Annotated in this window: 61 protein-coding genes, 1 tRNA gene and 1 pseudogene (1 of these 63 running past the window's edge); 33 read left to right on the forward strand and 30 right to left on the reverse strand. The window is 68.1% G+C overall.

The genetic code is table 11. From position 1 onward, the window contains the following. Positions 1-150: pseudogene (locus KBY57_RS02230) on the reverse strand (photosystem II D2 protein (photosystem q(a) protein)); the annotation flags it as partial. Positions 151-318: 168 nt separating this feature from the next. Here KBY57_RS02230 and KBY57_RS02235 point away from each other — a divergent pair. The 4 genes from KBY57_RS02235 to KBY57_RS02250 all read left to right on the forward strand — a co-directional run bounded on the left by KBY57_RS02235 (position 319) and on the right by KBY57_RS02250 (position 2,468). Beyond that, a complete protein-coding gene (locus KBY57_RS02235) occupies positions 319-582 on the forward strand; it encodes a hypothetical protein (protein ID WP_254994270.1) in 264 nt (87 codons plus the stop codon). A 33-nt stretch (positions 583-615) separates the two neighbouring features. Continuing rightward, a complete protein-coding gene (locus tag KBY57_RS02240; protein ID WP_254994271.1) occupies positions 616-1,299 on the forward strand; it encodes an ABC transporter ATP-binding protein in 684 nt (227 codons plus the stop codon). A 29-nt stretch (positions 1,300-1,328) separates the two neighbouring features. After that, positions 1,329-1,400: transfer RNA gene (locus tag KBY57_RS02245), tRNA-Asn, on the forward strand. 339 nt (positions 1,401-1,739) lie between these two features. After that, positions 1,740-2,468: a response regulator transcription factor gene (locus KBY57_RS02250; RefSeq protein ID WP_254994272.1), complete on the forward strand. Its 729-nt coding sequence runs from the start codon at positions 1,740-1,742 to the stop codon at positions 2,466-2,468. Between the two features lie 18 nt (positions 2,469-2,486). On the opposite strand, the gene KBY57_RS02255 is transcribed toward KBY57_RS02250, so the two are convergent. From KBY57_RS02255 to KBY57_RS02265, 3 genes are read right to left on the reverse strand one after another with little or no spacing between them, the layout of a single operon-like run. Beyond that, positions 2,487-3,437: a DNA polymerase III subunit delta' gene (locus KBY57_RS02255; protein ID WP_254994273.1), complete on the reverse strand. Its 951-nt coding sequence runs from the start codon at positions 3,435-3,437 to the stop codon at positions 2,487-2,489. Further along, on the reverse strand, positions 3,434-4,126 hold the full coding sequence (gene tmk / locus KBY57_RS02260) for a dTMP kinase (protein ID WP_254994274.1): 693 nt from the start codon (positions 4,124-4,126) through the stop codon (positions 3,434-3,436). The genes KBY57_RS02255 and tmk overlap by 4 nt, the downstream gene beginning before the upstream one ends. Beyond that, a complete protein-coding gene (locus KBY57_RS02265) occupies positions 4,104-6,419 on the reverse strand; it encodes a heavy metal translocating P-type ATPase (protein WP_409996387.1) in 2,316 nt (771 codons plus the stop codon). The genes tmk and KBY57_RS02265 overlap by 23 nt, the downstream gene beginning before the upstream one ends. A 77-nt stretch (positions 6,420-6,496) precedes the next feature. Between KBY57_RS02265 and KBY57_RS02270 the strand changes: the two genes are divergently transcribed. Further along, positions 6,497-7,018, forward strand: a complete 522-nt coding sequence (locus KBY57_RS02270; protein ID WP_190390504.1) for a photosystem I assembly protein Ycf3 — start codon at positions 6,497-6,499, stop codon at positions 7,016-7,018. A 6-nt stretch (positions 7,019-7,024) separates the two neighbouring features. Here KBY57_RS02270 and radA read toward each other — a convergent pair whose 3' ends face one another. Next, positions 7,025-8,482: a DNA repair protein RadA gene (radA, locus tag KBY57_RS02275; RefSeq protein WP_254994275.1), complete on the reverse strand. Its 1,458-nt coding sequence runs from the start codon at positions 8,480-8,482 to the stop codon at positions 7,025-7,027. Between the two features lie 109 nt (positions 8,483-8,591). Here radA and rpaB point away from each other — a divergent pair, with 109 nt between their 5' ends. From rpaB to KBY57_RS02300, 5 genes are all read left to right on the forward strand, one after another. Then, positions 8,592-9,362: a response regulator transcription factor RpaB gene (gene rpaB, locus KBY57_RS02280; RefSeq protein ID WP_094560710.1), complete on the forward strand. Its 771-nt coding sequence runs from the start codon at positions 8,592-8,594 to the stop codon at positions 9,360-9,362. Then, entirely contained in the window at positions 9,343-10,686 is a 1,344-nt protein-coding gene (plsX, locus tag KBY57_RS02285) for a phosphate acyltransferase PlsX (RefSeq protein ID WP_254994276.1), read from the forward strand. Before rpaB ends, plsX begins: the two co-directional genes overlap by 20 nt. 63 nt (positions 10,687-10,749) lie before the next feature. Continuing rightward, positions 10,750-11,742 carry a beta-ketoacyl-ACP synthase III gene (locus tag KBY57_RS02290; protein WP_254994613.1) on the forward strand — a complete coding sequence of 331 codons (993 nt, stop codon included), beginning with the start codon at positions 10,750-10,752 and terminating at the stop codon, positions 11,740-11,742. A gap of 59 nt (positions 11,743-11,801) precedes the next feature. After that, entirely contained in the window at positions 11,802-12,716 is a 915-nt protein-coding gene (fabD, locus tag KBY57_RS02295; RefSeq protein ID WP_254994277.1) for an ACP S-malonyltransferase, read from the forward strand. Beyond that, positions 12,713-13,465 carry a lysophospholipid acyltransferase family protein gene (locus KBY57_RS02300; protein WP_254994278.1) on the forward strand — a complete coding sequence of 251 codons (753 nt, stop codon included), beginning with the start codon at positions 12,713-12,715 and terminating at the stop codon, positions 13,463-13,465. Before fabD ends, KBY57_RS02300 begins: the two co-directional genes overlap by 4 nt. On the opposite strand, the gene KBY57_RS02305 is transcribed toward KBY57_RS02300, so the two are convergent. The 3 genes from KBY57_RS02305 to KBY57_RS02315 all read right to left on the reverse strand — a co-directional run bounded on the left by KBY57_RS02305 (position 13,407) and on the right by KBY57_RS02315 (position 14,912). Continuing rightward, positions 13,407-13,892 (reverse strand): YdcF family protein, encoded by a 486-nt coding sequence (locus KBY57_RS02305; protein ID WP_409996388.1) that lies wholly within the window; start codon positions 13,890-13,892, stop codon positions 13,407-13,409. The two genes, KBY57_RS02300 and KBY57_RS02305, sit on opposite strands and share 59 nt — an antisense overlap. Positions 13,893-14,038: 146 nt before the next feature. After that, positions 14,039-14,710 (reverse strand): tRNA (adenosine(37)-N6)-threonylcarbamoyltransferase complex dimerization subunit type 1 TsaB, encoded by a 672-nt coding sequence (tsaB, locus tag KBY57_RS02310; RefSeq protein WP_254994280.1) that lies wholly within the window; start codon positions 14,708-14,710, stop codon positions 14,039-14,041. Beyond that, the gene (locus KBY57_RS02315; protein ID WP_254994614.1) at positions 14,661-14,912 is read right to left on the reverse strand and encodes a Ycf34 family protein; all 252 of its coding nucleotides are present in this window, start codon (positions 14,910-14,912) and stop codon (positions 14,661-14,663) included. Before KBY57_RS02315 ends, tsaB begins: the two co-directional genes overlap by 50 nt. A 55-nt stretch (positions 14,913-14,967) precedes the next feature. On the opposite strand from KBY57_RS02315, the gene KBY57_RS02320 reads away from it, so the two are divergent. The 3 genes from KBY57_RS02320 to KBY57_RS02330 all read left to right on the forward strand — a co-directional run bounded on the left by KBY57_RS02320 (position 14,968) and on the right by KBY57_RS02330 (position 17,643). After that, positions 14,968-16,209 (forward strand): CCA tRNA nucleotidyltransferase, encoded by a 1,242-nt coding sequence (locus KBY57_RS02320; protein ID WP_254994281.1) that lies wholly within the window; start codon positions 14,968-14,970, stop codon positions 16,207-16,209. A gap of 67 nt (positions 16,210-16,276) precedes the next feature. After that, complete coding sequence (locus KBY57_RS02325) at positions 16,277-16,702, forward strand: RNA recognition motif domain-containing protein (protein ID WP_254994282.1); 426 nt, start codon at positions 16,277-16,279, stop codon at positions 16,700-16,702. Positions 16,703-16,746: 44 nt separating this feature from the next. Next, positions 16,747-17,643 (forward strand): alpha/beta fold hydrolase, encoded by an 897-nt coding sequence (locus tag KBY57_RS02330; protein WP_254994283.1) that lies wholly within the window; start codon positions 16,747-16,749, stop codon positions 17,641-17,643. A 5-nt stretch (positions 17,644-17,648) separates the two neighbouring features. On the opposite strand, the gene KBY57_RS02335 is transcribed toward KBY57_RS02330, so the two are convergent. Both KBY57_RS02335 and pds read right to left on the reverse strand, forming a co-directional pair. After that, positions 17,649-18,560: a phytoene synthase gene (locus KBY57_RS02335; protein WP_409996389.1), complete on the reverse strand. Its 912-nt coding sequence runs from the start codon at positions 18,558-18,560 to the stop codon at positions 17,649-17,651. A gap of 2 nt (positions 18,561-18,562) precedes the next feature. Then, on the reverse strand, positions 18,563-19,972 hold the full coding sequence (gene pds, locus KBY57_RS02340; protein ID WP_254994284.1) for a 15-cis-phytoene desaturase: 1,410 nt from the start codon (positions 19,970-19,972) through the stop codon (positions 18,563-18,565). A 102-nt stretch (positions 19,973-20,074) separates the two neighbouring features. Here pds and KBY57_RS02345 point away from each other — a divergent pair, with 102 nt between their 5' ends. Together KBY57_RS02345 and KBY57_RS02350 are read left to right on the forward strand one after the other, a co-directional pair. Then, positions 20,075-20,467 (forward strand): NAD(P)H-quinone oxidoreductase subunit M, encoded by a 393-nt coding sequence (locus tag KBY57_RS02345; RefSeq protein ID WP_254994285.1) that lies wholly within the window; start codon positions 20,075-20,077, stop codon positions 20,465-20,467. After that, positions 20,464-21,168, forward strand: a complete 705-nt coding sequence (locus KBY57_RS02350) for a DUF3172 domain-containing protein (RefSeq protein ID WP_254994286.1) — start codon at positions 20,464-20,466, stop codon at positions 21,166-21,168. Before KBY57_RS02345 ends, KBY57_RS02350 begins: the two co-directional genes overlap by 4 nt. Before the next feature lie 9 nt (positions 21,169-21,177). Here the strand turns inward: KBY57_RS02350 and KBY57_RS02355 are convergent, their stop codons facing one another. Further along, positions 21,178-22,158: a LysR family transcriptional regulator gene (locus KBY57_RS02355; protein ID WP_254994287.1), complete on the reverse strand. Its 981-nt coding sequence runs from the start codon at positions 22,156-22,158 to the stop codon at positions 21,178-21,180. A 140-nt stretch (positions 22,159-22,298) separates the two neighbouring features. Between KBY57_RS02355 and KBY57_RS02360 the strand changes: the two genes are divergently transcribed. The 6 genes from KBY57_RS02360 to KBY57_RS02385 all read left to right on the forward strand — a co-directional run bounded on the left by KBY57_RS02360 (position 22,299) and on the right by KBY57_RS02385 (position 29,681). Then, positions 22,299-23,000 (forward strand): NnrU family protein, encoded by a 702-nt coding sequence (locus KBY57_RS02360; protein ID WP_254994288.1) that lies wholly within the window; start codon positions 22,299-22,301, stop codon positions 22,998-23,000. A gap of 72 nt (positions 23,001-23,072) precedes the next feature. Beyond that, positions 23,073-25,103: an NAD(P)H-quinone oxidoreductase subunit 5 gene (locus KBY57_RS02365; RefSeq protein WP_254994289.1), complete on the forward strand. Its 2,031-nt coding sequence runs from the start codon at positions 23,073-23,075 to the stop codon at positions 25,101-25,103. Between the two features lie 215 nt (positions 25,104-25,318). After that, complete coding sequence (locus tag KBY57_RS02370; RefSeq protein WP_254994290.1) at positions 25,319-26,899, forward strand: NAD(P)H-quinone oxidoreductase subunit 4; 1,581 nt, start codon at positions 25,319-25,321, stop codon at positions 26,897-26,899. 145 nt (positions 26,900-27,044) lie between these two features. Further along, a complete protein-coding gene (locus tag KBY57_RS02375) occupies positions 27,045-27,452 on the forward strand; it encodes a lipopolysaccharide assembly protein LapA domain-containing protein (protein ID WP_254994291.1) in 408 nt (135 codons plus the stop codon). A 110-nt stretch (positions 27,453-27,562) separates the two neighbouring features. Continuing rightward, positions 27,563-28,453, forward strand: a complete 891-nt coding sequence (locus KBY57_RS02380) for a segregation/condensation protein A (protein ID WP_254994292.1) — start codon at positions 27,563-27,565, stop codon at positions 28,451-28,453. A gap of 46 nt (positions 28,454-28,499) precedes the next feature. Then, positions 28,500-29,681: an NDP-sugar synthase gene (locus tag KBY57_RS02385; protein WP_254994293.1), complete on the forward strand. Its 1,182-nt coding sequence runs from the start codon at positions 28,500-28,502 to the stop codon at positions 29,679-29,681. Here the strand turns inward: KBY57_RS02385 and KBY57_RS02390 are convergent. Further along, positions 29,678-30,568 (reverse strand): methylenetetrahydrofolate reductase, encoded by an 891-nt coding sequence (locus tag KBY57_RS02390; RefSeq protein WP_254994294.1) that lies wholly within the window; start codon positions 30,566-30,568, stop codon positions 29,678-29,680. The genes KBY57_RS02385 and KBY57_RS02390 overlap by 4 nt on opposite strands. A 75-nt stretch (positions 30,569-30,643) precedes the next feature. Here KBY57_RS02390 and KBY57_RS02395 point away from each other — a divergent pair, with 75 nt between their 5' ends. Then, positions 30,644-30,934 carry a helix-turn-helix domain-containing protein gene (locus KBY57_RS02395; RefSeq protein ID WP_254994295.1) on the forward strand — a complete coding sequence of 97 codons (291 nt, stop codon included), beginning with the start codon at positions 30,644-30,646 and terminating at the stop codon, positions 30,932-30,934. Between the two features lie 3 nt (positions 30,935-30,937). Here KBY57_RS02395 and KBY57_RS02400 read toward each other — a convergent pair whose 3' ends face one another. From KBY57_RS02400 to KBY57_RS02445, 10 genes are all read right to left on the reverse strand, one after another. Then, positions 30,938-31,102 carry a hypothetical protein gene (locus tag KBY57_RS02400; protein WP_254994296.1) on the reverse strand — a complete coding sequence of 55 codons (165 nt, stop codon included), beginning with the start codon at positions 31,100-31,102 and terminating at the stop codon, positions 30,938-30,940. Positions 31,103-31,128: 26 nt separating this feature from the next. Continuing rightward, the gene (locus KBY57_RS02405) at positions 31,129-31,695 is read right to left on the reverse strand and encodes a CYTH domain-containing protein (RefSeq protein WP_254994297.1); all 567 of its coding nucleotides are present in this window, start codon (positions 31,693-31,695) and stop codon (positions 31,129-31,131) included. A 20-nt stretch (positions 31,696-31,715) separates the two neighbouring features. Continuing rightward, positions 31,716-32,651 (reverse strand): NAD(+) kinase, encoded by a 936-nt coding sequence (locus KBY57_RS02410; protein WP_094560753.1) that lies wholly within the window; start codon positions 32,649-32,651, stop codon positions 31,716-31,718. 15 nt (positions 32,652-32,666) lie between these two features. Further along, the gene (gene nuoK, locus KBY57_RS02415; protein WP_094560755.1) at positions 32,667-32,996 is read right to left on the reverse strand and encodes an NADH-quinone oxidoreductase subunit NuoK; all 330 of its coding nucleotides are present in this window, start codon (positions 32,994-32,996) and stop codon (positions 32,667-32,669) included. A gap of 67 nt (positions 32,997-33,063) precedes the next feature. Continuing rightward, entirely contained in the window at positions 33,064-33,666 is a 603-nt protein-coding gene (locus KBY57_RS02420) for an NADH-quinone oxidoreductase subunit J (protein ID WP_254994298.1), read from the reverse strand. Next, entirely contained in the window at positions 33,663-34,289 is a 627-nt protein-coding gene (gene ndhI / locus KBY57_RS02425; RefSeq protein ID WP_254994299.1) for an NAD(P)H-quinone oxidoreductase subunit I, read from the reverse strand. Before ndhI ends, KBY57_RS02420 begins: the two co-directional genes overlap by 4 nt. 95 nt (positions 34,290-34,384) lie before the next feature. Continuing rightward, complete coding sequence (gene nuoH / locus KBY57_RS02430; protein WP_254994300.1) at positions 34,385-35,515, reverse strand: NADH-quinone oxidoreductase subunit NuoH; 1,131 nt, start codon at positions 35,513-35,515, stop codon at positions 34,385-34,387. Positions 35,516-35,539: 24 nt separating this feature from the next. Further along, on the reverse strand, positions 35,540-36,694 hold the full coding sequence (locus KBY57_RS02435) for a citrate synthase (protein ID WP_254994301.1): 1,155 nt from the start codon (positions 36,692-36,694) through the stop codon (positions 35,540-35,542). 31 nt (positions 36,695-36,725) lie between these two features. Then, the gene (locus KBY57_RS02440) at positions 36,726-37,211 is read right to left on the reverse strand and encodes a SixA phosphatase family protein (RefSeq protein ID WP_254994302.1); all 486 of its coding nucleotides are present in this window, start codon (positions 37,209-37,211) and stop codon (positions 36,726-36,728) included. Continuing rightward, the gene (locus KBY57_RS02445; protein ID WP_254994303.1) at positions 37,204-38,826 is read right to left on the reverse strand and encodes a DUF3352 domain-containing protein; all 1,623 of its coding nucleotides are present in this window, start codon (positions 38,824-38,826) and stop codon (positions 37,204-37,206) included. Before KBY57_RS02445 ends, KBY57_RS02440 begins: the two co-directional genes overlap by 8 nt. Before the next feature lie 54 nt (positions 38,827-38,880). Between KBY57_RS02445 and KBY57_RS02450 the strand changes: the two genes are divergently transcribed. Both KBY57_RS02450 and KBY57_RS02455 read left to right on the forward strand, forming a co-directional pair. Beyond that, a complete protein-coding gene (locus KBY57_RS02450) occupies positions 38,881-39,249 on the forward strand; it encodes a rhodanese-like domain-containing protein (RefSeq protein WP_254994616.1) in 369 nt (122 codons plus the stop codon). A gap of 127 nt (positions 39,250-39,376) precedes the next feature. After that, a complete protein-coding gene (locus KBY57_RS02455; protein ID WP_254994617.1) occupies positions 39,377-40,285 on the forward strand; it encodes an HrcA family transcriptional regulator in 909 nt (302 codons plus the stop codon). Here the strand turns inward: KBY57_RS02455 and trpB are convergent. Next, positions 40,282-41,550, reverse strand: coding sequence for a tryptophan synthase subunit beta (trpB, locus tag KBY57_RS02460; RefSeq protein WP_254994304.1), 1,269 nt, complete (start codon positions 41,548-41,550; stop codon positions 40,282-40,284). The genes KBY57_RS02455 and trpB overlap by 4 nt on opposite strands. A 95-nt stretch (positions 41,551-41,645) precedes the next feature. Between trpB and KBY57_RS02465 the strand changes: the two genes are divergently transcribed. The 5 genes from KBY57_RS02465 to cysC are packed head-to-tail and all read left to right on the forward strand — an operon-like array spanning position 41,646 to position 44,449. After that, complete coding sequence (locus tag KBY57_RS02465) at positions 41,646-41,891, forward strand: FitA-like ribbon-helix-helix domain-containing protein (protein WP_254994305.1); 246 nt, start codon at positions 41,646-41,648, stop codon at positions 41,889-41,891. Next, the gene (locus tag KBY57_RS02470; RefSeq protein WP_254994306.1) at positions 41,888-42,277 is read left to right on the forward strand and encodes a type II toxin-antitoxin system VapC family toxin; all 390 of its coding nucleotides are present in this window, start codon (positions 41,888-41,890) and stop codon (positions 42,275-42,277) included. The genes KBY57_RS02465 and KBY57_RS02470 overlap by 4 nt, the downstream gene beginning before the upstream one ends. A 53-nt stretch (positions 42,278-42,330) precedes the next feature. After that, complete coding sequence (locus tag KBY57_RS02475; RefSeq protein ID WP_254994307.1) at positions 42,331-42,663, forward strand: translation initiation factor; 333 nt, start codon at positions 42,331-42,333, stop codon at positions 42,661-42,663. A 1-nt stretch (position 42,664) separates the two neighbouring features. Beyond that, positions 42,665-43,795, forward strand: a complete 1,131-nt coding sequence (locus tag KBY57_RS02480) for a ChaN family lipoprotein (protein ID WP_254994308.1) — start codon at positions 42,665-42,667, stop codon at positions 43,793-43,795. A gap of 6 nt (positions 43,796-43,801) precedes the next feature. Then, positions 43,802-44,449, forward strand: coding sequence for an adenylyl-sulfate kinase (cysC, locus tag KBY57_RS02485; protein ID WP_254994309.1), 648 nt, complete (start codon positions 43,802-43,804; stop codon positions 44,447-44,449). On the opposite strand, the gene KBY57_RS02490 is transcribed toward cysC, so the two are convergent. Next, a complete protein-coding gene (locus tag KBY57_RS02490) occupies positions 44,406-45,512 on the reverse strand; it encodes an AI-2E family transporter (protein WP_254994310.1) in 1,107 nt (368 codons plus the stop codon). The genes cysC and KBY57_RS02490 overlap by 44 nt on opposite strands. Further along, on the reverse strand, positions 45,512-46,018 hold the full coding sequence (gene purE, locus KBY57_RS02495; RefSeq protein ID WP_409996398.1) for a 5-(carboxyamino)imidazole ribonucleotide mutase: 507 nt from the start codon (positions 46,016-46,018) through the stop codon (positions 45,512-45,514). The genes KBY57_RS02490 and purE overlap by 1 nt, the downstream gene beginning before the upstream one ends. Before the next feature lie 120 nt (positions 46,019-46,138). On the opposite strand from purE, the gene KBY57_RS02500 reads away from it, so the two are divergent. Together KBY57_RS02500 and bchM are read left to right on the forward strand one after the other, a co-directional pair. After that, a complete protein-coding gene (locus tag KBY57_RS02500) occupies positions 46,139-47,308 on the forward strand; it encodes an N-acetylglucosamine-6-phosphate deacetylase (RefSeq protein WP_254994312.1) in 1,170 nt (389 codons plus the stop codon). A gap of 25 nt (positions 47,309-47,333) precedes the next feature. After that, positions 47,334-48,059, forward strand: coding sequence for a magnesium protoporphyrin IX methyltransferase (gene bchM, locus KBY57_RS02505; protein ID WP_254994313.1), 726 nt, complete (start codon positions 47,334-47,336; stop codon positions 48,057-48,059). Between the two features lie 15 nt (positions 48,060-48,074). On the opposite strand, the gene KBY57_RS02510 is transcribed toward bchM, so the two are convergent. The 4 genes from KBY57_RS02510 to KBY57_RS02525 are packed head-to-tail and all read right to left on the reverse strand — an operon-like array spanning position 48,075 to position 51,019. Beyond that, positions 48,075-48,710, reverse strand: coding sequence for an alpha-ketoglutarate-dependent dioxygenase AlkB family protein (locus KBY57_RS02510; RefSeq protein WP_254994314.1), 636 nt, complete (start codon positions 48,708-48,710; stop codon positions 48,075-48,077). Positions 48,711-48,768: 58 nt separating this feature from the next. Continuing rightward, positions 48,769-49,731 (reverse strand): pseudouridine synthase, encoded by a 963-nt coding sequence (locus KBY57_RS02515; protein ID WP_254994315.1) that lies wholly within the window; start codon positions 49,729-49,731, stop codon positions 48,769-48,771. Between the two features lie 23 nt (positions 49,732-49,754). Continuing rightward, positions 49,755-50,498 carry a response regulator transcription factor gene (locus KBY57_RS02520; RefSeq protein ID WP_254994316.1) on the reverse strand — a complete coding sequence of 248 codons (744 nt, stop codon included), beginning with the start codon at positions 50,496-50,498 and terminating at the stop codon, positions 49,755-49,757. A 20-nt stretch (positions 50,499-50,518) separates the two neighbouring features. Then, complete coding sequence (locus KBY57_RS02525) at positions 50,519-51,019, reverse strand: hypothetical protein (protein WP_409996390.1); 501 nt, start codon at positions 51,017-51,019, stop codon at positions 50,519-50,521. 20 nt (positions 51,020-51,039) lie between these two features. Between KBY57_RS02525 and KBY57_RS02530 the strand changes: the two genes are divergently transcribed. Then, positions 51,040-52,176 (forward strand): cysteine desulfurase family protein, encoded by a 1,137-nt coding sequence (locus tag KBY57_RS02530; protein WP_254994318.1) that lies wholly within the window; start codon positions 51,040-51,042, stop codon positions 52,174-52,176. Here the strand turns inward: KBY57_RS02530 and KBY57_RS02535 are convergent. Continuing rightward, on the reverse strand, positions 52,166-52,675 hold the full coding sequence (locus tag KBY57_RS02535; RefSeq protein WP_254994319.1) for a DUF456 family protein: 510 nt from the start codon (positions 52,673-52,675) through the stop codon (positions 52,166-52,168). The genes KBY57_RS02530 and KBY57_RS02535 overlap by 11 nt on opposite strands. A gap of 83 nt (positions 52,676-52,758) precedes the next feature. On the opposite strand from KBY57_RS02535, the gene KBY57_RS02540 reads away from it, so the two are divergent. Beyond that, a protein-coding gene (locus tag KBY57_RS02540; RefSeq protein WP_254994320.1) for a hypothetical protein crosses the window boundary here: on the forward strand, positions 52,759-53,396 show its 5' portion. The gene runs 130 nt beyond the window's last position; 638 of the gene's 768 nt are visible here — the first part of the coding sequence; the start codon lies at positions 52,759-52,761; the stop codon falls past the right edge of the window.

A 53,396-nucleotide genomic window follows, 5' to 3' on the forward strand; every position in this document is an offset into this window, starting at 1 on the left:
GCCGGTCAGCCAGCCACCCAGCGCCAGGTAGGCGGTGGGGAACAGGAGCAGACCCGACCAACCCACAAATACGAAGCGGTCGCGCTTGAGCCAGTCATCGAGGACGTCGAACCATCCCCGCTGCGGCGCGCGCCCTAAAGCGATCGTCATGAGAGCGGCTTCATGAAGCGTTACAACGGAACTTTACGGGTCTTGGCCCCCGAACCGCGCGTGCCCGCCCGAAGCTGAGCACATCTACTTAGCGCTCCAGTGCCTGGCGACGCGCTAACGCCAAGCGAGGCCCGATTCGCCACAGTGGGGCGAGTCCATTCCGGTTTCATGTACGTCGTCGAGCTCTCCCTCAAGCTCAGCCCAATGCCCGTTGCCGTGCAGCGCAAAGAGCTGGCCGACGCCCAGGCCCTCTATGGCCAAGTGCGCCAGGCGCTGGAGGGCACCGGACCGCGCCTACTCGAGTTGACCTGCGAGAAGGAGGAGGACAAGCGGATCAGCCTGCTCACCAGCGAAGTGGTGGCCGTGCAGCTGTATGAAAAGTCGGCGGTGGGCAGCGGCGGCAAGCGCCCCGGCTTCAGCTTCGAGGGCTGAAACCGGGCCGAGCGCTTTGGAGCCACTCCCGCCATGACTCCTCCCCTGACGGTGGAGCGACTCAGCTTCGCCTGGCCCAACGGTCGCCCGGCGCTGCGCCACTGCACGTTGCAGATCCCACGGCCGGGGCTGTGGATGCTGGTGGGCAGCAACGGCAGCGGCAAAAGCACCCTGCTGCGCCTGATCGCAGGGCTGCTTGAGCCCCGCAGCGGCCGCATCCACGCCCCCGGCAAGGCCGCCCTGGTGTTCCAGAACCCCGATCACCAATTGCTGCTGCCGAGCTGCGCCAGCGACCTGCAATTGGGCCTGCCGGCCGACCTCAGCGACGCGGAACGGCACCAAAGGGTGGAACAGGCCCTTGACCAGGTCAGCCTCCATGGGTTTGCAGAGCGGCCGATCCACACCCTCAGCGGCGGCCAGAAACAACGCCTGGCCATCGCCGGCGCCCTGGCCAGTGCCGCCGACCTGGTGCTGCTTGATGAGCCGACCGCCCTGCTCGATCCCGACAGCCAGCACGAGGTGTTGCAGCTGCTCTGGCAGCTCACCCACCACGCCGATGCCCCACTCACGGCCCTGTGGATCACCCATCGGCTCGAGGAGCTGCAGCGTTGTGACGGGGCCGCGTTGATGGAGCACGGGGCCGTCGGGCGCTGGCAGGACGGCCCCGTGCTGGCCCAGCAGCTGGACCCCTTGCAGGCCGGCAGGCCTGAGGGGTAAGTTCTTCAAACCGGTTTCGATCGGCGCATTCCTCGGTAGCTCAGCGGTAGAGCGATCGACTGTTAATCGATTGGTCGCAGGTTCGAATCCCGCCCGGGGAGCTTTTTCAATCAACCGCAGCCCACGGGTTGCGGTTTTTTTATGGTCGCCACAGCGCCAGGGGCTGGGAAACTGACCAAAGCGCCCGCCTGCTACAACAAAGAACTGCGAAGAAATCCTAAAGATCTACTGACTTGGCTCGCCCCCCGGGACGCGGCAAACCCTGGCCAGTCGCGCCCTGAAGGCCCTTCGCCATGGGCCCTCGCCCCCACCAGCGCCGAATCCACGGCGCCCCACACGCAACGGGCCCCTCGCCCAGGCAGCAAAACCGTAGAAAATGCCTGCAACTTCGCTGCAGCGGTAGCGATTGATTCACTCCCCGCCGCTCCCCGCCTAATCCCATGAAGCCCTGCATCCTGCTGATCGAAGACGACAGCGACATGCGCGAGCTGGTGGCAGGCCACCTCGAGCATGGCGGCTTCGACGTGCAGCGGGCCGATGACGGCATCAAGGGGCAGGCCCTGGCCCTGCAGTACAGCCCCGATCTGATCCTGCTGGATCTGATGCTGCCCAAAGTGGACGGGCTCACCCTCTGCCAGCGGTTGCGGCGGGATGAGCGCACCGCCAAGATTCCAATCCTGATGCTCACCGCCCTGGGCAGCATCAAAGACAAAGTGAGCGGCTTCAACTCCGGTGCCGACGACTACCTGGCCAAACCGTTTGACCTCGAAGAGCTGATGGTGCGGGTCAAGGCGCTGCTGCGCCGCAGCGACCATGCCCCCCTCTCCGCCAAGCACAACGAAATCCTCAGCTACGGCTGTCTCACCCTGGTGCCAGAGCGGTTTGAAGCCATCTGGTTTGATGTGGCAGTGCGGCTCACCCACCTGGAATTTGAGCTGCTGCACTGCCTGCTGCAGCGCCACGGCCAAACCGTTGCGCCCTCGCTGATCCTCAAGGAGGTGTGGGGCTACGAACCCGACGACGACATCGAGACGATCCGGGTGCATGTGCGCCACTTGCGCACCAAGCTGGAACCCGATCCGCGCAAGCCCCGCTTCATCAAGACGGTGTACGGCGCCGGCTACTGCCTGGAACTGCCCAGCGACGACCAACTCGCCCAGGCCAGTTGAACTGAGCCTGCCAAGAACTCAGAGGCCGGCCAGCTCCAGCAGGGCCACTTCCCAGGCAAGCCGAGGCTGCACGTAGGCCCGCAGCTGGCTACGCAGGCGCTCGAGGCGCTGCAGCTGGGCCACCGGGGCCTGGCGGCGCCAGAGGGCCAACTGCCACCAGTTGAGCAACCACAGCTGCTGCTCCCCATCCAGGGCCTCGGCCAGATCCCGGGCCAGCGCCAGGGCCTGCACAGGATCCGCGGCCTTGGCCAGATCCAGGAGCCGCTCGACCAGCCCCTCCGGCAGGGCGGCCCAGCTCTGGCGGCAGCGCAGCAACGCCCCCGGCGAGCCCGCCGCCAGCTCCAGAAGCTCCGGTGGGTCGTGGCTGGCGGCAGGCTGACCACACCGCTCCAGCACCACCTCCAGCTGCTCGGAGCTGAGCCGGGTGAAGGGAATCTGCTGGCAGCGGGAGCGGATCGTGCTGAGCAGCTGATCCGGAGCCGCCGCGATCAGCAGAACCAAGCCGTCACCGGGCTCCTCGAGGGTTTTGAGCAGGGCATTGGCCGCTCCTTCCGCCATCGCCTCAGCCCCCTCCAGCACCACCAGACACCCCTTGGCCTCCACGGCCCGGCGGGAAAGAAACCGCGAGACCTCGCGGATCTGGTCGAGCCGCAGCTGGGGTGCCGCCCGCCGCGCCAGCCCCAGCTCCTCGGCCTTGGAGGCGGGCACCAACTGGCCTTTGTCTTGGTAAGTGGGCTCGACCCAGAGCAGGTCGGGATGGTTGCCCTCCTGCAGCCGCCGCCGGATGCCGGCATCGCCCATCGGCCCCGCCAACACTCCCTCAAGAAAGCGCAGCGCCGCCAGCCGGCGGCCCACGCCATCCGGGCCGGCAAACAGGTAGGCCGGCGCCAAGCGACCTTGGGCCAGGGAGGCCTCCAGCAGGGCCACGGCCCGCGGCTGACCCAGCAGATCCTCAAACAGCGCCGTCACGAAACCGTGCCAGCCGCCAAGCCGGCCAACAGGCTGCGGCAGGACGCCGCCACCTGATCGGGCAACTGGGTGGCATCAACGCGCCGCCAACCACGCTCGCGGGCCAGGGCCGCAAAGCCATCCGCCACCCGCTGCAGAAAGGCTTCCCCACTGGCCTCGATGCGGTCGGCGGAGCGGGCTCCCCGGCGGCGCAGCGATTCGGCCAGGGGCAGCTCCAGCCACAGGGTGAGATCCGGCGCCAGACCACCGGTGGCCAACTGCTCCAACTGGGCGATGGTGGGCAGGTCGAGGCCGCGGCCATAGCCCTGGTAGGCGGCCGTGGAGCCGCTGAAGCGATCGCTCAGCACCCAGTGACCCACCGCCAGGGCCGGGCGGATCACCTGCTCCAGATGCTGGGCCCGGTCGGCGGCATAGAGCAGCAGCTCGGCCATCGGCTCCGGCGCCGCCTCCCCGGGCGGATGCAGCAGCAGCTGCCGCAGGGCGGAGCCCAGGGCTGTGCCGCCCGGCTCCCGGGTGACGATCAGCTGGGCACCCGGCGCCAGCAGGCCACTGCTGGGCAACCAGGTGCGCAGGGCTTCCAACTGGGTGGTTTTGCCGCAGCCGTCGATGCCCTCAAGCACCACGAACCGACCGCGGGGAGCCACTGCCGGTTCTGCCACCTGGAGATCAACGGGAATCAGGGAACCCATCCTGCAGCAGCAGGGCGTTGACCACCACCGTGATCGAGCTCAAGGCCATCAGCAGGGCCGCCAGCGGCGGGGTGAGCAGCACCCCGAATCCGGGCAGCAGCACGCCGGCTGCCAGGGGCAACACGATCAGGTTGTAGCCGAAGGCCCAGGCGAGGTTTTGGCGCACTTTGGCCATCGCGCGCCGGGCCAAGAGCAAGGCCCGCACAATGCCCTCCAGGCGATCGCCCATCACCACCAGATCCGCCGTGTCCTGAGCGATCTGGGTGCCGGTGCCCACGGCGATGCCCAGATCCGCCGCCGCCAGAGCAGGGGCGTCGTTGATGCCATCGCCCACCATCGCCAGGGCGCCGCGGGCCGGGTGCTGCAGGATCCGCTCCAGCTTCTGTTCGGGCCGCAGCTCCCAGGCCAGCTCCGCCGACGCCAACCCCAGCCGGGCTCCGAGCTGCTGCACCGGCTCCCGCCGATCGCCACTCAACAGACCCAGATGCAACCCAAGGCCCCGCAAGGCCTCCAGCACCGAAGCGGCATCGGGGCGGGGCTGGTCGTCCACCGCCACCAACCCCAGCAGGCCGTGCTGATCGGCCACCGCCAGCACGCTGGCGCCGTGGCACTCCAGCAGCGCCTGCCGGGCCAGCAACTCCGGCGTGGGGGAGGGGTCCACCCAGGCCAACCGCCCCACCCGCAAGCTGTGGTCGGCGATGCAGCCGCTGACGCCCTGGCCAGCCACGCTGTGGCCCCCCACCACCTCCAGCAGCTCCAGACCGCGCCGCTGGGCCTCCTGCAGCAGGGCAAATCCAAAAGGATGGCGGCTGCCGGCCTCCAGGCTGGCAGCCAGCTGCACCAAGCGATCAGGGGGCAGATCCCCCAGGGGTTCCACCGCCGCCACCAACGGCCGCCCCACGGTGAGGGTGCCGGTTTTGTCAAACAGCAGGGCTTCGATTCCAGCCGCAATTTCAATCGCATCGCCGCCTCGAAACAGCAGGCCGGCGCGGGCGGCGCGACCGGTGGCCACCGTGATCGCCACGGGAGTGGCCAGCCCGAGGGCACAGGGACAGGCCACCACCAGCACGGCAATCGCCAGCTGCAGGGCCAGGGCAAACGGGGTGTCAGCACCGGCCCCCAGCACCCCATGGCTGCCAGGGTGCCCGCCCATCACGCCGGACGCGTGGGCTGGGCTGAGCACCTGGGGCCACAGCTGGGTGCCCAGCAGCCACCAAAACAGCAAGGTGGCGACGGCCAAGGCCAGCACCACCAGGGTGAAGCGGCCCGCCACCCGGTCGGCCAACCCCTGGATCGGCGCCTTGCGGGCCTGGGCCCGCTCCACCAGGTGGATGATGCGGGCGATGGCGCTGTCGGCCCCGCGGCGGCGCACCTCCAGCACCAGCGGGGCCTCCAGATTGAGGCTGCCCGCGGCCAGCTCGCTGCCCGCTACAGCCTGCAGTGGCAGCGGTTCGCCGGTAAGGCCCGACACATCCACCGCCGAGGCACCCTCCAGCACCACACCGTCCACCGGCACGCGATCGCCGGGCAGCAGCTGAACGCGATCACCGGGACGCAGGCCACCCACCCGCACCGGCCGGGGCGGTCCCTCGCCCAACAGCAGCAAGGCGGTGTCGGGTTGCAGCTCGGCCAGCTCTTCGAGGGCGCGGCCCGTGCGGAAGCGGGCCCTCTCCTCCAGGAAGCGACCCAGCAGCACAAAGCCCAGCAGCATCACGGGCTCGTTGAAGAAGCAGGGCCAACCTCCCTGGGGCCAGAGAAAGGCCACCAGGCTGGCCAGATAGGCGCTCAGCACCCCGAGCCCCACCAAGGTGTCCATGCTGGGCAGCCCCGCCAAGGCCGCCTGGACGCCCCGCACCAGGATCGGGCGCCCAGGGCCGGCCAAGGCCAACGTGGCAACCAGGGCATGAATCCACAGGGCATCCAGCCCGGTGCCGTGCAGGTGGCCCAACCCTGAAACCAGCAGCAGCACCAGGGCTACCACCAGCTGGCGCCAGTGCTGCCACCAGGTTTGGGTCTGCAGCCGCTCCCGCCGCGACGACAACGCGCCATCGCTGGAGCGCAGCCGGGCCTCAAACCCCAGACCCGCCAGGGCAGCTAGCAAAGCCGCCTGATCGGCCTCGGCAGAGGCGAGGTCAACCCAGGCCGTACGGGTGAGCAGGTTGACGCTGGCCTGGCGCACGCCGGGTTGATCGAGCAGCCGCTGTTCGACGGCACGGACGCAGCCGCCGCACTTCATCCCCTCTATTTCCAGCAGGAGGGGCTCCAGCGGGCGTGGCTCCTGGAGCGGGGACAAGGCCTGAAGGGGGCAACGATCGGCTCACGTTAGGCAGATCCGCCAGGATGGGATCCACGCCGCTCACCGACGTCACCGTGCCCCGCAGCCAACGCAACGACAACTTCATCGACAAGAGCTTCACGGTGATGGCTGACCTGATCCTCAAGGTGCTGCCCACCAACCGGCGCGCCAAGGAGGCCTTCGCCTACTACCGCGACGGCATGAGCGCCCAGGCCGATGGCGAATACGCCGAAGCACTGGAGAACTACGAGGAAGCCCTCAAGCTCGAAGACGACCCCAACGACAAGGCCTTCATCCTCTACAACATGGCCCTGGTGTTCGCCAGCAACGGCGAGCACGCCAAGGCGCTCGACTTCTATGGCCAGGCCCTGGATCTCAACAGCAAGATGCCCCAGGCCCTCAACAACATGGCGGTGATCCACCACCACCTGGGCTCGATCGCCGAGGAGCGGGGCGACGCCGATGAGGCCGACCGCTGCTTCGACCAGGCTGCCGACTTCTGGGGTAAGGCGATTCGCCTGGCCCCCAACAACTACATCGAAGCCCAGAACTGGCTCAAGACCAGCGGTCGCGGCAGCGTCGACGTGTATTTCTGATCCGGTTCAAACCCGATCATCTGCCGGGTTCACCCCCAGCGCCGCCACCAGCGCTTCGGCCACGGCACCGGCCTCCAGCAGCTGCAGGCCCAGGCCAGCGGCCGCCTTGGCCAGGCCGGAGCCCTTGGGCACCACCGCCCGGGTGAAGCCCAGCCGTGCCGCCTCCTGCAGCCGCAGCTCCAGCTGCCCCACGGGCCGCAGCTGGCCGCCCAGCCCCAGCTCCCCCACCAGCACCGTGCCGGGCGGCAGGGTGAGGTCGCGGTAGCTGGCCACCACCGCCGCGGCCACGCCGAGATCCGCCGCCGGCTCCTCCACCTCCAGGCCACCGGCCACCGCCAGGTAGCAGTCGAAGCGCGACAGGGGCAGGCCCAGGTGCTTCTCCAGCACCGCCAGGATCTGGTGCAGGCGATTGGCGGCGATGCCGGTGGCACTGCGGCGCGGGCTGGCGTAGCTGGTGGTGCTCACCAGGGCCTGGAGCTCCACCACCAGCGGCCGGGTGCCCTCGCAGGCCACGATCGTGGCGGTGCCGGCACTGGGCTCGTCGCTGCCCAGAAACAGCTCGCTGGGGTTGGTCACCTCCGCCAGGCCCCGATCGCGCATCTCAAACACCCCCAGCTCGTGGGTGGCACCAAAGCGGTTTTTGACGGCCCGCAGCAGCCGGTGGCTGGCGAAGCGGTCCCCCTCGAAGGTGAGCACCGCATCCACCAGGTGTTCCAGCACCTTGGGGCCCGCCAGGGCACCCTCTTTGGTCACGTGCCCCACCAGCAGCAGGGCCGTGTCCTGGCGCTTGGCGATGCGGGCCAGGGCAGCGGCACATTCCCGCACCTGGGACACCGAACCGGGGGCGCTGCCGAGTTCGGCGTCGTGCAGGGCCTGGATGCTGTCGATGATCGCCACCGCCGGCCGCAGGGCCTCCAGTTCCTGCAGCACCAGCTCCAGGTCGGTTTCCGAGAGCAACTGAAAATCGGCCCCAGCTTCGGGCTCGCCGCCCGCATCAGCGTTGCTCAAGGCAACCTGGGCCAGCCGGCGCCAGCGCAGCTTCACCTGCTGGGCCGATTCCTCCGCGCTCACGTAGAGCACGGAAGCCCGGCCGGCCATGGCGCGGGCGCTCTGGAGCAGCAGGGTGCTCTTGCCGATGCCCGGATCGCCGCCCACCAGCACCAGGGACCCGGGCACCAGCCCGCCGCCTAGCACCCGATCCAGCTCGCCATAGCCGCTGCTGAGCCGCTGCAAAGGCCGCTCCCCCACCGCCTGGATCGGCTCGGAGCGCCGCGGCTGACCGGCGGCGGCCGCCAGCCCCGCCGACGGTTCCGCCACCGGCCTGCGGCGCCGGCTATCGGCTGCCGGCGCCGCCTTCTGCTCCACCAGGGTGTTCCAGCTGCCACAGCTGGCGCACTTGCCAAAAAACTGGCGCGCCTGGGCCCCACAGCTGGTGCACACAAAAACGGAGCTGGGCTTGGCCACGGGCAGGGCTGCGGAAGGGGCTGTGTGAAGAAAGGTGGCGTCGAATGAAAAGTTTGCCCCTCTGGCCTTTTCAGTAGGGGCTATCTGATGTAGCAGCCCGGCTGCAGTGATGACGGCTTCCGCCCCCTCCACCATCTCCGGAACCCACCACGGCAAAGAGACCATTTTGGTCGTCGATGACGAAGCCAGCATCCGGCGGATTCTGGAAACCCGGCTGTCGATGATCGGCTACCAGGTGGTCACCGCCAGCGATGGCGTTGAGGCCCTGGAGTTGTTCAAGACGACCCAGCCCGATCTGGTGGTGCTCGACGTGATGATGCCGAAGCTCGATGGCTACGGCGTCTGCCAGGAGCTGCGCAAGGAATCGGATGTGCCGATCGTGATGCTCACGGCCCTGGGCGATGTAGCTGACCGCATCACCGGTTTGGAGCTCGGCGCCGACGACTACGTGGTGAAGCCCTTCAGCCCCAAGGAGCTGGAAGCCCGCATCCGCTGCGTGCTGCGCCGGGTGGAGAAGGAAGCCGTGGCCGGCATCCCCAATTCCGGGGTGATCGCCGTGGGCGACCTGCGCATCGACACCAACAAACGCCAGGTGTACCGGGGCGACGAGCGCATCCGGCTCACCGGCATGGAGTTCAGCCTGCTTGAGCTACTGGTGAGCCGCAGTGGCGAACCCTTCAGCCGCGGCGAAATCCTCAAGGACGTCTGGGGCTACACCCCTGAGCGCCATGTGGACACCAGGGTCGTGGATGTCCATATCTCCCGGCTGCGCTCCAAACTGGAGGACGATCCGGCCAACCCCGAGCTGATCCTCACGGCTCGAGGCACCGGCTATCTGTTCCAACGCATCGTTGACGCCGTTGCCTCCGAAGGAACCTGACAAGCGCGCCAAGCCCAGCCGGGCCATCCGCCGGCTGGTGATCTGGTATCGCCGCAACGCGGCGGTCACCAGCCTGGTGGACTCCGCCGCCACCGCCGCCACCTCTGCCGCCAGCACCGCCGGGAGCATGGCGGGGACGATGGCCGGCAGCATGGCCGGAGCAGCCGGAGCAGCCACCAGCGCGGCGGGCAGCATGGCCAACACGGTGCTGCAGCCGTTGGTGTTTGATCCGCTGCGGCGCCTGCAGCGGGGGTTGGGCGGACCCGATGAGGACAAACCGATCAACGACGCCGACCGCCTCTGGGTGGCCGTCGACGGCATGGGCGGTGACTACGCCCCCGGGCCGATCCTGGAAGGCTGCCTGCGGGCGGTGGAGCTGCTGCCCCTGCGGGTGCGGTTCGTGGCGGAAACAGCCCGGCTGGACGCCGCCATGGCCGAAATGGGCCTCCAGGAGCAGCTCAATGCGGCCTTGGCGAGAGGCCTGATCCAGCTGGTGCCGAGCGGCCCCTCGGTGGGCATGGACGAGGAGGCCACGGTGGTGCGCAAAAAGCGCGACGCCAGCATCAACATGGCCATGGACCTGGTCAAACAGGGCCAGGCCACCGCGGTGTACTCCGCCGGCAACTCCGGCGCCGTGATGGCATCGGCAATCTTCCGGCTCGGCCGGCTCAAAAGCATCGATCGCCCGGCCATCGGCGCCCTGTTTCCCACCAAGGACACCGAGCAACAGGTGCTGGTGCTGGATGTGGGCGCCAACATGGACTGCAAGCCCGCCTACCTGCACCAGTGGGCCCTGCTGGGTCACATCTACAGCCGCGATGTGCTGCAGGTAGCCCGCCCCCGCATTGGCCTGGTGAACATCGGCGAGGAGGAGTGCAAAGGCAACGAGCTGTGCCTGCGCACCTACCCCCTGCTGGCGGAGGAGCAGCGCTTTGACTTCGCCGGCAACTGCGAAGGCCGCGACATCCTTTCAGGCAACTTCGATGTGGTGGTGTGCGACGGCTTCACCGGCAACGTGCTGCTGAAATTCCTCGAGAGCGTGGGGAGTGTGCTGCTGGATGTGATCAAGGAGGAGCTGCCCCGGGGCCGCCGCGGCAAGGTGGGCTCCGCCTTTCTGATCAACAACCTGCGCCGCATCAAAAAGCGCCTCGACCACGCCGAGCACGGCGGCGCCCTGCTGCTGGGGGTGGATGGGGTGTGCGTGATCGGCCATGGCAGCAGCAAGGCCCTCTCGGTGCTGAGCGCCCTGCGGCTGGCCCACTCCGCCGCCAGCCATGGCGTGATGGCCAACCTGCATGCCCTCAGTACAGCTGTGGTTGACTGACTCCACTGTGAGCTGATCCCGGTGTCGCTCGGCGGAGTCAACACATCAGCGGGGCTGGGCGGCATGGCCCTGGTCGGCTCCGGCAGCGCCGTGCCGGCGGCCAGCATCAGCAATCAGCAACTCAGCGAGCGGGTTGACACCAACGACGACTGGATCCGCACCCGCACCGGCATCGGCGCCCGTCGGGTCGCCGGCCCTGGCGAATCCCTCACCTGCCTGGCCACCCGTGCCGCCCAGGCCGCCCTCGACCACGCCGGCTGGGCACCGGAGGATCTCGACCTGATCCTGCTGGCCACCTCCAGCCCCGACGATCTATTCGGCACGGCGCCGCGGGTGCAGGGGGCCCTGGGGGCCACCAACGCCGTGGCCTTTGATCTCACCGCTGCCTGCAGCGGCTTTCTGTTTGCGCTGATCACCGCAGGTCAATATCTAGGCAGCGGCGCGATGCGACGGGCCCTGGTGATTGGCGCCGACCAATTGAGCCGCTGGGTCGACTGGGACGACCGCACCACTTGCGTGCTGTTCGGTGATGGAGCCGCAGCGGTGGCCGTGGAGGCCTGCGCGGCGAGCGACACGGGCCTGCTGGGCTTCCGCATGCGCTCCGACGGCAGCCGCAATGCCTGCCTCACCCTGGCCCAGGTGGATCGGCATGCCCCCCTGCTCGGCGGTCTCACGGCCCAACAGGGCGGCTTCGCCCCGATCCAGATGAACGGGCAGGAGGTCTACAAATTCGCGGTGCGCGAAGTGCCGGCGATCCTCAGCGAGCTGCTGGAGGCCACCGGCACCGCCCCAGAGCAGCTCAACTGGCTGCTGTTGCACCAGGCCAACCAGCGCATCCTTGATGCGGTGGCCGACCGCTTCGCCATGCCCCATGACCAGGTGCTCAGCAACCTGGCCCACTACGGCAACACCTCAGCCGCCACGATCCCGTTGATGCTGGATGAGGCGGTCAAAGACGGCCGGGTGCAGCCGGGCCATCTGCTGGCCAGCAGCGGCTTTGGCGCCGGCCTCAGCTGGGGCGCGGCCCTTCTGCGCTGGGGTGGACCACAACCCTGACAAGGAGCGACGGGTGGCCGAGACCTAATCTCCACCCGTCTTCCTCGGAGAGCGGCAGCATGGGCATTGCCTGGGTGTTTCCTGGCCAGGGCTCACAAAAAATCGGCATGGCTGAGGCCGTGCTGGAGCTTCCTGGAGCCCAGCAGCGCTTCGAGCAGGCGTCAGCCCTGCTGGGCCGCGACCTGCTGGCCATCTGCGCGGGCACGGCAGACGGGTCATCCGAGGGCGAGCCATCCGACCTCAACGACACCCGCAACACCCAGCCGGCCCTGTTCGTGATCGAAAGCCTGCTGGCTGATGGGCTCAAGGCCCAGGTGCGCACGGCCCAGGTGGTGGCAGGCCACAGCCTCGGCGAGCTGGTGGCTTTGCACGTGGCCGGGGTGTTCGACTTCGCCACCGGCCTGGCGCTGATGAAAACCCGCAGCACCTTGATGGCCGCCGCGGGCGGCGGCGCCATGACGGCCGTGATGGGCTTCGATCGCGGCGAGCTGGAGGCCCTGGTGGCCGCCACCGACGGCGTGGTGATCGCCAACGACAACAGCAGCGCCCAGGTGGTGCTCTCCGGCAGCCCGGAAGCGGTGGCGGCCGTGAGTGGCCAGCTCCAGTGCAAGCGGGCCATTCCCTTGGCGGTGAACGGCGCCTTCCATTCCCCCTTCATGGCTGATGCAGCCGCCGCCTTTGCCGCCGAGCTGGAGGCGGTGCCCTTCGCCGATGCGGCGATCCCGGTGCTCAGCAACACCGATCCCACCCCGGAAACCAGCGGCCCAGCCCTCAAGGCCCGCCTGATTCACCAGATGACCACCGGCGTGCGCTGGCGCGAAACCATGGAGCAGTTCAGCGCCCTGGGCATCAGCACCGCTGTGGAGATCGGCCCCGGCGCCGTGCTCAGCGGGCTGATCAAGCGCAGCTGCGACGGCATCACCACCGCCCAGATCGGAGGCGGCGCTGACCTGGGGCTGGGAATCGGGCTGTGAATCGCCCTGTCGCTGCCGTTAGGCGGGCCCTGCGCCGCCGCAAACCGGCCGAGCCGCCGGCCCTGATCCGCACACCCCGGCCCAGCCTCACCTACCGGCTGATCAGCTACCTGCTGGTGTTTCCGGTGTACCGGTTGCTCTTCCGGGGCCGCACCGCTGGCAACGCCAACGTGCCGATGGAAGGCGCCTTGGTGGTGGTGGCCAACCACGGTTCGCACCTCGATCCACCGCTGCTGGGCCATGCCCTCGGCCGCCCCGTGGCCTTCATGGCCAAGGCTGAGCTGTTCCGGGTGCCGATCCTGGGGCCGATCATCCGCGCCTGCGGGGCCTATCCGGTGTCCCGCGGCGCCAGCGACCGCGAGGCGATCCGCACCGCCACCGACCGACTGCTGGAGGGTTGGGCCACCGGCGTGTTCATCGACGGCAGCCGCCAGAGCAACGGCCGGGTCAACGATCCCCAGGCCGGTGCCGCCCTGCTGGCGGCCCGGGCCGGTGTGCCCCTGCTGCCGGTGGCGATCATCAACAGCCACCGGGCCCTTGGCCCAGGCCAGAAGGGCGCCCGCCTGGTGCCGATCCACATCCGCATCGGCACGCCGATCCCACCACCCGCCTCGCGTCGCCGCCCCGACCTCGACGCCGCCACCGCCGCCTGCCAGGCCCAGATCAATGCCTTGCTGGATCAGGGCCTGATCAGCGGGCGGCAGCTGGCCCCAGGCCGGGAAGGCGCTGCGTTGCCGCCCAGCTCTTGAGGTCGCGGCCACTCAGCACCCACAAGGCCGCCCGAACCCCATCGCCCCAGATCTTGCGGCGCCCCTCGGGCTGACAGCGATCGGCGCAGTCGACGGAGACGGGCGTGAGGTGAATCCCGCGGCTGCCCGCCACAATCCGGCCCACCAGCAGGGCCCGGTCCATGTGGTCGCTGCTGGTCACCAGCAGGGCATGACGGATGCGGGCGCGGCGCAGATCGTCCACCAGAGAGGTGAAGTTGGAGAGGGTGTCGCGGGCGCGGTAGTCGAGTTGCACCTGGCTGGGCGGCAGCCCCTGGCGTTGCTCAAACAACCAGCGGGCGTACTCGGGGTTGCTGCCGCCACTCACCACCACCGGCAGGCCCTGACGGGCTGCTAGGGCCGCAGCCCGCTGCTCCCGCGCCACATCGCCGCCGAGCACCAGGATCATCTGGGCCGGCGGCGGCGCCGGCCTCCACCATCCCCGCGATAGCCAGATCAGGCCTCCCGCCAGCAGCAACGCCACCCCCGCCCGGGGCCGGAGGAGCGGCCGACTGGAACGGCGGTGGCGCCGAGGCCGTTGGGGTGCTCGCCCCATTAGAGCCCGGCCACCGGCGAGGTGGGATAGAGCGGCAACACGGGCTGCCAGGGGGCCTCCAGACCCTGGGCATGGGCCCGCACGCTGAGCTCCAGCAACTGCGCCACATCGTCGGGCAGCTGGGCGGCCGCAGGCAGCTGCGGGCCCGGCGGCACGGGCGTGCCCGGGGCGAACAACCGCGGCGCCTCCAACTCGAGGCAGCCCGCCCCGGCACCTCCGGGCGCTGGGGCATAGAGGCCCGCCACCACCCCGCGACGGGGCAGCTCCTGCACCAGCCAGGTGGGCTCTTGAATCCCCAGGCGCTGGGCCACCAGCAGAAAACTGCCCACCCCATCGAGGGGACGCTGCAGCTGCTGGGCCAGGGTACGGGCCAGCACCACGGTGAGCCGGGTGCCGGTGAAGCCCCCGGGCCCCGTGGCCACCGCCAGACGGGTGAGCTGGGGCCACTGGTGGGCCGGCAACACCTGCTCGACGCAGCTGAGCAGCTGGTTGGAGAGGCCGCGACCGAGCGGGAAGGCACGCACCTCGCCGCCGCCCGAGCCGGCATCAAGCCAGCGCACCCCCACACCGAGCACGTCGCTGGAACTGTGCAAAGCCAAGACAGCACCCATCACCAGCACCTCATCGGGGCAGGGCAGCGCCGGGGCACAACCGCTGCCAGCGGCCTGCATCGCGCTGGAAGCTGGCGCAGGCCCGCACATCCCATTCCACACCCACGCCGCCCTGGGGCAAATCCTGCACCTGCACGTGGATCCGCGGCTCCTCGGGCGTGAAATCGGGCTGGAGGGAAAGGTGAGGCACACCGTGCTGCCGCTCCACCGCGTGGTAGGCCTGACAGCGGTCGACCCAGTGGCAATCCACGCAGATGCACATGCTGCCCAGGCCGAGCCAGGCGCCCATTGTGACGGCTGACCGTTCTGCCGGCGAGGTGGCTCAGCAGCTGTGGCAGCGCCTGCTGGCCGAGCCCTGGCCGCTGCCGCTGGCGGCGCTGCCGCCGGGCACAGCGCTGGTGGGGGGCGCCATCCGGGATGCCCTGCTGGGCCGCCTCGCGCCCCAACCCGACCTCGACTTCGTGGTGGAGGGCGACGCCATCGCCCTGGCCCGACACCTGGCCCGCCAGCACGGCGGCAGCGCCGTGGTGCTCGATGCCGACCACGGCATCGCCCGGCTCGTGGTGAAGGGCTGGAACATCGACCTGGCCCAGCGGGACGGCGCGACCCTGGAGGCCGACCTGGGGCGCCGGGATTACACCGTCAATGCCATGGCCCTGCCCCTGTCCGCCGGCGCAGGCAGCCCAGCCGCCTTGGTGGATCCCACCGGTGGCCTCGCTCACCTGCAGCGCCGCCAACTGGTGGCCGTGAGCGAGGCCAACCTGCTGGCCGACCCCCTGCGGCTGCTGCGGGGCATCCGCCTGGCCTGCAGCCTCGTGTTTGACCTGGAGCCCACCAGCCAAGCCTGGATTGAGCGCCATGCCAGCCAACTGAGCGCCGTGGCCGGCGAGCGGGTGCTGGCGGAGCTGGAGAAGCTGGCCGAGGCCCCCGCAGGGGAGCGGGGCTTGGTGCTCGCCCTGAGCTGCGGGCTGGTGCAGCGCTGGCACGCCGATGCCGCCGCAGCCCCAGCCTTGAGCGCCCTCAGCCTGGAGCTGGCGCAGCGGCAGGGGCTGCTGGATGCCGAAGTGGCCTGGGCCCTGCCGCTGGCGCGGCTCAGCGCCCTGCTGCCCCCCGAGGCCCTGATCGCGCTGCGCAGCAGCCGGCGGCTGCAGCAACGCTGCAGGGCCCTGCGGCGCTGGCGTGGGGAACTGGAGGATGCCGGCGGCTGGACTGGGCTGGCGGAGCCCAACCGCGTGGCACTGCATCGGGACCTGGACGGCGATCTGCCCGCCCTGCTGTTGCTGCTGACCCAACCCCCCGGCGACCTGCTGGAGCGCTGGCGCAACCCCCACGATCCGCTGCTGCATCCACGCCCGCCGCTGGATGGCCGCCAACTCCAACAGCAGTTGGGGATCCCGGCCGGACCCGAGCTGGGGCGCCTGCTGGATCACCTCACCCTGGAGCGGGCCTTCGGCCGCCTGGGAGACGGCCCCGAGGAGCGCCCCACGGCCCTGGCAGCAGCACAACGCTGGTGGATGCAGCAGAAAGGGAGCGATGGGCTGGACAGCCGGCGTGATTAACTTTCTGAGCAAAGGCGCATCGAGAGGCTTCTCCTCGCCTGCAGATAGTTTTTTCTACCCCTTCCCCATGAGCATTCGCCTCTACGTCGGCAATCTGCCGCAGACCTTTGATGCCAAGGAGCTTGAGGCTCTGTTCAGTGCCGTGGGCGAAGGGGTGCGCTTCAAGGCCGTCAACGACCGCGACACCGGCGCCTGCCGTGGTTTCGGCTTTGCCAACGTTGACGACCAGAAGCTGGCCGACACCGTGATCGAGCAGCTCAACGGCAAGGATTTCGGCGGCAACGCCCTGCGGATCGAGGTGTCTGAGCGCAAGGAGAGCCGCAGCGCAGCCCCCAGCGATCGCCGCAATGGCAGCGCCCCCACCGCAGCCCGCAAGGCCGTCAACAAGGTGGTGCATGCCGACAACGTCGACAGCGAAGCCCCCGATCCCCGCTGGGCCGGCGAACTGGCCAAGCTCAAGTCGATGCTGGCCAACCAGACAGCCGCGGTCTGACCACCCCCATCCCCTGGACCTGGCAAGACCACAGGATTCACCTGGTGGAGGCCGGCAATCCCGGCAACAGCACCAAGGTGCTGTTGATCCATGGCTTCGGCGCCTCCGTGGGTCACTGGCGCCACAACTTGCCGGCATTGGCTCTCCAGGCCCATGTTCTGGCGGTTGATCTGCTGGGCTTCGGTGCCAGTGACAAACCACGCTCCCGGCTGGCCGACGAACCCGAGCAGCCGGGCGCCGTGCAGTACAGCTTCGACCTCTGGGGCCAGCTGGTGGCCGATCTGGTGCGCGAGCGGTTGCTTCCGCACGGGGCAGGGTCAGCCCCACGCGTGCACCTGGTAGGCAACTCGATCGGCGCCATGGTCGCTCTGACGGCCGCCAGAGTGCTGTTGCGCGAGGGCACCCCACCGGCCCAGGTCGTGTTGATCGACTGCGCCCAGCGCACCCTCGACGACAAACGGGCCGCCCAACTCCCAGGCTGGGAGCGGGCCAGTCGCCCCCTGGTGAAAAGCCTGGTGCGGCAACGCTGGGTGATCGCCCCCCTGTTTCGCCTTCTGGCCCAGCCGGCTTTTATCCGCAGCGTGCTGGCGCGGGCCTACCCCAGCGGAGCCAACATTGACGACGCACTGGTGGCCCTGCTGCATCGCCCCAGCACCGATCCCGGAGCCACCGAAAGCTTCCGAGGCTTCGTCAACCTGTTCAACGACCACCTGGCCCCGCAGCTGCTCGCCGATCTCAGTGCCGCCGACCCACCAGTGCCGGTACGGATGCTCTGGGGCGAAGCCGACCCCTGGGAAGATCCCGCCGAAGCCCGCCGCTGGGCTGACAGCTTTGCCTGCATCCAGGAGCTGAAGGTGCTGCCCGGGCTGGGTCATTGCCCCCACGACGAAGCGCCTGAGCAGGTGAATCCAATCCTGCTGAATTGGATTGGCCAAGCCTGATCAGCTCAGCGCGCCTGGGCGATGACAAACGAGCGGGGCAGATCCAGAAATTTGCCTGAGGTGGGCACATAAGCCCGGTGGTTGAACACGTCGTAATCCAGTTCCTCGATCACATCGAGGATGCCGCGATACAGGCGCAGCGATGCCCAGACCGGCCAGCGGGCATCGGGTGCTAGCCAACGCACACCTGCCTCTGAACGGGCGAACCAGTCGCGGGCGCGGGCAAGCTGAAAGCGCATCAATTCACGCCAGCTGTCGTTGAGGGTGCCTGCCATCAGCTCGGCCTCGCTATAGCCGAAACGGGTGAGGTCCTCCTGGGGCAGATAGATGCGGCCGCGGCCGCGATCCTCACCCACATCGCGCAGGATGTTGGTCAGCTGATTGGCGATCCCCAGAGCCACAGCGGCCTCGCTGGTGTCGGGCCGGGCACTCCACGGGGCTGAGGTGTAGGCAGGATCCACGCCCATCACCTCCTGGGTCATCAGGCCCACGGTGCCCGCAACCCGGTAGCAATACAGCTTGAGTTGCTCAAACGTGGCGTAGCGGCTGGTGGTGAGGTCCATCCGCATCCCCTCGATCATGTCGAGGTAGGGCTGGATCGGTTGGGGGTAGCGCTCAATCGTGTCGACCATCACCCGATCCAGACCATCCCGCACCTTTCCCTCGAACAGTTCCCGGGTGCGCCGCTCCCAGCTGTCCAACCGTGCCGCCAGCTCCTCCACCGGGCGAGCCATCGCCTCCGGGCTGTCCATCAGCTCATCGGTGCGGCGGCACCACACGTAAATGGCCCAGATCGCCCGCCGCTTGGCAGGGGGCATCAGCAGGGTGCCCAGATAAAAGGTTTTGGCCCACTCCGCCGTCTCACGGCGGCAGGCCTCATAGGCCTCCTCCAGGTTTGGAACCGCGGAAACAACCACGCTCAGACCGCCACCGGGACCCCTGCCTCCGACTGGGCCACGGGGGACGTGGCGATGGCCTGGGCACACTGCTTACCGCTGAGCACCGCCCCTTCCATCGACGCCAAGTAGCGTTGCATCGTATAGCAGCCGGCCAGAAAGAAGTTGGGGATTGGCGACGCCTGGTCGGGCCTGAGCTGCTGGCAACCCGGCACGGTTTTGTAAACCGACAGGGGAGTTTTCACCACAATCGACTTGCGCAGCTGGGCCTGATTCTCACCGGTGAAGTGCATCGGGAACAGGCGCTTCAGCTCGTCCATGGTGGCCGCCACGATCTCCTCATCGGGGCGACCGATCCAATCCTTGGCCGGGGCGAACACCAGCTCCAGCATCGAGCGATTGGGGTCCTCGTATTCCTTGCAGGTATTGCTCATGTCGGCATAAACGCTCAGCAGCGGGCTGCGGCTGAACAGCAGATGGTCGATCTCGGTGAGCTTGCGGTCAAACCAAAGGTGGATGTTGATCACCGGCACACCATTGAGCCCATCGAGCTTCTTGAAATAAGGAATCTCCTTCCACGGCTCGGGCAGCAGCAGTTTGAAGGGATCCACCGGCATGGCACTGACATAGGCATCAGCCGTGAGCGTGCGGGGCTCCTGGCCCTTGATGCCACCGATCTGGAACGCCTTCACGCTGCCGTCGGCATTGAGCTCGATCTGGCGCAGGGGGGCGTTGAGGTGCACCTCCCCACCACGGGCTTCGATGTAATCGACGATTGGCTGGCACAGCCGCTGAGGCGGGTTGCCATCGAGAAACGCCATTTTGGAGCCATCGCTCTCCTGCAGGAAGCGGTTGAGGGCAGTCAGCACCACCGTGCTGGAGATCTCCTCAGGATCAATGAAGTTCAGCGCCTTGGCCATGGCGATGAACACCTCGTCATTCACCCGCTCGGGGATGTTGTGCAACCGCAGCCACTCGGTCCAGGAGTATTGATCGCACTCCTCCACGTACTGCTGGCCCCGCAGCATCGCTGGCACGAGGCCGAGGCCGAAGGAGATCTTTTCGGGCCAGGTGAGCAGGTCGTTGTTGCCGAGAATTGCGGCCACCCCATTGAAAGGGGCTGGGATATCAGGAAAATCGAAGCGGCTGTAGGTGCCGGGGGTTTCCTTCTGGTTGAAGATCATCGAGTGGCTCTTCCACTGCAGACGGTCTTCGATGTCCAGCTCCTTGAACAACTGGCGCATGTTTCGGTAGGCGCCGAAAAAGATGTGCAGACCGGTCTCGTACCAGTCGCCGTCTTCGTCCTGCCAGGCCGCCACCTTGCCGCCCAGCACATCCCGGGCCTCCACCACCACCGGGGTGTGGCCGGCATCACAGAGATATTTGGCGCACGACAACCCGGCCAGTCCTGCTCCGGCGATGACGACGCGCATACCCACTCTTGAAACCAGTGGCAACCTTAAAGGCCGGCTTCCGACCTTCGCGCCCTGGGGGGTTTCTAGAGTTGGCTGATCGGGTGCCCGCAACTGCTTCCCATGGCCGACTTAAGCCCTGCCGACCCTCTCACTGCTGAAGCTCCCAGCACAGAGACCCTGCTGAAGTCCACCACCCGTCACGTGCGGCTGTTCACAGCCCGGGTGGACAACGGCAATCTGGTGGCCGATCCCAGCCAGCTCACCATGGATGTGGATCCAGACAACGAATTCCTCTGGGACGCCCCGGTGCTGGCCAAGGTGCAGGAGCGCTTCCGGGAGCTGGTGGCAGCCCAGGCCGGCGCCGACCTCACCGAATACAACCTGCGCCAGATCGGCTCGGAGCTTGAAGGCCTGATCCGCCAGCTGCTGCAGGTCGGAGAGCTTCGCTACAACCCTGATGCTCGCGTGCTCAACTACTCGATGGGCCTGCCCCGCAGCACCGAAACCCTGTGAGCCGCTCCCGCCCGTCCGACTACGGCAATGGCCGCTCCGGCAGCACCCGATCCAGCAGCGGTCGCTATGCCGAGGAGCGCTTTGACGACGACCGCTATGGCCCTGGGTCCTATGGGCGAGGAGAACCGCGGCGGCCAGCAGGGCGCAGCGGGGGTGGGGGCAAGGGCGCACCAGGGGGCGGCCCCGGTGGCAACGGACCTGGTGGCAATGGCCCCTTTCAATTCAACGTGGGCACCCTGGCGATCCTGGCCGGCGTGCTGGTGGTGGGGATCGGCATCGGCACCGCCATCTCCAGCACCACCCAGGGCGACCAGGGCAACATCGCCAGCAGCCAGCAGCTCGACATGGCCGTGCCCGATCCGGAGTTCTGCCGTCAGTGGGGCGCCAGCGCCTTCGTGATGGACGTGGAGCTGTACACCACGATGAACCCCAGTTCCAGCTTCGTGACCCAGCCCGAACTCAAGGCCGGCTGCGTCATCCGGCGGGAAAACTGGAGCGTGTTGCAGAAGGAAGGAGCCGTTACTAACGAGCAGATGCGGCAGTGCAAGCAGCGGATGAACACCTTCGCCTACATCGGCTCAGTCAAGGACAAGCCGATCGTGCGCTGCGTCTACCAGACCGACACCAGTCAGAACAAATTCCTCACCAAGGGCGTCGCTGATGACACGGTGGGCGTCACCCCCGAAGCCGATCAGTTCTGAGATCTGGGTTCAGGCAGGCGTGGCGGCCACTGGCGCGTCCGGCTGCAGGGGGCGGCGCAGGGGGCTATCGGGGCTGGCGAACACCGGCAGCACTTCCTTGCGGAAGGCATCGGCAGCCCGGGAGCAGTAGCGGGCCGGGTGGGTGATCAGCTTCAACTGGCGACGCACCAGCAGATCAGCCACCTGGGGGCGGTGCAGGGTGCCGGCCGAGAGCTCCCGCTCGATCGACACCACCGGCAGGAAGGCAGCCCCCAAGCCCGACTGCACGGCATTTTTGATCGCCTCAAAGGAGTTGAGCTCCATCTCGATCTTGAGGCGGCCCACATCCAGGCCGGAGCGGGCCAGCAGCTGGTCGACCATCTTGCGGGTCGTCGACTGGGCATCGAGGCAGACAAAACCCAGTCGGTAGAGGTCGTCCTTGGTGAGCTCGGGCAGGCGGGCCAGGGGGTGCTTCACCGGCAGCACCAGGGCCAGTTCGTCGCTGGCGTAGGGCACCACCTGCAGCAGCTCACCGAGCTCGGTGGGCAGCTCACCGCCGATGATGGCCAGATCCACCTGGCCATTGGCCACACTCCAGCCCGTGCGGCGGGTGCTGTGCACCTGCAGCTGCACCGCCACCTCCGGGTATTTCTGGCGGAATAAACCAATCATCCGCGGCATCAGATAGGTGCCGGTGGTCTGGCTGGCGCCCACGATCAACGAGCCGCCGCGCAGGTTGTGCAGGTCTTCGAGGGCCCGGCAGGCCTCCTGGCATTGGCTGAGGATCCGGTCGCAGTAACTGAGCAGCAGGTGGCCAGCCTCGGTGAGCTGGGCCTTGCGCCCGCCGCGATCAAACAGACTCACGCTCAGCTGCTTCTCCAGGTTCTGGATCTGGAGGCTCACCGCCGGCTGGGTGACATACAGGCTGTCGGCGGCCTTCTTGAAGCTGCCCTCCGAGGCGATGGCCCGCAGGATGCGGAGCTGATCAAGGGTGAAAGGCAGATCTGCCATCGGGTTGCCTGGGTGGGCCTGGGCCTGCCGGCTGGCGAGGTAAAAACTCTAGGGGGGAAGTTGGGCAGCGAGAATCAGCTGCTTCACAACTCCCCACCAGGCCTGTGCCCCCCAGCTCTCTCCACCACAGCAGCTGGGTCATGCTCGCCCTGCTGCTGGCCTTCGCCGTGATCCACAGCGGCGGCGCCTCTCTGCGGGCCTGGGGCGTGGAGCGCATCGGTGAGCGGGCCTGGCGGCTGTTGTTTGCCGCCGTGAGCATTCCCTCGGCGGTGGTGGTGATCGGCTACTTCCTAGCCCACCGCTACGACGGCATTCGGCTCTGGAACCTGCAGGACCAGCCCTGGATCGTGCCGCTGGTATGGGCCGGCACCGCCATCAGCTTCCTGTTTCTGTATCCAGCCACCTACAACCTGCTGGAGATCCCGGCGGTGCTCAAACCCCAGGTGCGGCTCTACGCCACGGGAATCATCCGCATCAGCCGCCACCCCCAGGCCGTCGGCCAGGTCCTCTGGTGCGCCACCCACCTGCTCTGGATCGGCAGCAGTTTCATGGTGGCCACCTGCGCCGGCCTGATCGCCCATCACCTATTTGCGGTGTGGAACGGCGACCGGCGCCTGGCCAACCGCTTCGGGGCCGCCTTCGAGGAACTCAAGGACAGCACCTCGGTGCTTCCCTTCAAAGCCGTGCTCGATGGCCGCCAGCAGCTGGTGCTCTCCGAATTCCTGCGGCCGGCCCAGCTGGGCATCGCCATTGCCGTGGCGGTGTTCTGGTGGGCCCACCGCTACATCGGCCTGGGAGCCACCGCCTTCTCCCGGTCAGCCCTGGGCCACTGGCTGGCCTGATGGGCGCCCGCGCACAGGGCGGGGGCCCAACCTGAGCGGCTGCCTACACTTCCCCCAACCAGCCTGCGCCGCATGCCGTCAGCCGCCGAACTCGCCTGGTTGATCCCGGTGCTGCCCTTGGCCGGAGCCTGTCTGACGGGCCTGGGGCTGATCAGCTTCAACCGCACCGTCAACCGGCTGCGCAAACCCGTGGCCTGGCTGCTGATCAGCTGCGTCGGCGCCGCGGCAGTGCTCAGCTATGCCGTGCTGGCCCAGCAGCTGGCCGGAGCCGGCCCCACTGAGGTGCTGTTCAACTGGGCCAGCGCCGGCACGTTCAACCTACAGATGGGCTTCCGGGTGGATGCCCTCGGAGCGGTGATGCTGTCGCTGGTCACCACCATCGCCGTGCTGGTGATGGTGTATTCCGATGGCTACATGGCCCACGACAAGGGCTATGTGCGCTTCTTCACCTATCTGGCCCTGTTCAGCAGCTCGATGCTGGGCCTGGTGATCAGCCCCAACCTGCTGGAGATCTACGTGTTCTGGGAGCTGGTGGGCATGTGCTCCTACCTGCTCGTGGGCTTCTGGTACGACCGCGACGGCGCCGCCAATGCCGCCCAGAAAGCCTTCGTGGTGAACCGGGTTGGCGACTTCGGCCTGCTGCTGGGGATCCTGGGCCTGTTCTGGGCCACCGGCAGCTTCGGCTTTGAAGAAATCGGCAGCAGGCTGCAGGAGGCGGTGGCTGGCGGCAGCCTCTCCAACGCCGCGGCCATCCTGCTGTGCCTGCTGGTGTTCATGGGCCCGATGGCCAAATCGGCCCAGTTCCCCCTGCATGTGTGGCTGCCGGATGCCATGGAGGGCCCGACGCCGATCTCGGCCCTGATCCACGCCGCCACGATGGTGGCCGCCGGTGTGTTCCTGGTGGCGAGGCTGCAGCCGGTGTACGAGCCCTTCCCGGCGGTGCAGGCGACGATTGCGGTGGTTGGCACGATCACCCTGTTTCTGGGGGCCTCGATCGCCCTCACCCAGATGGACCTCAAGAAGGGGTTGGCCTACAGCACCGTCTCCCAGCTCGGTTACATGATGCTGGCGATGGGGTGCGGCGCCCCGGTGGCGGGCATGTTCCACCTCGTCACCCATGCCTTTTTCAAAGCGATGCTGTTTTTGGGCTCCGGCTCGGTGATCCACGCCATGGAAGAGGTGGTGGGCCATGAGCCGGTGCTGGCCCAAGACATGCGCCTGATGGGCGGCCTGCGCAAGTACATGCCGATCACCAGCTCCACCTTCTTCATCGGTTGCGTGGCCATCGCCGGCATTCCGCCCCTGGCTGGTTTCTGGAGCAAGGACGAAATCCTCGGGGTGGCCTTCGGCCAGTTCCCGATCCTGTGGGTGGCCGGCTTCGTCACCGCCGGCATGACGGCGTTCTACATGTTCCGGCTGTACTTCCTCACCTTTGAGGGCGAGTTCCGCGGCGGCGACAAGGCGATGGCGGCCCAACTGATGGCGGCCGCCGGTAAAACAGCTGAGGATCACGGCGATGACCATGGCCACAGCGACGACCGCGGTCACAGCCACGCCGAGCACCCCCACGAATCCGGCTGGCAGATGGCCATGCCCCTGGCGGTGCTGGCGGTGCCGTCGGTGCTGATCGGCCTGCTCGGCACCCCGTGGAACAGCCGCTTCGGCAATCTGCTGGATCCCCAGGAGGCCGCCGAGGTGGCCGAGCACTTCAGCTGGGGGGAGTTTCTGCCCCTCGCAGGAGCCTCGGTGGGGATCTCGATCGCCGGCATCAGCGTGGCCGTGCTGGCCTACGCCCTGCACAAACTCGATCTGGGCACCGCGGTGGCTGCCCGCTTCCCGGCCGTCAACGCCTTCCTGGCCAACAAGTGGTACCTCGATGCCATCAACGACAAGTTGTTCGTGCAGGGCAGCCGCAAGCTGGCTCGCCAGGTGTTGGAGGTGGACTCGAAGGTGGTGGATGGGGTCGTCAACCTCACCGGCCTGGTGACCCTCGGCAGCGGCGAGGGTCTCAAGTACTTCGAAACCGGCCGGGCCCAGTTTTATGCCCTGATCGTGTTTGGCGGTGTCATCGCCCTGGTGGTGTTGTTCGGCTCGCTGGGCTGAGGGGGCAGCAACCCACCAGCACCCTCCCTGCAGCGCTCAGAACCCTCTCCCTGCTTTGCGCGCCGTTGGCCCTGCTGGCGGCGTGAGCGCACAGCGCGTGACGCCAGCACGGCGAAGGGCGCGCAAAAAGCCAACGGTCTGTGTGACATCCACCACCAGCAGAGTGCTTGGCGGCACTGAATTTCTACACTCCGCCAAACGGTGAGGCCTGGTTCGTGCCCTTCCCCTGGTTGAGCGCGTCGATCCTGTTCCCGATCGCCGCCGCCCTGCTCATCCCCTTCATTCCCGATGCCGGCGACGGCAAGCGGGTGCGCTGGTATGCCCTCGGCGTGGCCCTGACCACCTTCCTGCTCACGGTGGGGGGCTACCTCAACGGCTACGACCCTTCGGTGGAGGGGCTGCAGCTGGTAGAGCGGGTGCAGTGGCTGCCGAGCCTGGGCCTGGCCTGGTCAGTGGGGGCCGACGGCATCTCGATGCCGCTGATCCTGCTCACCAGCTTCATCACGGCCCTGGCGGCCCTGGCGGCCTGGCCGGTGACGTTCAAGCCGAAACTCTTCTATTTCCTGCTGCTGGCCATGGATGGCGGCCAGATCGCGGTGTTCGCGGTGCAGGACATGCTGCTGTTCTTCCTGGCCTGGGAGCTGGAGCTGCTGCCGGTGTATCTGCTGCTGGCCATCTGGGGCGGCAAAAAGCGCCAGTACGCCGCCACCAAGTTCATCCTCTACACGGCCGGCAGCTCGCTGTTCATCCTGGTGGTGGGCCTGGCGATGGCCTTCTACGGCGGTGGCACTCCCAGCTTCGAGTACACGGTCCTGATGGCCAAGGACTTCTCAACGAAGTTCCAGCTCTTCGCCTACGCCGGCCTGCTGATCGCCTTCGGGGTGAAGCTGCCGATCGTGCCGCTGCACACCTGGCTGCCCGATGCCCACGGCGAGGCCACGGCGCCGGTGCACATGCTGCTGGCCGGCATCCTGCTGAAGATGGGCGGCTACGCCCTGCTGCGCTTCAACGTGCAGCTGCTGCCGGAGGGCCATGCCCAGTTTGCGCCGCTGCTGGTGGTGCTGGGGGTGGTGAACATCATCTACGCCGCGCTCACCTCATTCGCCCAGCGCAACCTCAAACGCAAGATCGCCTACAGCTCGATCAGCCACATGGGCTTCGTGCTGATCGGGATCGGCAGCTTCAGTGCCCTGGGTACCAGCGGCGCCATGCTGCAGATGATCAGCCACGGCCTGATCGGCGCCAGCCTGTTCTTCCTGGTGGGCGCCACCTACGACCGCACCCACACCCTGCAGCTCGATGAAATGGGCGGGGTGGGGCAGTCCATGCGCAAGATGTTTGCCCTCTGGACCATCTGCTCCCTGGCGTCGCTGGCCCTACCGGGCATGAGCGGCTTCGTGTCCGAGCTCATGGTGTTCTCCGGCTTCGTCACCAGTGAGGCCTATTCCCTCAGCTTCCGCATCGTCATGGCGGCGCTGGCGGCGGTGGGGGTGATCCTCACGCCTGTCTACCTGCTCTCGATGCTGCGCGAGATCTTCTTCGGCAAGGAAAATGCCGAGCTGGCCTCCCACACCCACCTGGTGGATGCCGAACCGCGCGAGATCTACGTGGTGAGCTGCCTGCTGGTGCCGATCGTGGGCATCGGCCTCTATCCACGGATCATGACCGACACCTATCGCGCCTCAATCGAGGCTCTGGTGCAGCGGGAAACCACGGCGCTGGCCAAGGTGATCCAGCCCCCACCTGGCGATCTGATCCGCCAGCCACTGCTGGTGGCCCCGCCCCTGCCGGTCTGACCCACCAACACCGGAGGGCGGTAACAAAACTGTGCAGATCGACGCCAGGGCATTCCGCCCCCGGCTGCCCTCCTTACGCTCCTGATCCGCTCTGGAGCTCCGCGCCACCCGCCTCTCCACCGCGACGCCCCTGGGAGACCCCGCGATGAAACAGCTGAACTTCCTGCTGATCTTCAGCTTCGGCCTGGCCACGGTGATGTTCACCCTGGAAAACACGGCCCCCACCACGGTCCACTTCTTGCCCGGACTGAGCGGCACCCTGCCCTTGGCGGCGCTGCTGTTGCTGGTGGGCGGCGTCGGCGCTGCCGCCGCCTGGGTGTTTGCCGTGTGGACCGGCGTGGTGCGCAAGGTGGAGGCGCTGCAGAACCAGAGCGAATTTGCCGCCCAGCAGGTGCGGATCCAGGAGCTGGAAAACGACCTCCAGCGCTACCGGGCCACCGTCGATGCCCAACTAGGGCTGTTGCCCGCCGCTGGCGAGAGCTCGGCTCCCAGTGATCCTGACCAGGCCGAAGAGGCCGCCCGAAGCGAGTCGATGACGGTGTCGGTGAGCTGAAGGGCCCCGCCCAGTGCAGGCACCACCGGTGGTGGACGGACGGCGCTGCTGGCCCGATTCAAGCAATACCGGTAGTGTATTCATCATTCACATTGGATCGAAAGGGCGGATTGGCTGAAGGGGGCGCCAGGCTGGCCATCCGTCTGCTGCAAGACGCAGCGGAGCGGGGCGAACTCGACCCGTGGGATGTGGACGTGATCGCCGTGGTGGATGGCTTCCTCGACCAACTGCGCCAGCGCATCGAAGTGCCGCGCCTGGTTGCCGCTGCAGGTGCGAGCCGGGGCGGCAGCTACGAGCAGGATCTGGCGGAAACCAGCGAGGCCTTCCTGGCCGCTTCGGTGCTGGTGAGCCTCAAGGCCGAGGTGCTCGAGGCGGCCACCTTCCCACCGGAACCCCTCGACGATCAGGACTTCGGCTTTGACTTCGACGCCGATGGCCAGGGCTGGCTGGTGAGCCCAGGAATGGAACTGCCGCAGCGTCCGGAACGGCACCTCTGGCGCCGCCCGGTAGCGCCACCACCCTTGCAACGGCCGGTCACCCTGGGGGAGTTGATCCGCCAGCTGGAGGACATCGCCGAGCGGCTGGAGCAGGACGAAGGCCGCACCCGTCAGCGCCACCGTCCCAAGCGCTACAGCGAACGAGCCGCGATCGAACAGGTGGCCGCCCTGGCCCACCGCGAAAAACTGCCGGAAACAACCGCCGCGCTCAACCAGTTCTTGCTCAGCTGGGAACCGGCCCATGACTGGGCCGCCTTCAACGACCTCGTGCAGGACTGGGCTGCCAACGTGGAAGCGCGGCGTGCCGACGCCGACTTAGACCGCGATCGGGTGGGCGTGTTCTGGGCCCTGCTGTTTCTCTGCCACCAGGGCAAGGTGGACCTTGACCAACAGGGTGGACTGTTTGGGCCGCTGCGGCTCAGGCGCCTGCTTAGCGCCGGCGAAAGCCGCCAGCTGCCCCTCGTGCCAGAGATCGGGGCGGCGGAAACGCTGATGGCAGCCTGAGCAAGCCGACTAGGCTGGTTGTTCCGACCGATGTGAGCAAACGCCGATGAAGGCGATGATCCTGGCGGCCGGCAAGGGAACACGGGTGCGTCCCATCACGCACACCATTCCCAAGCCGATGATCCCCATCCTGCAGAAACCCGTGATGGAGTTTCTGCTGGAGCTGCTGCGGGAGCACGGCTTCACCGAGATCATGGTGAATGTCTCCCACCTGGCCGAGGAGATCGAAAACTACTTCCGAGATGGCCAGCGCTTCGGCGTGGAGATCGCCTACAGCTTTGAAGGCCGGATTGAAGACGGCGAGCTGATCGGCGACGCCCTGGGCTCAGCCGGAGGCCTCAAGAAGATTCAGAACTTCCAGCGCTTCTTCGACGACACCTTTGTGGTGCTTTGCGGCGATGCCTTGATCGACCTGGATCTCAGCGAAGCGGTGCGGCGCCACAAGGCCAAGGGAGCCATGGCCAGCCTGATCACCAAACGGGTGCCCAAAGACCAGGTGAGCAGTTACGGCGTGGTGGTCACCGACGACGACGGTCGGGTGCGCTCCTTCCAGGAAAAGCCGGCGGTGGATGAAGCCGCCAGCGACATGATCAACACCGGCATCTACATCTTTGAGCCCGAAGTGCTCGACTTTGTGCCGAGTGACCAGCCCTTCGACATCGGCTCCGACCTCTTCCCCAAGCTGGTGCAAGCCGGGGCGGCCTTCTACGCCCTGCCGATGGAGTTTGAGTGGGTGGATATCGGCAAGGTGCCCGACTATTGGCAGGCGATCCGCAGCGTGTTGCAGGGCCAGGTGCGCCAGGTGCAGATTCCGGGCAAGGAAGTGCGACCGGGGGTTTTTGCCGGTCTCAACGTGGCGGCTGACTGGGACCAGATCAAGGTGACCGGCCCCATCTATGTGGGCGGCATGACCCGCATCGAGAACGGTGCCACGATCATTGGCCCGGCGATGATCGGCCCCAACTGCCACATCTGCGAGGGGGCCACGATCGACAACTCGATCATCTTTGACTACTCGCGCATCGGAGCGGGGGTGCGGCTGGTGGAGAAGCTGGTGTTTGGCCGCTACTGCGTCGACCGCAACGGCGACCACTTCGACCTGCAGGAAGCAGCCCTCGACTGGCTGATCACCGACGTGCGCCGCCAGGATGTGGTGGCTCCTTCACCCCAGCAGAAGGCCATGGCCGAGCTGCTCGGCACCGACCTGGCCCTGAGCAACGCCAGCTAAGCAGGCTTCAGGGGGGCCAGGCCGGCCTGCTGCAGGATCGCCGGAATCTTTTCCTCGGCCTTGATCGCCATCAGATGAACCCCATGGGCGATCTGCAGATAGTCCGCCACCTGTTCCGCCGCAATCGCCACACCCTCAGCCGCCGGATCCGCCGCCGCCGCCAGCCGGTCGATCACGGCCTGGGGGATGTTGGCGCCCGGCACCACCCGGTTGATGAAGGCCGCATTGCGGGCTGACTTGAGCAGAAACACCCCGGCCAGCACCGGCAGCTCCAAGGGGGCCGCGAGCTCGCCCACAAAGCGCTTGAGTGCTTCAGCGTCCATCACCATCTGGGTTTGCAAGAAACGCGCGCCGGCCTGCTTCTTTCGCACCAGGCGGCTCTTGAGGCCACTCCAGCTGGGCGACTGGGGATCGGCCGCAGCACCGGCAAACAGAGCGGTGGGCCCATCGGGCAAGAGGCCCTGCACCGGATCCTCGCCGGCATTGAACTGCTGCACCAACTGCAGCAGCCGCACCGCCTCCAGCTCATTCACGGGACGGGCTCCAGGCTGATCCCCGGCCCGCACCGGATCACCGGTGAGACAGAGCACGTTGCGTACACCCAGAGCATGGGCGCCCAGCAGATCGGCCTGCAGGGCAATGCGGTTGCGATCGCGGCAGGCCAGCTGCAGCACAGGCTCGATCCCGGCATCCAGCAGCAGGCGGCACAGGGCCAGGCTGCTCATCCGCATCACGGCGCGGCTGCCGTCGGTGACGTTCACGGCATGCACCCAGCCCCGCAGGGCCCCAGCGGCCTCCAGGGCACGGGATGGATCTCCGCCTCGAGGCGGCATCACCTCGGCGGTGAGGGCTGGTTCACAGCTGGCCAGGGCCTGTTGAAGCAGCAAGCCAAACCGTTCTTCTCGAACCCATCATGGAACAACGCCCTGCCTACAGTGGGGCTCAGCCTGCGGCCTGGGCCAATGGATTCCGATCGCTCCACGGCTGGCTCACTGGGCCAGGGCCGCCATGACCTCTCGGAGCGGGAAATCGAAATCATCGAGCTGGTGGCCCAGGGGCTCACCAACCAGGAGATCGCCGCTGCGCTCACCATCAGCAAGCGCACCGTGGACAACCACGTGAGCAACATCTTCACCAAGACCGGCGCCAAAAACCGGGTGGCCCTGCTGAATTGGGCCATGGATCACGGCAAGATCTGCCGGGATGGCTTCAATTGCTGCGCAATCGACGGCAGAAAGGCTCAGACCAACTGACGGTCAGGCAGCCGGGGCCGCCTCCAGGGGAGTGAATCCATCATCGGCAAGGGCCGCCAGGCTGTAGCCATCAGCCCCGAGCCCGAACAGCTCGGCGTAGGCAAGGCAGTCGGCTTGATCACGCCCAGTAAAACGCAGCATGCCCTGGTTGTCGTAGAGACCGGTCACGCAGCGACTTCTGAATTTCTTCAGATTTATCTTACGGCTTCAAGCAGCTCTTGCCGTTGAGCTTGAGGCCAATGGGCCAGGGGAGAGCGCGCCAGAGCCGCATTGCTGAGTTCGTGGCGGCCGGTCAGTTCACGAACGCACCAGGCTGGGGGCTCCAGCTCCACCAGGCTGCGCTCCCATGTGGCGGGCGCCAGCTCCACTTCTGCCACCACGAGCGGGGCATTCTCCGCCTCAAACACATCCAGCACCCACTCACCGCCAGGCAAATCCAGCCCGTAGCGCCACTTGCTGAGCCGCTGGGGAGCCAGCGCCAGCAGGGCCTCGGCATCTCCGGCGGGAATGGGGTACTCGAATTCCTGGCGCACCAGGCCCTCCGGCAACGCAACCGCCGCCGCGGGCAGCCCCCCTGGTCGCGCCTTGAGGGTGAGCCAGGCTCCCGCCACGGCGGGCAGCCCACTGGCGCTGCGCACCCGCACGGTGACGCCATCGGCAGCCGCCACCAGGTAGCCCTGCTGCAGCCGGGCCTGCCAGCGGATGTGCTGGCGCCAGTCGTCACCCTGCACCAAAAAGCGCCGTTCAATTTCCAGGGCCATGGCACACCTCAGTAGGGGGCCTAATTGTGGGAGGGCTCGACAGCCGTAAGGCTGCCGGCCCAATGCAGCTTGTGGGTGAGGGTGCGGTAATACGACGGGCTCTGCTCCAGCAGCACCTGCAGTGCGGGATGGGGACTGCGCTCCACCACAGCCCGATCCCCCGGCTCCAGCACCGTGGCATGGGCGCCGTCTTTCCAGAGCTTCACCCGGCGGCTCGTTTCCCCCAGGGGCCACACCGAAAGCTGGGCCCGCGGCGGCACCACCACAGCGCGGCTGGAGAGGCTCATCGGGCAGATCGGATTGACCACGATCGCCTCGATGCCGGGGTGGAGGATCGGCCCGCCAGCCGCCATCGAATAGCCGGTGGAGCCGGTGGGGGTGGCAATGATCAAGCCGTCGCCGCGGTATTGATCCACCACTTCACCGTCGATCTCCAGCTCGAGCACACAGGTGGGAGACACCTCGTCAAGGCAGGGCCTGAAATAGAAATCGTTGAGGGCCAGGTGGGGGCCATCGGCCTGGTCCACCCCATCACCGCGGTCGATGTGGGCTTGCAGCATCATCCGGCGCTCAAGAGCAAACCGGTCGTTGCGCAGACGCTCCCAGAGGCTCTCCTCCTCCGACTTGCCGGCATCAGCGCTGAGGCGCAGGAAGCGACGGTCGTGGGTGAGAAAACCCAGGTGGCCCCCCACATTGAAGCTGAGGATCGGCACATCCAGGGGGGCCAAATGACGGGCGGCACCCAGCACGGTGCCATCACCGCCCAGCACCAGGGCCAGATCGGGCAGATGGGCTTCGGTGGCCAGCAGGCCAGGGAAGGGGTTGCGGGCCAGGCCACTGGAGGCCACCACCACATGCACCCCCTGGGCCGCCAGGTCCTCGGCGCAGCGCTTGGCCTGGCGATGGGCAGCCTGGCTGCCCGACCGTGAAATCAACCAGACCCTCTCAAGCCGCATCGGGGAAGGGCAGAGCTACCAGCGCAGCAGATTGAAGCGCTCCATGTCGACCGTTTCGCGGTTGCGGTAGAGGGAGAGCAGGATTGCCAGACCCACGGCCGCCTCCGCCGCCGCCACGGTGATCACGAAGATGGCGAACACCTGACCGCGAATCAACTGGCCATCGAGATAGCTGGAGAAGGCCATCAGATTGATGTTCACCGCATTGAGCATCAGCTCGATGCTCATCAGCACCCGCACCGCATTGCGGCTGTTGATCAAACCCCAGACTCCCGTGCAGAACAACACGGCAGCCAGGGCCAGATAGGCCTGCAGGGGGATGGTGCTGGGAAGGGTGATCTCCATGGGGCTGGGGGGATGAGCAGAAGGGTCGGTGGGGACTGGATCAAGCAGACGGGGAATCAAACGCCCCTCAACGGGGAGACTTTTCCAGCAGCAACGGAGTGCGCTCCTTCTCGATCAGGCCCTGATCCGCCGCTTCGCCGGTGATCACATCGGTGGTGACCACATCACGGCGCGCCAGCACAATCGCACCGATCATCGACATCAACAGCAGCACCGAGGCCAGCTCAAAGGGCAGCAGATAGTCGCTGAAGAGGTGTTCACCGATCCGGATGGTCGCCTCCTCCCCAACCGGCTCGGGGCCAGGCAGGGCCCAGGGCGTGGTGAAGGCCACCCGGATCAGCAACACAAACAAACCACCGCAGACGGCGCCCGACAACAGACGACGCAGCCCCAGGCCTGGAATGGCCGCGAGGTTTTCCTTCTTGTTCACGAGCATGATCGCGAACAGGATCAGCACGTTGACCGCGCCCACGTAGACGAGCACCTGGGCTGCTGCCACGAAGCTGGCATTGAGCAGCAGGTACAAACCAGCCACCGACAGAAACACCCCACCCAGCAGAAAGGCGGAGTAAACGATGTTGGGCAGCAAAACCACCCCAAGGGCACCGAGCACGAGCGTGGCGGAGAGAGCCACGAAACAGATCAGCTGGGTGGTGGAGGCGATGCTCATGACGCATCTCCGGTGGGCTGGGCGGAAGCCGTGGGTTCAGCTTTCGGCAGGGTTTCGAGCACCTGCTCCGGCAGTTTGCCGGCGCGAGGGGCGGTGTCGGGCACGCCGTGGGGATCCATCACTCCCTTGGGCAGGTAGGCCAACTCCCGCAGGGGCAGCACCGCAGGGTCGCTGGTCACGCTGGTGGGCAAACGACCCAGGGCGATGTTGTCGTAGTTGAGGCTGTGGCGGTCGAAGGTGGACAGCTCGTATTCCTCGGTCATCGACAGGCAGTTGGTGGGGCAGTACTCCACGCAATTGCCGCAGAAGATGCACACTCCGAAATCGATCGAATAGTTGCGCAGCTCCTTCTTCTTGGTGGCCTTGTTCATCACCCAATCCACCACCGGCAGGTTGATCGGGCACACCCGCACACACACCTCGCAGGCGATGCACTTGTCGAATTCGTAGTGGATCCGGCCGCGATAGCGCTCCGAGGGGATCAGCTTCTCGTAGGGGTACTGGACGGTGACCGGCCGGCGCCGCAGGTGGTCAAAGGTCACCGCCAGACCCTGGGTCATGTACTGGGCCGCACCCACCGCATCGCGGGTGTAATCGCCGACTTTCTTGAGGAACCCAAACATGGAGCTGGCTCTGAGGGGGAATGCGGTCGGAGAGTGTCAGCCCATGATGGCTGGTCTGGAGTGGGGCTGGGCCGGAGGCCTGGAGAGACCGGGGGTCAACCGCCGAAGGCCATTGGGAAGGCGAGCTTGAGGGCCGCGGTGATCAGCAGGTTGACCAGGGCGATCGGCAGCAAAAACTTCCAGCCCAAATCAAGCAGCTGGTCGATCCGCACCCGCGGTGTGGTCCAGCGCAGCAGGATCGCCAGAAACACCAACAGGTAGGCCTTAAGCACCGTCATGACGATGCCCACGGAGCCGGTGATCAACTGCACCAAGGGTGCATCGATCGGCTGACCCAGCCAACCGGCCAGCCATTCCACCGGAATCGGGAAACCCCAGCCGCCCAGGTAGAGCACCGACACCAGCAGGGCCGAGAGCACAAGGTTGATGTAGCTGCCCAGATAAAAAAGGGCGAACTTCATGCCGGAGTACTCGGTTTGGTAGCCAGCCACCAGCTCCTCTTCAGCCTCGGGCAGGTCGAAGGGCAGACGCTCGCATTCGGCCAGGGCGCAGATCCAGAAGATCACGAAGCCCACCGGCTGGCGCCAGATGTTCCAGCTGAGGATGCCTGACCCGGTCTGCTGGTTGACAATGTCAACGGTGCTGAGCGAGTTGCTCATCATCACCACCGCCAACACGGCCAGGGCCAGGGGGATCTCGTAGCTGATCGACTGGGCAGCGGCGCGCAGGCCCCCCAAAAGGGAGTACTTGTTGTTCGAGGCATAGCCGCTCATCAGCAGGCCGATCGGCTGAATGCTGCTGAGCGAGATCCACAGGAAAATGCCGATCCCCACGTTGCTGATCAGCAGGTGCTGCCCGAAGGGCACCACCAACCAGCTAAGGATCACCGGGATCAGCACCAGCACCGGCCCCAGGGTGAACAGCAGGCCATCGGCCTTGGCCGGGATGATGTCTTCCTTGAAGACGAGCTTCATGCCGTCAGCGATCGGCTGCAGCACACCGAGGGCACCGGCATATTCCGGGCCGATGCGCTGCTGCACGGCGGCGGAGATCTTGCGCTCCAGCCATACGTTCACCAGCACACCCACCACAGCAGCGACCAGCACCAGCACCATCGGCAGCGGCAGCCAGAGCAGATGGGCCGCGGCAGGACTCACCCCTAGCCCTTGCAGGGCCTGCTCAAAGCTGGCTTCCAGATCCAGGCCTGGAGCCGTGTTGGTCAGCATGGCGGCAGCTCAGATGGGGGCAACTTAGCGGGCACCAATGGGCCTCCAGTCTCGCCCAGCCTCACCGGTATAGATCTGGGATGGTCGATAGATGCGGTTGGCACCCAGCTGCTCCTTCCAATGGGCCAGCCAACCAGCCGTGCGGGCAATGGCAAAAATCGGCGTGAACAGGTCTTCCGGGATGCCGAGCTTGCGGTACACCAGGCCTGAATAGAAGTCGACGTTGGGGAAAATGCCCTTGGGTCCCAGGCGCTGGGCGGCGGCCTCCTCGAGCTTGCGGGCCAGGTCGTACATCGGGTCGTGGCCGAAGCGATCGAACAGCTCCTCGGCCAGTTTCTGCAGGATCACAGCCCTGGGATCCTTGACCTTGTACTCGCGGTGGCCGAAGCCCATGATCTTCTGCTTGCCGGCGATTGCCCGATCCAGCCAGGGCTCCACCTGATCTTCCGTGCCGATGCTCTCCAGCATCTCCAGCACGTCTTCGTTGGCTCCGCCGTGCAGGGGGCCCGCCAGGGTGCCCACCGCCGAGGCCACCACGGCGTAGGGGTCGGTGAGGGTGCTGGCCGTCACCCGGGCGCTGAAGGTGCTGGCGTTGAGGCTGTGCTCGGCGTGCAGGATCAGGCAGGCATCAAAGATGCGGGCGGCCAGGGGGTCGGGTTCACGCTCCGTGAGCATGTAGAGAAAATTGGCCGCATAGGCCAGGTCGTCGCGGGGCTGGATCGGGTCTTGGCCTTTGCGGATCAGCTGGAAGGCCGCCACCATCGTGGGGATCTTGGCCAGCAGGCGCACAACCGCCGAACAGATGTATTCGGGATTGTCGAGGGCGCGGCGGGAATAGAAGAGCCCCAGGGAGGCGGCGCTGGCTTGCAGCGCATCCATCGGGTGCCCCTGGGAGGGGAAGCTCTTCATCATGTCGCGGATGCGGAAGCTCACCCGCCGGTGCATCTGCACTTCGTGCTCAAACTCCCGCAGTTGATCCGCCGTGGGCAGCTCGCCCCAAATCAACAGATTGGCCGTCTCCAGGAAGGTGCTGCGGGCGGCCAGTTGATCAACGGGATAGCCGCGGTAGGTGAGCACCCCCTTCTGGCCGTCGATGTCGCAGATCGACGACTGGGTGGCCGGCACCCCTTCCAACCCAGGGCGAAAAGGGCTCGGGGACGGTAGTCCGCTTGCTGCCATGCGCGACGTGATCGATGGAGCGAACCTACGGCTAGCGGCGCGACGGCTGCCGTAGCCGCAGCAACCGAGGGCCGATCAGGGCCTCCAGGCGGACACCCGCCGCCCCCAGGCAAATCAACACGATGCCGGCCTTGCGGAGGGTGATCGTGCCTGCTGGCGCCCCCAGCAGACTGGAGGCCAAATGGCCTAGATCGGGCTCATGGCCCACCAGGCCCAACCGCCGCCAGGAGCCTCGCTGCAGCAGCGGCCGCGGATCACCCCCCGGGGCCAGGCTGGCCTCCACCGCGAAACCGGCGGCTAGGCCAGCACCCACACCCAGCTCCGCGGTCTGCACCGCCCGCCGCAGGGGACTGCTCAGCAGCTGATCACAGTCGAGCTGCAGCCGGTGCAGCTGCTCCGCCACCGCCGCCGTGCGGCGGATCCCCTCGGGCGTGAGGGCCCGATCCCCATCTGGTCGGCTGGGGTGGCGCTCCTCGGCCAGGCCATGGCGCCAAAGCAGCAGTTCGCGCTCAGCCAAAACCGAGGCGCGCCTTGAGGTGCACACCGGCGTCCCCGTCAGGGGGGGCATCTGGGGCCGCGGCGAGGCCGAGGCTGAGCCCTTGCACCCCCGGAGCCAGGGGATGGCCCGCCAAGCCAGAGAGCAGCTGCCAGGTGCTCCAGCGCTGCAACAGAGACCGGGCCCGCTCAGCGCCCATGGCCCATTGCAGCGGCGCCTGGGGCAGATCGAGAGCGGCGACTTGCTCCAGCCGCAACCGGGGAGGTTGGCGGGAGTCGCGCTGCTCCTGAAGCACCGCCAGGGTCTGCCCCCACCAGGCCAGGCGGCCCTGGCTGGAGCGGGCCCCGGCCAGGCTCGCCTGGAGCTGGTCTGACTCGGCCCGCGCCGCACGCCGGCCGCCCTGGGGGGCCTCCAAGCGGGTCCAGACCCGAACGCTGGTGTCACCCTCCACGGGGAGGGGGGCAGCAATCAAGCCCTCAGCGGCCAGGGCCCCATCGAGCGCGGCGGGATCGGGTTGGTCGGCGGCGGTGCCGAGCAACCAGCCCTGGCGGCTCTGGCTCCACAGCAGCGGGCCGGCATCGGCCGCCGCCACCTGCGCTGGCAAGGATCCCTCGGGCACCTGGAGCACCGCCGCCAGCAGCGGTTGCCAGAGCGCGGGCCAGGCCGAGGGCTGTTGCACGAGCGCCAGGCTGTCGGACGGGGCCTGCAGGGCCTCCAGCAGGGCGGCACCGGTGGCAGCGCCAGCAGCGGGGGCGGGCAGAAGAGCCTTGGGCTCAACATCCGGGCCGACCTGCAGCCAACCATCCAGCACCAGGGAGCGGCCATCGGGGCGCAGGCTGGCCACCAGCTCCTGCACGGCCCCCGGCGCCGTGAATGCAGGCGGCAGACCCAGCCAGGACCCCAGGGCCTCCGGGCGGGCCGTGAGCAGGGCCGCACCCTGGCCCAAGCGCTGCACGGCCTGGCGGAAGCGGGGGCTGGCGGCCTGGTTGAGTTCGTCGATCTGGGACACGTCGAGGGCCTGCTCGAGCACGCCGCGGCCGGAGGCGATCAGCACCAGGTCGTCGTTGATCAGCGCGGTGGCGATCGGCACCGGCGTGGTGCCCACCAGGGCGCCGCGGCCACTGATCAGCCCCATGCCGCGGTAGCTGCTGATCTGCAGATCGGTGCCGGCCAGGCTGCGGGTTTGCCAGAAGCGCTGCAGGAAGCGGCGGGCCCCATCGGCATCGCGGCTGCGCAGCGACAACAACCAACCATCGGGGGCCGCACCAGGCTCAGAGGCCAACAGGGCCAGGCCCAGTTCGCGGCCCAGCCAGGGGGCCAGCTCGCCGGGGTAATCCAGGCCTGCCGCCGCGAAGGCGCCATCCCGCAGCCCCGCTACCGCCGCCACCGCCGCCCGCCGCTCGCGGGTGGGCGCCACCGCCCGGGCATAGGCCACAGGCTGCTCCCCATCGGTGAGCAGGTAGAGGCTCAGGGCGGCCTGCCGGGGCACGAATCGGGCCGCCTGCGGCGGAACCAGGGCCTGATGCTGCAACTGCAACGGGGAGCGCTGCAGCACCAGCCACCAGCCGCCGGCCGCCAGGCTCAGCAACAGCAACGCCACCGCCAGCACGACCGCCAGAAACGGGCGGGCCTTCATGCGCCCCACGCAGGATGGGCCCATCTTGACCCCAACTCACCCCCCGTGCCCGCGATGCACCATCCAGACCGCCCCCAGGCCGGCACGCCGCAGACCATCCGGGCGCGCGAGCTGCAGGCCCGACTGGAGCAGGGCGAGCCGATCCAGCTGGTGGATGTGCGCGAAGACGCCGAACTGGAGTTGGCCCAACTGGCCCACCCAGTGGTGCACCTCCCCCTGAGCCGCTCCGCCGACTGGATCGGCAACCTTCACCAGCTGCTCGACCACAACCGCCCCGTGGCGGTGCTTTGCCATGCGGGCGTGCGCAGTTGGCACCTGGGCTGCTGGCTGATCCAGGAGCACGGCTACGGCGCTGTGTGGAACGTTCAGGGGGGCATCGATGCCTGGAGCATCGAAGTGGATCCCGGCGTGCCCCGCTACTGAGACCAGCGGTGTCTGCCTACGATCGCCGCACCCCTGCAGCGTTGGCTTGCAGTCTCCGTCCCCCCGCCCCTTGCCTCTTCGGCAGCAGGAGGTGCTCCAGCTGGCTGTGCGCCACTACGTGGACACCATGGAGCCGGTGGGCAGCCAAACCCTGGTGCGGCGCTTTGGGCTGCAAGCCAGTCCGGCGACGGTGCGCTCGGCGATGGGGGCCCTGGAGCAACGCGGCCTGCTCACCCAGCCCCACACCTCCGCCGGCCGGATCCCCAGCCAGCAGGGCTACCGCACCTACGTGGATCAGCTGCTGCCCGCCCCCGGTGCGGCCGCCCTGCAACTGGAGCGCGAGCTCACCGGGCTGAGCCTGCAGTGGGCGGCCCTCGACGACCTGCTGCTGCACCTGAGCCGGCGCCTGGCCGATCTCACCGGTTTGCTGAGCCTGATCACCCGCCCCCAACGCCACCAACCCCAGCTGCAGGCGCTGCGGCTGGTGGCCAGTGGCGAGCGGTTGTTGGTGTTTCTGGTGGAGGGGGGCGCGACCGCCAGCAGCCTCAACCTGCGGCTGCCCGCCCAGGCGGTAGCCGAGCTGGGAGCCCTGGAGCGCTGGGTCAGCGCCCAGCTCCAGGGCGGGGCGATCGACTGGGGCACCTTGCCGTCCCACCTGCGCAGCAGCGGTGCCGTGCTGCGCCAGGCCCTGACCAGCCACGGCCAATCGCGGCAGCTGGAGGGTGAAAGCGCCGTCACCACGGGCCTGGCGGGCCTGCTGGCACAACCGGAATTCAGTCAGACCCTGAGCCTGCGGCCGCTGGTGGAGCTGGTGGAGGATGCCCCCCAACAACTCCTGCCCCAACCGGGCATTTGGATTGGCGCCGAGCACCCGCACCGGGCCCTGCACCAGTGCGCGGTGGTGCAGGCCGACTACCGCAGTGGCGATGGCGGCATCGGCCAGGTGGCCCTGGTGGGTCCGATGCGGATGGCCTATGCCACTGCCCGGGCCGCGGTGCAGTCGGTGGCCCAGGTGCTGGAACGGCTGTTGGGTTAGCCCCCCATCTGATCACCGAGCTTCTCGGCCACGGTGTTCACGTCCTTGTCGCCGCGGCCCGACAGGTTGAGCACCACCTCGGTGCCGGGGGCCAGGGTGGGGCAGAGCTTCTCCAGCCAGGCGAAGGCATGGGCCGTTTCCAGGGCCGGGATGATGCCCTCCAGGCGGCAGAGCAGCTGCAGGGCCTCCAGCGCTTCGGCATCGGTGACGGCGCCGTATTCGGCGCGGCCGATCGTTTTCAGGTAGCTGTGCTCCGGGCCCACCCCGGGGTAATCGAGGCCAGCGCTGATCGAGTGGGCCTCCTGCACCTGACCCTCCTCGTCCTGCAGCAGCAGGCTCATGGCGCCGTGCAGCACGCCCACCCGCCCCTCGGTGATCGTGGCGGCGTGGCGGCCGGTGGCCACGCCATCACCAGCCGCCTCCACCCCCACCAGCCGCACGGATGTGTCGGGCACGAAGGGGTGGAACAGACCCATGGCATTGGAGCCACCGCCCACGCAGGCCACCAGCACATCGGGATTGCGACCGAAAGCCTCGTGGCACTGGCGCTTGGTTTCCTCGCCGATCACGGCGTGGAAATCGCGCACCAGCATCGGGAAGGGGTGGGGGCCCGCCACCGAGCCGAGAATGTAGTGGGTGGTCTCCACGTTGGTCACCCAGTCGCGGATGGCCTCACTGGTGGCGTCCTTCAGGGTGGCGGTGCCGGCCGTCACGGGTTGCACCCTGGCCCCCAGCAGCCGCATGCGGAACACATTCAGGGCCTGACGGCGCATGTCTTCGGCGCCCATGTACACCACGCAATCCAGGCCGAAGCGGGCACACACGGTGGCGGTGGCCACGCCGTGCTGGCCGGCGCCGGTTTCGGCGATGATCCGCTTCTTGCCCATGCGCAGAGCCAGCAGCGCCTGCCCGAGGGCGTTGTTGATCTTGTGGGCGCCGGTGTGGTTGAGGTCTTCGCGCTTCAGCCAGATGCGTGGGCCGCCCTCGGCGCGGCGGTAGTGCTCGCTGAGCCGCTCCGCTTCGTAGAGCGGATTGGGCCGCCCCACGTAGGTGCGCAGCAGGTGGTTAAGCCGGTCGGTGAAAGCCGGATCCTTCCAGGCCTCGGCGGCCGCCTGCTCCAGCTCCGCCAGAGCGGGAATCAGGGTTTCCGGCACGTACTGACCGCCGAACTGGCCGTAGCGGCCCAAGCCGTTGGGACGCGCTGCCAGCTCCAGGGCGGCGGGATCGGGGCTGGCGCCCTGTAGAGGGGGAACGGTGCTGGTCACCGGCGGCTGAATCAGATGGGCAGAGCCTAAGAAGCCAGCACCAGGAACCAGGACGGTTCCATAATGGTTGAACTGCCGTCAGAGCGCTGGCTGCCATGGCCAAAACCATCACGCTCAAGAACCTGCCCGACACGCTCCATGCCCGGCTCGCCGCGGCCGCCAAGCGGCACCGGCGCAGCCTCAACAATGAAGCAATCGTGTGCCTGGAGGCCGGGCTGGGCAACGATGCCGTGGCCGTCGAGCAGCAGCTGGCAGAGATCCAGGCCCTGCGCAACAGCCTGGCTCCGCACCGCTTTGATCCGGCCGAGATCGATGCGTTCAAACGCGAGGGTCGGCCTTGATTGTTATCGACACCAATGTGCTGGCCTATCTGCTGCTGCCAGGGCCCAAAACAACGTTGGCAGAAGCTCTGTTGCTCGATCAACCCCGCTGGGCAGCACCGCCGCTCTGGCGCAGTGAGTGGCGCAACGTGCTCTCCACCTACCTGCGGCGTGACCTGCTCCTGCTCCCGCAGGCCGTGGCGCTGATGCACCGCGCAGAGGGGCTGCTAGCCGGACAAGATGAACCAGTGGCGTCCGAACAGGTCCTGGAGCTGGCCCACAGCAGCCGCTGCAGTGCCTACGACTGCGAATTTGTGGCCGCTGCGCTGCAGCTGGGGGTGCCCCTGGTCACGGAAGACCGCGCCGTTCTCGCGGCCTTCCCGGATGTGGCGAGACCCCTGGAGTAGGGGCTGGAACGGGCGTGGGCCAAAGCGCCGAAACCATCCAGTAAATTCGCGACATGGCCAAGGGCGGCTGGCAGGAATTCAGCAGGCCGGAGAGCCTGCAGCGCGCGGCAACCGGCAATGCCGCTGGCGGGCCCACCCCCAAGGCCCAGCAGCGGGTGCGGGTGCAGCGCACCAAGGCGGGCAAGGGCGGAAAACTGGTGACGGCCATCACCGGACTCGAGGCGCCGGAAGCCGAACTCAAGACCCTGCTCAAGCAGCTCAAGGCCGCCGCCGGCACGGGTGGCACCGTGAAAGACGGGGTGATTGAGCTCCAGGGCGACCAGGTGGTGCCGGCCCTGGCCGCCCTGGAGAAGGCGGGGTATCGAGCAAAGCAGGCCGGGGGCTGAGGTGCAGGGTCGCGCCTGGGCTGCTGCTGTTCTGCTGGGCTCGCTGCTGTGGGGGCGGCCCGCCCTGGCCGCACCGGCACCGCTGGATTGCCAGGCGGCCCTGGCCGCCGCCCAGCGCCAGCAACAGGAGCTGCACCAGCAGGCCAAAACGCTGGCGGTGCTGATGCTCGGCGAGATCCACACCAGCGTGGACGACCACGCCTGGCAGCTGGGCACCCTGGAGCGACTGAGCAGCCAGCGCCAGCTGATCCTTGCCCTGGAGATGATTCCAGCGGCGCGCCAACCGGTGCTCGATCGCTTCAACACCGGCGAGCTGGATGTGGCGGGCCTGCTGCGCGAGGTGGATTGGCCCGCGGTGTGGGGACACGACCCCAACCTCTATCGACCGCTGTTGCACTGGGCCCGGCTGCGGCGGGTACCGCTGCTGGCGATCAATGCCGAACCTGCACTGGTGCGGCAGGTGCGCCAGCGAGGTCTGGCGACCACCCCCACCGCTGAACGCGGCGGCATCAGTGAACCGCGGCCCGCCAGCCCGGCCTATCGCCAGCGCCTGGAGGCCAGCTGGCGGGGTCACCAGGCCCTGGGGATTTCATCAGGCCGTGATGCCGATCTGCAGGGCTTCATCGACAGCCAGCTGCTGCGCGATCGGGCCATGGCGGAACAACTCGCGGCAGCGCACCGGCACAACCCCCAATCACTGCTGGTGGCGCTGATCGGTGTCGGGCATCTCGAAGGTGGTGATGGCGTGCCGAGCCAGCTCAACGATCTGGGGCTAACGCGGCAACTGAGCCTGCGCCGGCCGACACTTCCCGGTGGCTGCGCGCCCGCCCCACAAGGGGCCCGCCTGGGGGCCTACCTCGAAAGTGATGCCAGCGGTGTGTGGGTGCGACAGGTGGCACCGGGCTCGGCGGCCGCCGCCGCCGGCCTCAGACCCGGCGATCGGATCGTGGCGCTGAATGGCCGGGTGGTGCAGCGGGCCGGTGAGGTGATTCGCGGTGTGCGTCTGCATCCCGATGCGCAGCCGCTGGTGATCACGGTGGACCGCGGCGGCCAACGGCTTGACCTGAAGCTGCGGCTGCCTCCCTCCAGCGATCCACGCCTCGCCGCCAGGGACAATGGCGCCAACGCCTGATCCACGATGACCGCAACCCCCACCTACGGCGAGCTCACCAATCAGGGGGCTTCCACCAACATCGCCTGGCACCACACCTCCGTGGACCGGGCCGCCCGGGCCGAGCAGCGGGGGCACCGCAGCGCCATTCTCTGGTTCACCGGCCTCAGCGGCGCCGGCAAGAGCACCCTGGCCAATGCCGTGAATTCGGCCCTGTTTGAGCGGGGGCTGGCCTGCTACGTGCTGGATGGCGACAACATCCGCCACGGGCTCTGCAAAGACCTGGGCTTCTCCGACGCCGACCGGGAAGAGAACATCCGCCGCATCGGCGAGGTCAGCAAGCTGTTTCTGGATGCGGGCGTGGTGGTGCTGACGGCGTTCGTGTCACCGTTCAAGGCCGACCGTGACAAGGCCCGCGCCCTGGTGGACAACGGCGACTTCATCGAGATCCACTGCGCCGCCAACCTGGACGTGTGCGAGCAGCGCGACACCAAGGGGCTCTACGCCAAAGCGCGGGCCGGCGAGATCAAGGAATTCACCGGCATCTCCAGCCCCTATGAGGCCCCCGAGCAGCCCGAGCTGAGGGTGGACACCGGCAGCCAGAGCCTGGAGGACTCGGTGGCGCAGGTGCTCAGTTACCTGGCCGGCCAGGGCGTGATTCCCCAGGCGGGCTGAGCACCTCCCCAGCTCGCAGCTGGTCGCCCCAGGCATCCAGGAAAGTCTTGGCACAGCTCGCCACCGGCACCGCCAACAGCAAACCCAGGAGCTCACCCAGGCCCAGCAGGCTGCCCAGCCGTGCCCCCAGCGGCAGGCTGATTAGCAGCCAGGCCGGCTGCAGGCCAACGATCCGTCCCATCAGCCGGGGCTGGATCACCTGATCGATCACCTGACCCACACTGATGGCGGCCGCCAGCACCTCCAGGCCGGTGCGGGGATCGTCAAGGGCCAGAAGCAGGCTGACCACCACGATCGTCAGGGCGCTGGCGTAGGGCACCAGGGTGGTGAAGCCGATCGCCACCGCAAACAGCACGCCATAGGGAATGCCCAGCAGCGTGAACACCACGATCTGGGCGGCGCTGAGGATCAACGCCAGCACCACCTGGCCGGCGAAGTAGCCCCGGAAGGTGCGATTGAGGGTGATTACCACCAGCTCCCGCACCTTTGGCGGCAGCCACTGGGCGAGGCCCGCACTGATGCCCTCTCCGCCCAACAGCAGAAACACCGCCAACACCAGCACGATCACGGTGTTCACCGTGAGGCCCACGGTGGCGCCGAGCAACCCGAGCAGCTGCTGACTGACCTGGCGGGCCAGCTGGCTGGTGCGCGTGAGCAATTCGCTGCTGAGGTCGCCGAAATCACTGGGAAGTCCCCGGGTGCCCGCCCAGGCCTGCAACTGCTGCAGCAGCGTTTCGCCCTGGGCCAACCAGCCGGGCAAGGTTGTGATCAGCTCGCCCAGCTGCTCAATCAGCCGCGGCACGAGCCAGACGGCCGCCAACGCGAGCAGGCCGAAACTGAAACCCACCACCAGGGAGTAGGCCAGCCAGCGCGGCAAGCCGCGGCCCATCAGCCAGCGGCTGGGTAAATCGAGCAAGAAGGCGATCAGCGCGGCCCCCATGAACAGCGCCGGGAACGGAGCCAGGGGCAGCAGCAGCTGGCGCAGCACCCAGAGATTGAGCACCAACAAGGGCAGCGCCAGGCCGGCCTTCAACCAGGGGGGCAGAACAAGGCGCTCGAGCATCAGCCCATCTGCTCCAGGTAGGCGCGGCTGCCGAGCTCCACCAGGCGGCGGTCCTTGCTGGTGACCTGGGCGTGCAACTCAGCGCGATAGGCCGCGATGGCGGCCGCCAGGTCTTCGTCAGCGGTGGCCAGGATCTGCACGGCCAGCAGGCCGGCATTGGTGCCGTTGCCGATGGCCACCGTGGCCACGGGGATGCCCGCTGGCATCTGCACGATCGAGTGGAGCGAATCCACCCCGGAGAGCGCCCGGCTCTGCACGGGCACGCCGATCACCGGCAGGGTGGTGACCGAGGCCACCATTCCCGGCAGATGGGCGGCCCCACCCGCGCCGGCAATGATCACTTTCAGGCCGCGGCCGGCGGCCTGCTGGGCAAAATCCACCATCTCGAGCGGCGTGCGATGGGCCGAGAGCACCCGCACCTCCACCACCACCCCGAAGCGCTCCAGCAGGTCTACCGCCGGCTGCATGGTGGGCAGGTCGGAATCGCTGCCCATCACCACCGCCACGCGGGGGGCGGGATCCGGCGCAGAGGATCCAGGAGAAGGAAGCGCATCCACGCAGGCGCAGGCAGAGAATGGCATTGTCCCGTCTGGCCGCCCGGACGCCACACCTGCGCTCCTCTGCCCATGCACTGGCTCAGCAACGTTCGCCTGCCCCAGGCCCGGCGCTGCAGCCACGGCGCCGAGCAACGCTGGCGCATCGGCCTCGACGACGACAACCTGATCGCGCTGGTGGAACCCCTGCCGGATGGCAGCAGGGCCACCGGTGACGACTGGGGCGGCGACTGGCTCAGCCCGGCCGGGGTGGACCTGCAGATCAACGGTGGCCTGGGGCTGGCCTTCCCGGAGCTGACCACCGCCGATCTACCTCAGCTGGAGCGGCTGCTGGAGCTGCTCTGGCGCGATGGCGTCGAAGCGATCTGCCCCACCCTGGTGACCTGCGGCGTCGCGCCGCTGCGCCAGGCCCTCACCGTGCTGGCCGAAGCACGCGCGCGGCATCGCCCGGGCCGCTGTCAGCTGCTGGGGGCCCATCTGGAAGGCCCCTTCCTGGAGCCAACGCGGCGTGGCGCCCATCCCGCCCAGCACCTGGCCGCCCCGAGCCTGGCGGCGCTGCTGGAGCGCATCGACGGCTTCGAGGACGACATCGATCTGGTGACCCTCGCCCCGGAGCTCGACGGAGCCGAAGAGGTGATCGCCGCCCTGGCCGAACGGGGCATCGTGGTGAGCCTGGGCCACAGCGCCGCCAGTGAAACCCAGGCCGAAGACGCCTTTGCGCGCGGGGTGACGATGCTCACCCACGCCTTCAATGCCATGGCCGGCTTGCACCACCGGGCCCCGGGGCCCGTGGCGGCGGCCGCCCTGCGGGGCGGCGTGGCCATCGGCCTGATCGCCGATGGGGTGCACGTGGCCCCCACCATGGCGGTGCTGCTGCAGCGGCTGGCCCCGGAGCAGGTGGTGCTGGTGAGCGATGCCCTGGCCCCCTACGGACTGGGGGAAGGCCAGCACCGCTGGGATGAACGGCTGCTGATCGTGCAGGACGGCAGCTGCCGGCTTCAGGACGGCACCCTGGCCGGGGTCACCCTGCCGCTGCTGGAGGGGGTGCGCCGCCTGGCGCAGTGGACCGGAGAACCCGGCCGCGCCATCGCCGCAGCCACGGTGCTGCCGCGCCGGGTGCTGGGGGATGACCGCAGCCTGCCCGAGCTGCTGCTGGGCACGCCACTGGTCGAGGCCCTGCGCTGGCACGCGGGGGGTGAAGGCCTGGTGTGGCAGCGACCCGGTGCGGACGCCTCTCCCTAGGATCCGCGCCACGAAAGAAAGTTTCATGTCCCCCGAGCAACTGCTGGACGCCAACCAAGCCGAGAAAGCAGCCGAAAAAGCCGAGGTGAAGGGCTACTTCGAAACCACCGGTTTCGACCGCTGGAACCGCATCTACAGCGAGTCCGAGGACGTCAACCGGGTGCAGCGCAACATCCGCATCGGCCACCAGAAAACGGTGGACAACGTGCTGGCCTGGCTGCAGGAGCAGGGCAACCTGGAGCAGCGCAGCTTCTGTGATGCCGGTTGTGGCGTGGGCAGCCTGACCCTGCCCCTGGCCCAGCTGGGGGCCGGATCGATCGCCGCCTCCGACCTGTCGGCCGCCATGGTGCAGGAAGCCGAGCGTCGCGCCGTCGAAGCCGGCATCGCCCCGGGGCGCATCCACTTCCTGGCCTCCGATCTGGAGAGCCTGCAGGGCCGCTACGACACGGTGATCTGCCTGGATGTGTTCATCCACTACCCCCAGGCCCCGGCCGAGGAGATGGTGCGCCATCTGGCTGGCATGGCGGAGCAGCACCTGATCGTGAGCTTTGCCCCCTACACGCCGCTGCTGGCGCTGCTCAAGGGCATCGGCCAGCTGTTCCCGGGCCCCAGCAAAACCACCCGGGCCTACACCCTGCGCGAGGCGGGCATCGTGGCCGCCGCCGCCGAGGCCGGTTTCCGGCCCGTGGGCCGCAGCCTCAACAAGGCGCCCTTCTACTTCTCCCGCCTGATCGCCTTCGAACGGGCCTGATCAAACCTGGGCGCCTCAGCGCACCACTCGGAAGGTGAGATTGAGGCGCTCCTGCCGGACGCGCAGGCGCTTCGGCAGGGCGTGCTGCCACCACAACTGGGTGGGGGGTTCCATCAACAGCAGATCGCCGTTGTGCAACGCGATGTTGAACGGCGCGCAGGGGTCGCCTTCCCGGATGGCCTCCACGCCATACCCCGCAGGCAGCGGGGCACCAGGCGGCCGGCGAGGGCTGGGCCGGGGCCGCAGGCGGAAGTCGCGAGGGGCCCCGAAGCTGAGCGAGGCGATCGGCGCGGCGGGATCGAGCTCGGGTTCGTCGTCGGCATGCCAGCCCATGGCATCGCGGCCATCGCGGTAGCGGTTGAGCAGCAGGGAGTTGAAGCGCCAGCCGGTGAGCTGCTGCAGGGCCTCGCGCAGCTCAGCGGCGGCCGGGCACCAGCTCTCGAGCACATTGGCCAGGCCGCTGTAGCGGTAGCCGCAGCCCGGATCAGCCATCCAGCAGGTGAGCCGCGGCAGCAGGTGACGCCGGCCATAGAGCGTGATCGCCTCCTGTTTCCACGGCACCTCGGCCTGCAGCGCCGCCAGGAGCTCGGCCGCCCGAGCCGACGGCAGCCAGGCCGGCCAGTGGCGTAGCCGCAGGCCAGGGCGGGTCACCTGCTGAGCAAGAACAGCTTGTTCAACAGTCTGTGCAACAAGCCCCGAATCCTGAACATCAGCCATCGGCGGCACCGCGCAGGGCCTCGGGCAATGGCGCCTCCAACTCCAACAGGCCGCCATCGGGGCAAACCAACCGCAGCCGGTAGGCATGCAGGTGGTAGCCCCCATCCCCCGGCAACACCTGATCCAAAGCCACCCCGCCCGGGCCATAGAGCGGATCGCCCAGCAGCGGGGCCCCGGCGGCGGCGGTGTGGATGCGGATCTGGTGGGGGCGGCCGGTGGCAATCGTCACCTCCACCAACCAGGCCCGCGCGCCCCGCTCCAGCAGGCGCAGCGCGCTGGAGGCCAGCAGGGCGGCGGGATCCGCAGGGGCGGCGGCCCAGATGGTGCCCAAACGAGCGTGGGCACAACGACCGATCGGTGTGGTGAGGCTGAGCGGCTCGCCGGGCTCCAGCGCCAGCAGAGGCGAGCCGGGGGAGGGCGGCTGCAGCAGGGCCCGGTAGGTCTTGCAGCAGGGACTCACCAATGTGGCTTCGCGCAGTTGGGCACTGAGCGCGGCGCGGGTGACGCTGCGGCGGGCGCAGATCAGTAGCCCCGAGGTAAAGCGTCCCAGGCGGTGCACGGGCCGGGCGTCAGGCCAGCGGGCCTGCAGTTGGCACAGAAGGGTGTGCTCCAGAAACCCACCGGCCGGCAGCACCGGCAGGCCGCTGGGTTTGTCGAACACCAGCAGGTCGCCGTCGTCGAACAGGGGGCCGGGCAACACCGGCACGGCCGCCTCCTGCCAGGGGGGCCGATGCCAGATCAGCCCATCACCGGCTGCGAGGGCGACATCGGCCTGGAGCTGTTGGCCGTTCCTGCAGATCTCGCCGGCGGCGAGCCGTTGTCGCCACACCGCCGCACTGGAATGGAGGTAGCGGGCTGCGTAAAACGCGCTCAGCAGCTGGCCCGCGTCACGGGGAGCCACGCGGTCGCGGTAGGCGTGGCCCCGGTTGAACGCCGCTGGCAGCTCAGTCCACAAGACGGTTCAGTCCACGAGAGAGCTCAATCCACCAAACCGTGCTCGAGGGCATAGCGCACCAGCTCGGTGCGGCTGGCCGTGCCGGTTTTGATGAACAGGCGGCTGACGTACTTCTCGACGTTGCGAATCGAGGTTTCCAGGCGCCGGGCGATCTCCTTGTTCATCATTCCCTCGGCCACCAGCTGCAGCACGCTGGCCTCCCGCGGCGTGAACACGTGCTCCGAAGCGGTGGCCGGCTTCTTGGTGCCACCGGTGGCGAGCAACGAGCGGATCTCAGTGATCTGCTTGGAGAGCTGGCCAATGTCGGCGTCGGCGAAGCGGGCGGCCTCGGCCAGCAGACGCTGCTGGCGGGTTACCACGTTGTGGACCCGGGCCACCAGCTCGTCGGGATCGAAGGGCTTGGGGATGTAGTCGTCGCAGCCGGCCTGGAAGCCAGCGATGCGATCGGCGGTCATGCCCTTGGCGGTGAGGAAGATCACCGGCGTGCCCCCCAGGCGCTCATCGGCCCGCAGCTTCTTGAGCAGGCCGTAGCCGTCGCAGCGCGGCATCATCACGTCGCTGAGGATCACATCGGGCAGCAGCTCCTGGGCCACCGTCCAGCCCTCCTCGCCGTCGTTGGCGGTCGTCACCGCAAAGCCCACATCTTCCAAATAGGCCTTCACGGCCGTGCGCAGGCCGGGCTCGTCGTCGACCAGCAGCAGGCGCACGGGCGTGGCCGGGGTTTCCGGAGCCGCGGCGGCCTGGGTGGGATCGGATTCAAGGTTCATGGCCGCAAGTCTGCAGGCGCTCAGCGGGGGCGTCCAGGCAACACCTGCTCGGATTCCCGAAGCGTGCCGCTGTAGCCCAGCTGGCGGGCCAGGGGGCCGAGGCCGGCCGGATCCTTACCCGCCTGCTCGGGGAAGCAGGTGGCCCACCACACCAGGTGGTCGATGCGGTTGGCTGGGGTGATCGGGCCGCCGGGGTTGAGTTCGCGCAGGAAGAAGTAGGCCCCATTGCTGGTGACCCGCATCGGTGCGGCCGGGCTGCAGCGGACCGTTTCGCTGCGCACCTTCACATCGTTGGGCTGCTCATCCCAAAACTTGATGCGCCACAGGCCGGGGCTGCTGGGATCGGCCACGACGTCGTAAATGCCGACCGCCTGCTTGCCGCCCAGGCCGGGGCGCTCCTGCAGCAGGACGAGCCCCGGCGGCCGGGCGTCCTGGGGCCGCACCCCACCGCCCTCCGCCCAGGCAGGCGATGCCAGCAAAGCGGCCAGGGCCACCAGGGTGAGGGTTCTGGTTGGCACCATGGAGCTCTAGAGGCCACTCCATGCTCGCCTACCTCGACCACCACGCCACCACGCCCTGCGATCCGGCGGTGGTGGCGGCAATGGCGCCCTGGTGGAGCGAGCACTGCGCCAACCCCGACAACCGGCTCTACCGCCCGGCCCTGGAAGCTGCCGCCGCCGTGGAGAGGGCCCGCGGCCAGCTGGCCCGCGCCCTGGGTGCTGCTCCGGAGGCGGTGATCTTCACCAGCGGTGCCACCGAAGCCAACAACCTGGCCCTCAAGGGCGTCTGCGAGGCGGCGCTGGAGCAGGGCCATCCCCGCCGGCGGCTGCTGAGCCTGGTGAGCGAGCACCGGGCCGTGCTGGATCCGCTCGCCTATCTCGGACGCCATGGCTTTCCGGTGCAGCTGCTGCCGGTGGGCCCCGATGGCCTGGTGGATCTCGCCCAGCTCGAAGCCGCCCTGGGCGACGACGTGCTGCTGCTGAGCGTGATGGCCGCCAACAACGAGATCGGCGTGCTCCAGCCCCTGGCTGCCATCGCCGCCCGCTGCCGGCGGCGGGGGGTGTTGCTGCATGTGGACGCCGCCCAGGCCGCCGGCCACATCCCCTTGGCCATGGAGGCGCTGGGCATCGACCTGCTGAGCCTGAGCGCTCACAAGCTCTACGGCCCCAAGGGCGTGGGGGCGCTGCTGGTGCGGCCGGGGTTGCGGCTGGCACCCCAACTGCACGGCGGCGGGCAACAGGACGGGCGCCGGGCCGGCACCCTGCCGGTGCCCCTGATCGTGGGACTGGGGGAGGCGCTGACCCGGGCTGAGGACGACCGGGAGGAGCGGGCCGGGCGGCTTGGAGCGCTGCGCGATCGGCTCTGGGCGGAGCTGGAGGGGCTTGGAGGTATGGAGTGCAACGGCACCCTGGCCACCCGGTTACCCCACAACCTCAACGTGACGGTGCAAGGCGTCGACGGCCAGCGGCTGCACCAGCTGCTGCGCGGACGGATCGCCGTGAGTAGCGGCTCGGCCTGCAGCCAGGGGTCGCCCTCCCATGTGCTGGCGGCCTTGGGCCGCAGTCGCGCCCAGGCCGCCGCCTCGATCCGATTCGGATTGGGCCGAGGAACCAGCGCGGCCGACATCACCCTGGCGATCGACGCGGTGGCAGCGGCTGTGCGGGAACTCAGGCCGTGAGCCAGAGAAACCCCAGCACTCCCACCAGCGCCAGCAGGGCCTGCGCCAACCGGCTCACCAACATGCCGGCCACCACGGCCAGCCCCACCTGAAGCGCCCGCAGCAGCGCGCCGCGGGCCGCAAGCCACTGGGCCACACTCGCCCCCAGAAAGGGCCCTATCACCATCCCCAACAGGGGTCCACCGACTGGCAGAGCCGGCAGCAGGCCGAGCAACCCCACCAGCAGCCCCACCCCGGCACCGAGGGGTGCCCAGCGGCTGGCCTGGAGCCGGGCGGGACCGAGCAGCAGTCCGAGGGCCTCCGCGCCCCAGCCGAGCAGCAGCAACAGCAGGGCCAGCAGCAGCGGCGGCCAGCCGGCACTCCAGCCCACCGCCCCGATCCACAGCAGCGCCCCCAGGGGCAGCAAGGCCAGGCCAAGCAACACGGGCAGCAGGGCACCGGGAATTGCCAGCACCTGGATGGCCAGGGCCAGCCACCAGAGCAGCGGCGCCGTTTCCATCAAAGCTTCACAACGCAAAACCTCACAAAGCGGATGCGCCCTGCTGTGTCCATCGCTACCGTCCGGGCCATCTGCCCTTGATCATGGCCCTCACCCCTTCCGGCGACCGCCGCCTGCACGTCCTCCAGGCCGTCGAAGACGGCTGGGGCGCCTTCTGCCGGGCCCCCTGGGCCTTCCTGCTGTTTCAGGCCCTGGCGGGCCTGATCCTGCTGCCCTTTGCCGCGCTCACCGCCGTCGGTGCCGCCCGCCTGGCCAAGGTGGAGGAGCTGATGGTCGTTCACCCCGTGGGTGGCTGGATCGCCCTGATCGCCGGCGTGATCGGCTACGTGATCGTGGCCCTGTGGACCGTGGTGGGCCTCACCCGTGGCGCCTGGCTGAGCCTGGAGGGCCGCAAGCCCTGCTTCGCCGACTTCACCCGCTGGGACCGTCCCGCCAGCGCCCGGCTGCTGGGCTCGGCAGTTCTGCTGGCGATTGTGGTGGCCGTAGCCGGCGCCATCGCTGCCCTGATCGGTGCTGGCCTTGGCAAGCTCAACGAAGCCCTCGCCGTCATCCCGATGATCGTGGTGGCGATCTTTTATGTGTGGCTGCTGGTCACCCAGAAGTTCCTGATCCAGGTGTCGCTGCTGGGCACCTCCAAGGCCACAAACACGCTTGGATCAGGCGTGAACGTGGTGAACCCCAGCTGGTGGATGGTGCTGTGGCTGGGCATTGTCGAAGGTGT

The organism is Cyanobium sp. Aljojuca 7D2, assembly GCF_024346415.1.
Lineage (GTDB): Bacteria > Cyanobacteriota > Cyanobacteriia > PCC-6307 > Cyanobiaceae > Cyanobium_A.

What these genes read in the sequence shown, in the direction of transcription:
- ndhI (WP_254994299.1), bottom strand. Translation starts at nt 34,289, where the DNA reads ATGTTTGGGTTCCTCAAGAAAGTCGGCGATTACACCCGCGATGCGGTG.
- KBY57_RS02385 (WP_254994293.1), top strand. Translation starts at nt 28,500, where the DNA reads ATGAAGGCGATGATCCTGGCGGCCGGCAAGGGAACACGGGTGCGTCCC.
- KBY57_RS02290 (WP_254994613.1), top strand. Translation starts at nt 10,750, where the DNA reads ATGGCCCTGGTCGGCTCCGGCAGCGCCGTGCCGGCGGCCAGCATCAGC.
- KBY57_RS02395 (WP_254994295.1), top strand. Translation starts at nt 30,644, where the DNA reads ATGGATTCCGATCGCTCCACGGCTGGCTCACTGGGCCAGGGCCGCCAT.
- KBY57_RS02445 (WP_254994303.1), bottom strand. Translation starts at nt 38,826, where the DNA reads ATGAAGGCCCGCCCGTTTCTGGCGGTCGTGCTGGCGGTGGCGTTGCTG.
- rpaB (WP_094560710.1), top strand. Translation starts at nt 8,592, where the DNA reads ATGACGGCTTCCGCCCCCTCCACCATCTCCGGAACCCACCACGGCAAA.
- KBY57_RS02355 (WP_254994287.1), bottom strand. Translation starts at nt 22,158, where the DNA reads ATGGCAGATCTGCCTTTCACCCTTGATCAGCTCCGCATCCTGCGGGCC.
- KBY57_RS02420 (WP_254994298.1), bottom strand. Translation starts at nt 33,666, where the DNA reads ATGAGCATCGCCTCCACCACCCAGCTGATCTGTTTCGTGGCTCTCTCC.
- KBY57_RS02525 (WP_409996390.1), bottom strand. Translation starts at nt 51,019, where the DNA reads ATGGTGCCAACCAGAACCCTCACCCTGGTGGCCCTGGCCGCTTTGCTG.
- KBY57_RS02435 (WP_254994301.1), bottom strand. Translation starts at nt 36,694, where the DNA reads ATGGCAGCAAGCGGACTACCGTCCCCGAGCCCTTTTCGCCCTGGGTTG.
- KBY57_RS02305 (WP_409996388.1), bottom strand. Translation starts at nt 13,892, where the DNA reads ATGATCCTGGTGCTCGGCGGCGATGTGGCGCGGGAGCAGCGGGCTGCG.
- KBY57_RS02450 (WP_254994616.1), top strand. Translation starts at nt 38,881, where the DNA reads ATGCACCATCCAGACCGCCCCCAGGCCGGCACGCCGCAGACCATCCGG.
- KBY57_RS02315 (WP_254994614.1), bottom strand. Translation starts at nt 14,912, where the DNA reads ATGTGCATCTGCGTGGATTGCCACTGGGTCGACCGCTGTCAGGCCTAC.
- KBY57_RS02490 (WP_254994310.1), bottom strand. Translation starts at nt 45,512, where the DNA reads ATGCTCGAGCGCCTTGTTCTGCCCCCCTGGTTGAAGGCCGGCCTGGCG.
- KBY57_RS02250 (WP_254994272.1), top strand. Translation starts at nt 1,740, where the DNA reads ATGAAGCCCTGCATCCTGCTGATCGAAGACGACAGCGACATGCGCGAG.
- KBY57_RS02360 (WP_254994288.1), top strand. Translation starts at nt 22,299, where the DNA reads ATGCTCGCCCTGCTGCTGGCCTTCGCCGTGATCCACAGCGGCGGCGCC.
- pds (WP_254994284.1), bottom strand. Translation starts at nt 19,972, where the DNA reads ATGCGCGTCGTCATCGCCGGAGCAGGACTGGCCGGGTTGTCGTGCGCC.
- KBY57_RS02325 (WP_254994282.1), top strand. Translation starts at nt 16,277, where the DNA reads ATGAGCATTCGCCTCTACGTCGGCAATCTGCCGCAGACCTTTGATGCC.
- fabD (WP_254994277.1), top strand. Translation starts at nt 11,802, where the DNA reads ATGGGCATTGCCTGGGTGTTTCCTGGCCAGGGCTCACAAAAAATCGGC.
- KBY57_RS02345 (WP_254994285.1), top strand. Translation starts at nt 20,075, where the DNA reads ATGGCCGACTTAAGCCCTGCCGACCCTCTCACTGCTGAAGCTCCCAGC.
- KBY57_RS02235 (WP_254994270.1), top strand. Translation starts at nt 319, where the DNA reads ATGTACGTCGTCGAGCTCTCCCTCAAGCTCAGCCCAATGCCCGTTGCC.
- KBY57_RS02240 (WP_254994271.1), top strand. Translation starts at nt 616, where the DNA reads ATGACTCCTCCCCTGACGGTGGAGCGACTCAGCTTCGCCTGGCCCAAC.
- KBY57_RS02535 (WP_254994319.1), bottom strand. Translation starts at nt 52,675, where the DNA reads ATGGAAACGGCGCCGCTGCTCTGGTGGCTGGCCCTGGCCATCCAGGTG.
- cysC (WP_254994309.1), top strand. Translation starts at nt 43,802, where the DNA reads ATGACCGCAACCCCCACCTACGGCGAGCTCACCAATCAGGGGGCTTCC.
- nuoH (WP_254994300.1), bottom strand. Translation starts at nt 35,515, where the DNA reads ATGCTGACCAACACGGCTCCAGGCCTGGATCTGGAAGCCAGCTTTGAG.
- KBY57_RS02455 (WP_254994617.1), top strand. Translation starts at nt 39,377, where the DNA reads ATGGAGCCGGTGGGCAGCCAAACCCTGGTGCGGCGCTTTGGGCTGCAA.
- KBY57_RS02410 (WP_094560753.1), bottom strand. Translation starts at nt 32,651, where the DNA reads ATGCGGCTTGAGAGGGTCTGGTTGATTTCACGGTCGGGCAGCCAGGCT.
- nuoK (WP_094560755.1), bottom strand. Translation starts at nt 32,996, where the DNA reads ATGGAGATCACCCTTCCCAGCACCATCCCCCTGCAGGCCTATCTGGCC.
- KBY57_RS02500 (WP_254994312.1), top strand. Translation starts at nt 46,139, where the DNA reads ATGCACTGGCTCAGCAACGTTCGCCTGCCCCAGGCCCGGCGCTGCAGC.
- KBY57_RS02475 (WP_254994307.1), top strand. Translation starts at nt 42,331, where the DNA reads ATGGCCAAGGGCGGCTGGCAGGAATTCAGCAGGCCGGAGAGCCTGCAG.
- bchM (WP_254994313.1), top strand. Translation starts at nt 47,334, where the DNA reads ATGTCCCCCGAGCAACTGCTGGACGCCAACCAAGCCGAGAAAGCAGCC.
- KBY57_RS02465 (WP_254994305.1), top strand. Translation starts at nt 41,646, where the DNA reads ATGGCCAAAACCATCACGCTCAAGAACCTGCCCGACACGCTCCATGCC.
- tmk (WP_254994274.1), bottom strand. Translation starts at nt 4,126, where the DNA reads ATGGGTTCCCTGATTCCCGTTGATCTCCAGGTGGCAGAACCGGCAGTG.
- KBY57_RS02530 (WP_254994318.1), top strand. Translation starts at nt 51,040, where the DNA reads ATGCTCGCCTACCTCGACCACCACGCCACCACGCCCTGCGATCCGGCG.
- KBY57_RS02375 (WP_254994291.1), top strand. Translation starts at nt 27,045, where the DNA reads ATGAAACAGCTGAACTTCCTGCTGATCTTCAGCTTCGGCCTGGCCACG.
- tsaB (WP_254994280.1), bottom strand. Translation starts at nt 14,710, where the DNA reads ATGCAGGCCGCTGGCAGCGGTTGTGCCCCGGCGCTGCCCTGCCCCGAT.
- KBY57_RS02365 (WP_254994289.1), top strand. Translation starts at nt 23,073, where the DNA reads ATGCCGTCAGCCGCCGAACTCGCCTGGTTGATCCCGGTGCTGCCCTTG.
- KBY57_RS02405 (WP_254994297.1), bottom strand. Translation starts at nt 31,695, where the DNA reads ATGGCCCTGGAAATTGAACGGCGCTTTTTGGTGCAGGGTGACGACTGG.
- KBY57_RS02520 (WP_254994316.1), bottom strand. Translation starts at nt 50,498, where the DNA reads ATGAACCTTGAATCCGATCCCACCCAGGCCGCCGCGGCTCCGGAAACC.